Source organism: Streptomyces sp. NPDC005438 (assembly GCF_040606315.1).
Lineage (GTDB): Bacteria > Actinomycetota > Actinomycetes > Streptomycetales > Streptomycetaceae > Streptomyces.
This window is the reverse complement of sequence record NZ_JBEXEP010000006.1, coordinates 1-57671: the sequence shown is the minus strand read 5'-3', so window position 1 is coordinate 57671 and position 57671 is coordinate 1. Positions and strand designations below refer to the sequence as shown.

Here is a 57671-nt window from a genome sequence, read left to right as displayed (position 1 = left end):
CGCGCCCCGGTCGTGGTCGGCGACGGGCCGGGCTTCGTGATCAACCGCGTCCTGCAACGGATGATCAACGAGGCCGCGACCGTCGTCCAGGAGGGCCTGGCCACCCCGGAGGCGGTCGACGCGCTGTTCACCAGCTGCCTGGGCCACCGCACCGGACCCCTGGCGACCGGGGACCTGATCGGCCTCGACAACGTGGTGGACACCCTCCACGTCCTGCACGAACGCACCGGATCCGACGGCTACCGCCCCTGTCGGCTCCTGCTGGAGAAGGTCGAACAGGGCCAGCTCGGACGCAAGACCGGGGCGGGCTTCCACGAGTACGGGACGGGGATCGCATGACCGCCGACACCACCGAGCAGATCGGCACCGAAGTGCTCGCCTTCATCAGGGAACGCACCGGGCTCGAACTGGCCCCCGAGGACGACCTGTTCGCCACCGGAGCGGTCACCTCCCTGTTCGCCATGCACCTGGTGACCCACGTGGAGCAGACCTACCAGGTCACCATCACCGGCGGCCTCCTCAAACTGGACAACTTCCGGTCCGCCTCCGCCGTGGCCGAACTGGTCACCACCCTCCGGCAGGACCGGTGAACGCCCGACCCGCCGACGACCAGGCCTTGGGCCCGGCGGACCTGCTGACCCGCCTGGTCGCGGCCGACGCGGGGGACTGGGACCGCGCCGGACGGATCCCACGGCCGGTGGTACGTGCCCTCGCCGAAGCCGGCGTACTGTGCGCCCGGGTCCCCCGGAAGTGGGGCGGCCCCGGCCTGGACGCGCTGGCCGACGGCCGCCTGACCGCCCACGCCGGCACCCTGTGCGCCTCGACGCGTTCCCTGATGACCTCGCAGTCCATGGTCGCCTGGGCCCTGACCCGCTGGGGCGAACCGGAACAGCGACAGCACTTCCTGCCCCGCCTGGTGACGGGCACGGTCGCCGCCGTGGCCTTCAGCGAGCCCGAGGCGGGCAGCGACCTGGCCGCGATGCGCACCACCGTCCAGGACCAGGGCGAGACGGTACGGGTCGACGGCACCAAGGTCTGGACGACCGGTGGCACCTACGCCGACCTCGTCCTGGTCTTCGGCCGGTACGGCGACGGCGTCGCGATGGTCCTGGTGCCCACCGACGCCCCCGGAGTGCACGTCACCCGCCGCCCCCACCCCGCCGGATGCCGGGCGGCCGGCCACGCCGACCTGACCCTCGACGGCGTGACCGTCAGCCGGAACCACCTGCTGCCCGGCGCCGGCGCCCCCCTCAGCTTCGTCGGCCAGTCGGTACTCGCCGCCGGCCGCCTCTCCGTCGCCTGGGGCTGCCTGGGCATGATCCGCTCCTGCCTGCGCGAAGCCGTCCAACACGCCCGTACCCGGGAACAGTTCGGCCAGCCACTGATCCGACACCAGCTGGTGGCCCGACACATCGGCCAGACCCGCGCCCTGGAACAGTCCGTGCTACGGCTGTGCGAGCACGCCTCCGGCCGCTGGGACCAGGCCGCCCCCGACATGTTCGACGCGGCACTCGTCGCCAAGCACGTCGGAGCCGGCGCCGCCACCTCGGCCGCCTCCAGCGCCGCCCAGGTACTGGCCTCGGCGGGAGCCGACGAGCAACACCCGGTCGCCCGCGCCGTGCGGGACGCCAAGCTGATGGAGATCATCGAGGGCAGCAACGAGATCTGCCAGCTCCAACTGGCGGAGCAGGCCATGGGGGAGTACAGGTGACCGTCACAGAGCCGATCGGCCTCGGCCCCATCCACTGCCTCCTGCCGGGGGAGCTGGTCCCCACCGGCGACCTGCCGGAGGCACCCGACCTGGACACGGCCGGGAGGGACTTCCTGAGCGGCTGCGGCATCGACACCGTCGGCGTGATCGAGGAGAGCGCCGGCGCCCTCGCCGCCCGCGCCACCACCGAGTTCGTCCACACCCACCCCGGGGACGTCGACGTGCTGCTGCACGTGGGCGCCCGGGCCCCCGACGTACTGCTCGGCTCGGACGTCTGCCGCGCCCAGGCCGAGGCCGGACTGACCAACGCCTTCTCCTTCACCGTGGACGGCCTGGGCTGCACCGGCTCCAGCGCCGCCTGGGGACTCGCCGCCGACCTGCTGCGCGCCGACCCCGGCCGACAACGCGTGCTGATCACCCACGCCAGCCGGCCCACCGGGGTCGACCGCGTCCGCCCCCCGGTGACGGTGACCGGGGACGGGGCGTACGCCATGACCGTCGAACGGGCCGGCTCACCCCTGCTACGGGCTCACCGCGTCGAGACCGACGGCACCTTCCACGACCTGTTCCGGGTCGACTACAAGGACAGCCCCTGGTACGAGTGGCGCGAGGAGTGCACCTCCCCCGACCGCTACCGCTTCGAACTGGCCATGCACAGCAACCGGCGGCTGGGCCGACTGGTCGAGGAGGTCCTCGCCGACGCCGGCGCCCCCCGCTCGGCCGTCGCCACCGTCCTCATGCAGAACGTCACCGCCTCCGCCTTCGACTTCTACGAGGAACTGCTCCAACTCCCCGTCCACCCCGTGTGCCGCGACAACCTGGCCCGCTACGGCCACCTCGGCGCCATGGACGTCGTCCTCAACCTCCGGGACCTGCTCGACAGGAACGAGGTCGCCCCCGGCGGACTGGTACTCGTACTCAACAACAGCCCCGTCGCCGCGTGGGCCGCGACCCTGTGGGAGGTGTGACCGTGGCGGTGACCGACCCGACCGACCCGACAGCCCCGGACGACGAACCGGCCGCCACCCCGGCACCCCTGGTGAAATGCCTGGTGTGGGACCTGGACGGAACCCTGTGGCGGGGAACCGTACTGGAAGGCGACGAACCGGTGCTGCGCCCCGGCGTACGTACACTGCTGGACACCCTCGACCAGCGGGGCGTCCTGCACGCCGTCGCCAGCCGCAACGATCACGACCAGGCCTGGGCCCACCTCGAACGACTGGGCGTGAGCGAGTACTTCGTGTGCGCGCACATCGGCTGGGGCCGCAAACCCGATTCCCTCCGGCGCATCGCCGACCAACTCAACTTCGACACCTCCACCCTCGCCTTCGTCGACGACACCGCGCACGAACTGGCCGAGATGGCCGCCCACCTGCCCCAGGTCCGCCGCTACACCCCCCAGGACCTGGAGGGGCTGGCCGACCGACCGGAGTTCACCCCCGAGGTCACCACCGCCGACGCGGCCGGACGCCGCCGCATGTACCAGGCGGGCATGGCCCGGGAACAGGCCCGCGCGGACTTCGACGGGCCCAACGAGGAGTTCCTGCGGTCCCTGCGGATCGAGATGACCATCGCCCGGGCCACCGAGGCCGACCTGCACCGGCTGTCCGAACTGACCCTGCGCACCAGCCAGATGAACGCCACCGGGGTGCACTACACCCACGACACCCTCGTCGAGCTGATCGCCGACCCGGACCACGAGGTCCTCGCCGTCACCATGCGGGACCGGTTCGGATCGCACGGCGCGATCGGCGTCGCGCTCCTGGCCACCGGCCCCGGCCACTGGCACCTGAAACTGCTGGCCACCTCCTGCCGGGTGGTGTCCTTCGGCGCCGGCTCGATGATCCTGCGCAACCTCATGGACCAGGCGGCACAGGCCGGCGTCGACCTCCTCGCCGACTTCCGGCCCACCGAACGCAACCGGATGATGGAGATCGCCTACCGGTTCGCCGGGTTCCAGGACGCGCCGGCCACGACCAGCGCGCCCCCGCCCCCCGCCGAGGACGGCGTACTGCGCCTCCACACCACCCCGAAGAGACAGCCGCCCGAACAGGCTGTCACCGTGGTGGCCGTCGACCTCACCCGAGGACGGGTCCCGACCCGAGGGGAGAGCGAGTGAGCCCCCCGGCGGCCGGCGACGACACCCGACCCCCCGCCACCGAGGACGACGCCTTCGGCCCCCAGGGCTGGGGCGACTACCGCAGACTGTGGTCCTCCTCGGCGGTGTCCGCGCTCGGCGACGGAATGCGGCTCACCGCCCTGCCGTTGCTGGCCGTCACCTACACCACCAACCCGCAGCTGCTCGCCCTGGTCACCGTCGCCGGCACCCTGCCCCTGCTCGCCTCACCGCTGGCCGGTATCGCCGCCGACCGCTGGGACCGCAAGCGGCTGCTGGTGACCGTGGACCTGACCCGCTTCGTACTCGTCGGCCTGCTCAGCCTGGCCGTACTGGCCGACAGCGTCGGCCTGCCACTGATCTGCGCGGTGGCGTTCCTGCTCGGGGTGTGCGAGGTGTTCTTCGTCGTCACCGCGCAGTCGTTCCTGCCCCAGGTGGTCCACCGCCGCAGGATGACCGCCGCCTACGGACGCCAGCACGCCGCCCAACTGGTGTGCCGGGACTCGGTGGGACAACCCCTGGGCGGCGTGCTGTTCGGGGTCGGAATGGCCCTGCCCTTCGCCCTCGACGCCGCCGGTTTCCTCCTCGGCGTCCTGCTGCTGCTCACCGTCCGACCGGTGGTCGCCGAGGGTACGGGCAGACCGACGGCCGGGTGGGGCGCGATGATGCGGGAGGGCTACCGCTACCTGCGCGGCGACCGACTCCTGCTGGCCCTGGCCGGCATGTTGGGCACCATCAACTTCTTCGTCGCGGGTGTCAGCGCCATCCTGGTCCTCTACGCCCTCGAAGGCCTGGGCCTGCGCCCGGAGGCGTACGGCTTCTTCCTGGCCGCCGGCGCGCTGGGCGGAGTACTGGGCGGCACCCTGGCCGCCCGGGTACGCGCCCGGTTCGGACTCTTCCCCACCGCCCTGGGCGGCCTGGCACTGACCGGGACCTCCGCCCTGCTGCTGGGAACCACCACCGTGCCGGCCCTGGCCGGCGCCGCGTTCCTGCTGATGAGCTTCGGCGCCGTCATCTACCAGACCCTGACGGTCTCGTTCCGGCAGACGACCGTACCCCCCGAGGTGCTGGGCCGGGTCAACGGCGTCTACCGCCTGTTCGGCACCGGCACCGCCCCCCTGGGCGCGCTGCTCGCCGGCACCGTCGCCGACCGGTTCGGGGTGCGCACCCCGTTCCTGCTCGCCGGGGTGAGCCTGCTGACGCTCGCCGTCTGCGCCTGGCGGCCGGTGAACCGGATGGGCTCCGCACAGGAGCAACCGGAGGCCGGCGACACGGAGGCCGGGGGATGAGCCCGCCGACCACGACCCACCGAAGCCCGACCGCCGTACCTCGGCGACCACCACGTGACCACAGCGCGACCACAAGGGGAGACGACCGGATGACACCGACACCCTCGCACCGTGTACTGGTGAACGACGAGGAGCAGTACGCCATCGTGCCGGCCCACTTCCCCGCTCCCACCGGGTGGCGGGAGGCCGGACACCAGTCCGACGCCGCGTCCTGTGAGACCTGGGTCGACCAGCACTGGGAGGACATACGCCCGCGTGGTGTCAGAGAAGCGGCCGACCAGCCATGAGCACCCCGGCCACACTCGACCCCGCCGAGGGCGCCGACGACCTGGACGGCGTGGACCTCACCGACCCGCGCTACCACGCCGAAGAGGACCCGGCACCGGTCTTCTCCCGCCTGCGGGAACGGGCCCCCCTCGCCTGGCACCCCGCTCCACCCGACACCGAGCGGGGGTTCTGGGTGGTCACCCGACACCAGGACGCCGTCGCCGTACTACGGGACACCTCCGGCTTCTCCTCCGCGCGGGGCAACATGCTCACCACACTGCTGGCCCAGGGGGACTCGGCCGGCAACCGCATGTTGGTCGTCAGCGACCCCCCACGCCACACCGAGCTGCGGGCCCAGATGCGACAGGCCTTCACCTCCCGGGCGTTGGAGGAGATCGGCCGCAGCATCCGGGCCTCGGCGCAGCACCTGGTACGGGAGGCGGTGGCACGCGGCGCCCGGGGCGAGCCGGTGGACATGGCCGGTGACATCGCCGCGCCCCTGCCCCTGTCGGCCATCTGCGACGTACTGGGCGTGCCGCCGGAGGACCGGCCCTTCCTGATGCGGCAGACCAGTGTGGCCCTCGGCTCCCACGAACCGGTGCCCGCCACCATGGAGGGACGGTTGGCGCAGGCGGAGATCCTGATGTTCTTCTCCCGGCTGGCCCGCAGACGCGGCAGCGGACCCGCGCTGGACGCGGTGTCCCTCCTCGCCCGGGCGGAGGTGGACGCCCGGCGACTGAGCGAGGACGAGGTGGTCCTCAACTGCTACAGCCTGATCCTCGGCGGCGACGAGACCACCCGGCTGTCGATGACCGGCGGAGTACGGGCACTGGCCGACCACCCCGAACAGTGGCGCCGACTCCGCGACGGCGAGGTCGAGGTGGCCGGTGCGGTGGAGGAGATCCTGCGCTGGACCTCCCCGCTGCTGCACGCCGGCCGAACCGCCACCCGGGACACCAGTCTGCACGGGCGGGCCGTGGCGACCGGAGACGTGGTGAGCGTCTGGCTGGGATCGGCCAACCGCGACGAGCGGGTGTTCACCGCTCCCGAGGCGCTGGACCTGGCCCGCACCCCGAACCGGCACCTCACCTTCGGCTACGGACCGCACTTCTGCCTCGGCGCCCACCTCGCCCGTATCGAACTGTCCGCCCTGCTGGAGGAGTTGCGCGAACAGGTCGGGGAGATCGAGACGGCCGGGCCGCCCGGACCGGTCTACTCCGCCTTCGTCGGAGGGCCGGCACGACTACCGGTCGTCCTCCGCCCGCGAAGCCGCCCGCGATAACCCCCCGGACACCTCCAGGGAACCCGCCAGGACTCGGCGGCCCGGTCACCGACCCGGGCCAGAAGAAAGGGCAGACGGCCATGTCAGACCACTCACTGCACGGCGCGCTGGACGCCGTCGCGACGCGTTCGCCCGAGCGCACCGCACTGGTCGCCGGACCGGAGCGCGTCAGCTACGGCGAACTGCGGCGGCGCGCCGACGCCCTGGCGGTACGGCTGACGGACCGAGGAGTGGGGCGGGAGGACCGGGTGGCGGTCCACCTGGAACGGTCGGTGGACCTGGTCGTCGCCATGGTGGGGGTACTCCGGGCGGGCGCGGTGTGCGTACCGGTCGCGCCGGAGTACCCACCCGAGCGGACCACCTTCCTGCTGGGCGACAGCCAGGCCGTGGCGGTGGTCACCGAGCGGCCCGGGCCGACGTTCCACGACGTACCGGTGGTCCCCGTCAACGGCGAACCGGCAGAGCGAGACCCCGCGCGAGGCGTGCCGGTGCCCGGCGACGCCGCCGCGTACGTGATCTACACCTCCGGCTCCACCGGCCGGCCCAAGGGAGTGGTCGTCACCCACGCCAACGCCCTCGGCCTGGTCCAGGGGCAGGACTACGTCCGCTTCGGGCCCGAGGAGACCTTCCTGCAACTGTCCCCGGTCTCCTTCGACGCCTCGGCGTTCGAGATCTGGGGCGCGCTGGCGCACGGCGCCCGGCTGGTGCTCCCCGGCTCGACCTACCGCGCGATCGAGGACCTGCCCCAGATCATCCGGGAACACCGGGTCACCACCCTGTTCCTGACCCCCGCGCTGTTCCACGAACTGGTACAGAGCAAGGTCGAAGTCCTCGACGGCGTACGCCAGGTCGTCGTCGGTGGCGACGTACTCTCCCCCTCCCACTCCGCCCGGTTCCTCCGCCACACCGCGCGGCAGGACCCCCCGGCGGTGCTGGTCAACGGGTACGGGCCGACCGAGACCACCACCTTCGCCACCACCCACACCGTCACACTCCAGGACACGACCGAGGACCGGCTCCCCATCGGCCGGCCCCTGAAGGGAGTACGGGCGTACGTGCTGGACGAGGTGCTGCGCCCGGTACCCACCGGCGAGCGGGGACAGCTCTACCTCGCGGGCCGAGGCGTGACGCGCGGCTACGCCCACCACCCGGGGCTGACCGCGTCCGCCTTCGTACCGGACCCCTGGGCCGAGGCCCCGGGGGACCGTATGTACCGCACGGGCGACCTGGCCCGGGTCCGACCGGACGGGGCACTGGAGTACCTGGGCCGGGTCGACGACCAAGTGAAGGTGCGCGGCTTCCGAGTGGAACCGGGCGAGGTGGAGGCGGCGTTGTCGGCGTTGCCCCGGGTGCGGCAGGCCGCGGTGGTGGCCCGGGAAGACCCGGAGGGCGGCAAACAGCTGGTGGCGTTCGTCGTACCCCACCAGGGCGGCGACGCCGACGCGACGGAGGTACGGGCGAAGCTGGCGGAACGGCTGCCGGCCTACCTCGTACCCTCCCGCGTGGTGTTCGCCGACGCCCTCGCGCTGACACCCTCGGGAAAGGTGGACCGCCGTGCCCTGGCGGAACCGGGCGCCGAGCCGTCGCGGCCGGACACCCCCACCGCCGACCCCCACGACCCGGTCGGCCACAACCAGACGGTGTTGGCCCAGGTGTGGGCCGAGGTGCTGGGCGTCGAACACGTCGGACCGGACGACGACTTCTTCGCCCTGGGCGGCGACTCCATGCTCGCCATCCGGGCCGTGGCGGACGCCGAGGAACGGGGAGTGGTCGTCTCGCTGGCCGACATGTTCCAGCACCCCGTACTCCGCGAGGTCTGCCCCCCGGACGAGGCGCCCGCCGACCCCCCGAGCCCGGGGACGCCCCACGAGGCTTCCCCGGACGACGGCCCGCACGACGGGGAGAAGCCGCCGGCCGGGTGCGAGGCGTCCTACCCCGCCACACGACTCCAACTGGGCCTGATCTACGAGGCGGTGGCCAGTCCGGGGCAGGCGCTGTACCACGACGTGATGGCCCACCGCGTGCACGCCCGCCTGGACGAACCAGCCCTGCGGGCCGCGTTGGACTGTGTGGCCCGCGCCCATGAGGTGCTGCGTACGCGTTTCGACATCGGTGCGATGGGCGGGCCCCGTCAACTGGTCGAGCACGCCCCGTCCCTGCCCCTGACCGTGGTGGACCTGACCGAGGCGGGGGAGGACGCGCTCGACACGGAGATCGAGAGGCTGGCAAAGGAGGCCGGGCGCCCCTTCGACGTGACACGTGCTCCCTTGATGCGGGTCTACGCCGCCCGGGAAAGCCACGACACCTTCCGGCTCCTGTACGGCTTCCACCACGCGATCATGGACGGCTGGAGTGACACCGTCTTCCTGACCGATCTGATGGACGCCTACGCCACCGCGCTGGCCGGGCACGAACCGATGCCACGCCAACCGGCCCTGCGCTACGAGGAGTTCGTACACCTGGAGCAGCGAGCGCGGGAGTCCGAGGAGAGCCGGGAGTTCTGGCGCCAGCGGTGCCGGGGGCTTCAACCGACCCTTCTGGCGCCCCGCACGACCGCGCCCGGCGCCCACCGACTCCGGGTGGCGCGCACCCTGCCCACCGGCCTGCGGGAAGCACTGGTGGCGCTCTCGGCCCAGGTGAGGGTGCCGTTGAAGAGCCTGGTGGGGGCGGCCCACCTGGCGGTGGTGGCCGAACTGGCCGGCACCCGGCAGCCGGTCGTGGGACTGCCGGTGAACGGACGCCCGGAGGCGACGGGGGCTGACGGGTTGGTGGGCCTGTTCCTCAACATCGTTCCGCTGTCGGCCTCGTTGGACGGGGCGAGTTGGGAGGAGCTGGCCAGGCGGGTGTTCGACGCCGAGCGCCAGGCCACACCACACCGACGGTTCCCGCTACAGGAGATCCGCGAGCAGGCCGGTGGCCCCCTGTTCGACGTGCTGCTGAACTTCGCCCACTTCCGCCTGTGGGCGGGGCTCTCCGAGGAACGCCCCGACCGGACCGGTGGGCCGATCCGGGTGGACGGCACCCGCATGTGGGACAAGACCAGCTATCCGCTGGTGGTGGACGTGGTCGTGGACGCGGTGGGCGAGGGCCTGAGAATCGACGTCACCGGGGACACCGCCTGGTGGGACAGCGCGGGACTGGAACGCGTCTGGGACCTCCACCGCGACGCCCTGGCGGCCTGCGTCGCCGACCCGACCGGACCGGTGGTGTGACCCGTGACGGGGGAGCGCGAAGCGCCGTTGAGCCCGGCCCAGTTGGCCATCTGGATGCACGAGCAGGTGTCCGCCGAGCCGACCCTGTACGTCGAGCACGCCTGCTACGAGATCCTCGGCGACCTCGACGAGGACGCCTTCGCCCACACCGTGGAGCGGGCACTCGCCGCACATCCGGCGTTCTCCGCCGCCGTCCACGCCCGGGGAGCGCTTCCCCGGATGGAGCTGGGCGTCCACCCCGTCACCGTGGAACGCCGTACGGTCAACGCCGACGAACTGGCCGCCACGCTACGCCGTGAGTCGCTGAGCGGCCCCTCCCTCGCCGAGGGACAGCTGAGCCGCTGCCTGCTGCTGACGGTCGGACCGGGAAGACGGGTCCTGCTGGTGGTCTGGCACCACCTGGTGGCGGACGGGGCGTCCTTGCGGGTGTTCCTCCGTACGCTCCAGGACCTGTGGTCGGGGGCGCCACCACGCGAGGCGGGTGACGGGCTGACGGTGTGCGATGTCGCCCTGGAACAGCGGGCCGCCGCCTCGGCGGCCACTGACCGGGCCCGCGAGGTGGCTGAGCGGGTCGCCGGCCTGCCGGTCAGGGCACTGCCTCCGCTGGAGGAGGGACCGGGACAGTCCCGGTGCGTGGTGTGGGACGAGCCCACGGGCGCGATCGAGGGACTGGCGCGCGCGGCCACCGCGGCGCGGGTCACGGTGCCGATGCTGCTGAACGCCGCCTTCCAGCGGGCGGTGGGCCAGGTGTGGGGGCTGGGGGAGTTCCTGCTCGGATGTGTGGCCGAGGGACGTTCGGTACCGGGCTCGCGGGACCTGGTCGGGTGTTTCGTGAACACCATCCTGCTGCGGGCTGACGGCTCTCGCGGAGGGACGGACCGCGAGGTACTGCGAGCCAGCGGGCGGGAGTTGGCGACCGCGTTGACCACACAGGACGTGCCCTTCGGCGCGGTGGCGAGCCAACTGCTGCGCGAGGTGCGGCCGAGACCGCGCTACTTCCCACAGATCTATCTGAGCATGGACGGACCACATCCGTTGGAGCTGCCCGGCCTGGAGTGTTCACGGGTGCGGATCTACCACCCGCAGGCCAAGTTCGAGGTGGCGCTCATCCTGGAGTTCACCGAGGACGCGGTGCGGGGAGTGCTGCAGTACCGCACATCGGTGCTGACAGAGCGGACCGCCCGGCGACTGGTGGATGCCTTCACCGACGGGCTCCGTGAACTGGTGAAGGCATACGACCGGACCGGGTGAGCCCGCGCCCGTGGGCCCGGGGTTCCACCTGGGTGGTTCGGAACTCCGGCTGTCCTGTGGGTTAGGCGGTGCGTTGGGCGAGGACGCGGTAGGCGTTGGACAGGCCTCGGTCGCGTCCCAGGGGCGCGGAAACGCGGTCGATGATCAGGGCGGTGAGGGCGAAGGGGATGCTGGCGATGAACGCCGTCTTACGGAGGATGGTGCGCCAGCGTGGCGGCGGGGCCGGGCGCCAGGCCAGGTCCTCTCCACCGATGGTGGCCGCGCTGACCCTCAGCAGGACGGCGCTGATGGCGTCGGTGGGGATGTGGGGTTCTCCGCGCTGCTCGGCGACGACGGTGAACCCGAGGTCTTCCAGCCGGGTACGGAGGTTGCCCAGCGGCATCATGTGGAGGTGCTGTGGCTGGAGCCAGGGGGTCCACCAGCGGCCGAGGAGTCGACGCCAGGTCGACTCGGGGTCCGGCAGCTCGATGGACAGATATCCCCCGATGGGCAGCGCGGTGTGTGCGGCGGCGATCTCTTTGCCGGGGTCCAGGGTGTGTTCGAGGTAGTGGTACATGCTGATCACGTCGTACTGCCCGGCGATCTCCTGGGCGAGTTCGACGAAGTGCCCTTGGTAGGCGCTGCCGATACGGCCTTCTTTCTGGCCGATGTGGACGCCCTCGGTGATGTCCAGTCCGTCGAACTCGGTGTCGGGCAGGATCTTCTTCGCGTCGTGGGGGAAGTGTCCGTGTCCGGTACCGACGTCCAGCCACCGCTTGGGTGCGCCGGCTGCGGTGTGGACCATGCGAGCCCGGCCTTCGTGTCCTGAGCGGTTGAACTGGAGGGTCGAGTCCATGTCTTTCGCGCCGAGCCCGTCGTAGAAGTCCCGATAGTAGAATTCGAGACCTTTGGTGTTCAGGCGCGGATTCTGAAATATGTGCCCACAGTCCGTGCAGGATTCCAGGACGAATCGTCCGGGCTTGTGCTGTATGACGTCTGTGGTGCGCAGAACCACGGTGAACGGTTTCGTTGAGGAACACCACGGGCAGCTTTCCCGGCGTTCCTCGAAGAACTGGTCGGTGCCTTCGGCAAGGTCAGCCGTGTAGGCGGGCCTCCGTGCCGCGATCTCTTCGCTCTTTGTCATGGACGCGGATGCTATCCCGTCCCGGCCAGCTCGGACACCGCAGAGAACCCCAGTATTTCCATGGCCGTGATGCGGTCATTTCATGTGTCTAGGTCTTTTTGCGGGCTGTTGGGGGACCGAAGGGGGCGTCCTACGCCCCGTAGACGTGAGTCGGTGATCATCGGGCCCGTACGGCCGGCTTCGCGCCACGCGGTCTCGGTGATGGGTGTCGCGTGATGTTCGTTGGGTGTGCGTCATAGGTTTTCACTGGTGCCGGGCTGGGCCGCTGATGCCGGGGCCAGGGTGTCGTTCTGTCAGTGGAGGCTGGTGTCGTTCGGTGGGCGGGAGGCTTGTCACTCCTGTGGGTGGGGGTGGCGAAACGCCGGGTTGGGCTGTGTCGTGTCTGGCTACGCTCGGCGCATGCCGTCGTTTGCGGGTGATCTGCGTCATGGCGGCACCTCTATGAAGTGACCGGCACGGGAGCCCACTCTCAACCGCGTGAACTTCGAGCGGATCGACGTCCCAGCAGGACGCCCGCCAGGCCCGCGCCGCCCACCTCGCTGCTGCTGTCCGCGCGATCCTGCTGTACGGGATCGGCTCCTTCGCCCAACGCCCCCGCACGGTCACCGGCACCACCCCCCGCACCCAGGAACGCGACATCCCCGCCGACGCCGAAATCATCAACTTCGACGACGAGATCATCACCTGGCAAGAGCCCACCGGATTCAGCCGCGACTGCAACGCCCATCCCGAATGGGCCGCCGCCCGCGCTGCCCTGCTCACCCAACGCCACCGCGCCGACGACACCTGGGCCGGTGCCCTGCACGCCGCCCCCGGCACCGTCATCGCGTTCCGCACCGACGCCCTCTACCTCACCCAGCCCCAGACCTGGCCCTACCACCAACAGCCCGGCGACTACCTCAAGAGGGGCCACCTCACCGGCCCCGTCGCCGCACCCACCACCGAGGAAGAGCTCCTCACCCTGCGGGACGCCGGCCGCGCCGCTCACACCCCCTCACCGGCAGAGGAAGACGCCTGATGCCGGTCCGGGCGCCGACAGACCGTGCCCACACCGGCGTTGAACGAGGCCGCCCAGCTCGCCGACCGCCTCCGGCAGGCCGGCTACACCAAATGCGACATCGCCCGCATCATCGACCGTGGCCCCTCCCTGGTCTCCCAGTTCTACACAAAGAACAAAGGCGCCGCCTTCGTCCCCGCCCTTCGCGAAGTCCTCACCGCCGTCGAGACCGCCGGCATCATCGACCTGCCCGAACTCACCGCCCTCGCCGCCCGCCACACCCACCGCCGCACCAACGCCGCAGGCCGACGCGCCCGCGTCCGCTCCAAAGCCGTTCTGATCACCCCCACCGGATCCGGCACCGGACGCGTCGGCGCCCAGGCGATTGCCTCCGGCTCCTCCCGACTGCGCCCGCTTATCGCCGAAGCCGCCCGCCGCGGCCTGCGCCTGGCCTTCACCGTCCGCCTGGCCAGAACGGGCTACCTGCCCCCCTCCGGCAACCGCACCGACTCACCCGGCATCCGCCGCGACGTCACCCAGCGCGCCGACCACACCGAGGAACGCTCCTACGGATCCGCCCAGACCGGCGGCTTCGACGCCACCGACGTCGCCCACCGCGTCGACACCCACGCAGGCGATGGCACCGCAGCCGTCCACGCCTGGCTCGTGGAAACCGGCCGGACCCATCCCGACGCCCACATCCCCCACCTTGAGATCCGCACCTGGCGGCCCCGCTGACCCGCCCCGGGGTCCTGCGGGCCAGGCCGTGGGTGGACGGGTGACGGGTGTGGGGTCGCTATCACGTGTCGAACGGAGCGGTGTGACGGCTGGTGTCGAACAGTCGGGTGATGCCCGTGGTGAGTTCGGTGGTGAGGTGGAGGCAGGTGCGCAGCCGCCGCTCGGCGCGCGGTGGCAGCGCTTCGGGCTGCGCCCGGTGAAGCAGGCCGAGCCGGCGGCGGATGGAGGCGCACTGTGCGAGAGCGGTCGTGCGGTCGGTGACGCGCAAGGTGATGGACTCCCACAGGCTCCGCATGCTGCCTGACACATCGTCGATCGCTGTCGGCGCATGGGGGAGTTCTGCGCGCAGGATGTCCAACTGGCCGTCCAACGCGTCGAATACCGCATCGAGGTCGCCTCCGGAACGTCGGGTGGTGGTCTGCAGGGGAGTGTCAGTTGGGCATCGTCATCTGAGCGTCAGTGGCACAAGCCCGGTGAGCTGGCAGTTGGCACTGACGGGTGATGCTCATCTGCTACTGACATGAGTGACGAAGGGGCAGGTCGTTCTCGTGCAGACCGCTATCCCACTTTCGGCGTACCGGTGGAGAAAGACGTGAGCGGCCTCGTTGCTCTCTTGGGCTGGGTCGGGGAGGTCCTGGAAGTCGAACCACTCCCCGTGAGTGCGCCTGGCGTCGAATTGCTCCGGCAGGTAGCGCTCAAGAGGGGACCCGGCGCGAGCGCTCCAGTGAAGTTTCAGTGTGGTAGCGGTGCCTGACTGCAATGACTTGATCCGCTGAGCTATGTACTTCGCAACGCCGATCCGGGCTCGTCATTCACCGCGCGGTGGACTGCTGCGTACAGTCGTTGATTTTCACAAGGAGGTCGTTTTGGGGTCGTCGCCCGCAGTAGGCCGCAAGTCGTCGTCGGGGGCCGTTCTTTGGCTTTCCGCTGAGCGGCCCGGCGTTCAGGGTGTGTAGTGGTTCGCGGCCAGACCTCAACCGGGTGGCGGCAGTTGGCGGCGGCGACCACCGGCCCCGCCGCGCGTACAGCGAGCCGACAGCGAAGGAGCGGCCCCGGCCGGGCTCTGGGCGCTCACTGGCTGGGGCGGAGAGCCGGAACAGCCCGTCACGCCACCGTCGTTGACTGCCCTGGCGTGAGCGGTCCGCATCGTCCACCCGTGGCCTCTCCGCGTGCACGCTGTCTGTACGCAACCCGGGGGAGTTGGGAACATGAGCGGACAACCGGGCAGGTAGGGAGTGGTGTCATGGGTTCGGACGAGATCAGGTCCCAGGGCTTCAGCCTGAAGGAACTGTTCCGTGACGTGACCTACGAGATTGACTTCTACCAGCGCGACTACACCTGGGGCGAGGACGAAGTCCGCACACTGCTGCGGGATCTGTGCGGATCGTTCAGGAACTGGTCCACCAACCCGTCCTACCTGCGCCGGCCGCACACCGCACCTCAGTACTTCCTGGGGCCGTTCGTCTACTACGAGCCCTCGAAGAACCGGCGCTACCTCGTCGATGGGCAGCAGCGGTTCGTCACGCTGCACCTGCTCTTCCTGCAACTGCGGCTGGCGGCCCAGGAGCGTGCAGACAACCGGGCCGTCGACCGGCTCAACCGGGTGATCACGACGGACGGGGAGCACTTCTCGCTCGGCATTACCGATCACGAACCCGTCCTGCGCGCGGTCGCCGACGCTCGCACCTACGAAACAGACGTGGGGGATTCGCTCTCCCGCCGCAATCTGTGGGCGCGCAGCCGGCAGGTCGAATCCCAGCTCGCGGAAGAACTCGACGCGGAAAACCTGACCAGGTTCACCGAGTGGCTGCTGGACCGGGTGGTCCTGGTCGGGATCCGCGCGGCCAGTGCCGACCACGGCTATCGGATGTTCGAGACGATGAACGACCGCGGTGCCCGCCTGACCGCCGTGGACCTTCTCAAGAGCCACCTGCTCTCCCACGTCGGAGCGGACGAGGACCACCTCAACACCCAATGGCACGAGATGCTGCGGGAACTGGCCACCGACCGGGAAGACCACGCAGCCGCATCCCGCTTCATCAAGGCCTTCCTGCTGGCCCGCTGCGCCCGCGAGGGTCAGGACGAGGACCGCCGGCAGATCGACAGCAACCTCAACGTATGGGTCCGCCAGAACGCCGCCCACCTGCACCTCGTTCCTGAACGCCCGCACAACTTCCTGCAGTTCGTGCAGGACCTGCTGAAGTCGGCCAGGCTCTTTCGGTCCTTCCTCGCCGCCGGCCGCGCACTCAAGGCAGGCGGCGACCGCCTGGAGACGGTGCTCTTCAACGAACGTAACGGGCTCACCTGCCAGGCTGTTGCCATCCTCGCCGCCATCGACCCCGACGACCAGCCCTCCGATGCCAAGGACAAAGGCCGTCTCGTCGCCGACTACATGGACCGCTGGTACGCCCTGAGGGTCCTGCAGGATTTGCCCGTGCAGTCCGCCGACGCCGACACCCTGACCCACGACACCCTCGTGCCCGTCCTGCGCAGGTGCCGCACCGTGGCCGACGTCGCCGCCGCGCTCGGCGACCTCGCCACCCAGGATCCCGGCTCGATCCGCGACGCGGTCACGCTCGGACTGCGCGGCAACAACGCCCACCAGATCCGCTATCTGCTGGCCCGGGCCACCGCCTACGTCGAAGAGGCCTGCCAGCGCCCCCATGACGTGCTTGCCTACCTCGACCGGGACCGGTTCCACATCGAGCACCTGTGGGCCAACCACCACTACCGCGTGAGGGAGGAAATACCCGACCCCGTCGTCTTCCGTAGCCGCCGCAACCAACTGGGCGGTCTGGGCCTGCTGATGGGGCGAGAGAACTCATCCATCAACGACCTGCCCCTGCACGACAAGGCCGCCTACTACGCTCGCAGCAACGTCCTGCTGGGCATCATCGCGCCCGGCTACGACCAGCGGAACCCGCTGCTGCGCGAGTTCATCAAAACCCACAAGCTCGACAAACTCCTCAGGCCGTTCGGCCCCCGGGAGACGATGACCTCACTCGTCCAGACCCGCCAGGAGCTGTATCTGTGCCTGTTCGAACACATCTGGAACCCTGAGCGCCTCGGCCTGCCCATCACCCCAGTCAGTGAGCCGGAAGACAGGGCCCAGTCACCGGTGCGGCAAAGGCAGGTTGCCACGCGGCGTCGACCGGTGTCCGGGCGCCGCCGCACGGACGTTGCCCGCATGGTCGCCGCCCGGATCGTTACCGCTGGCACACGGATTGTGCTCACCTACCGCTCCACCGATCACTGGGCCACCATCGACGAAGACGGCGGCATCATCCTCACCGCGACCGGCGGCACCCCCTACGGCCGGGTCGACGAGGCTGGCGCCGTCGCCCGCGGCACCAAGACCTGCCAGGGCATGAAGGAATGGCACATCGAAGACGAGGCAGGCGCACGTATCAGCCTGCGCACCCTGCGCGATCGCGCAGTGGCCTCCGGCGTCCTCTGACCCCTCCCGGGCCGCATCACCGGCACGTACGCGGCCGCTACCCTCGTGGCAGAACATGTCCGGCGAGAACCCGCTTCGTCTGCCGCCCCGCTCCGGCGCTCCGTCAGGCCCGCAATACCCTTCTCCCACCGTCCACCAGTTGGATTCCATCGATGCGGTGGTCGCTGCCGTCCGTGGCTACGTCACCCCCGGCCACGCGCGTCGCGGACTTCGCAAAGGGTGGGGAGGCGGTCGCGATGGGCACGCAGGGCTTTTGCGCCCGACGACAGGCCCGGGGTGAAGAGGCTTTCTTCAGGGCGGCGATCCGCAAGACGGTGGTGGGCGCGTGCCGCGGCCAGCAGGGGCCGCGCCCAGGTCGGCACTTCGTACAGGCGGCAGCGCCGGTGGCCGGGGCTGTGCGTGCGCAGCAGGGCAGCGTCGCTGCTGACGTCGATGTCGCGGGTGTCGCGGAGTGCGATCTGTGTGGTGCCGGTGAACGCGAGCACGCTCAGGGCGCCTGCTACGAGCGGGTGGGCGAGGGCGGCGAGGTATGCGGAGTCCGCAGGGGGGACGGGCAACGCGGGAAGGGGAGATTCCTGCTGGGCTGTTGCGGCGGCTCCCGTGCAGGACTGCCCGGGGCGTGGTGGAGGGGCCGGCCCTGCCTGAGCGGCCTGTGCCGGCAGCAGTTGTACTGCATGCAGGAGCGGGGGAGTGGGAGCTGATGTCTCCGGTGACGCTGGTAGTGGCGGGAAGAACGGGCGCGCGGGGCGCGGGCCCGTTTCGGCGAGTGCGGCGTGGAGTTGATCGAGGCCGGTGAGGTGGTGCTCGAGGCAGGCCAGCATCGGGGGCATGCGCCGCGCGGTGGTCTGCCACAGCAGGGTCAGCTGAACTCCGGTCTTCTCGCGCCAGGCCAGCAGCTGATCCAGTCGTGTGGTGGTCAGCAGATGGGCGCGGGTGACGACCAGGTGCCGGAGCCCGGTTGCGGCGCTCCATGCGGCGGCGGCCAGCCAGGCGGGGCGCACCGAATCCAGCCGGCTGTCGGGGCCGTCGGGGCCTGATGCCAGTCGCTTGCCCAGGGCGTAGAGGACGTCGTGGGCAAGCGTGGCGGGGTGGCTGCTGGCGGGGGTCGGCTGGATGGTGATGCGACCCGACTCGGGCTGGTGGGCGTTGAGGGCGGCCCGCGTGGAGGCGACATCGTCCTGCTCGTCGATGACGACGGCCAGCCTGCGCGGTACGCGCGTCACCGCCACCTGCCTTCCGTATCGTCTCCCGCGGGGGAGTGGTTCTGCTTCCTGCGGCGCTGCCGATCTTTTTGGGGCGGGTGTTGGGCGCGGGCGCGGTGCCGGCCGGCCTGGCGGCTACATGCCGCCGAGTTTGCTGTAGACCCAGCGGATCAAGTCGTCGTTGATCTCTGTCAGGTTCATCTTTCTCATGCCGTTGAGCAGGTGCTTGGTGATGGTGGCCCAATTGCGGAAGTTGCCGTGCGCCGCGGCCCGGTCGATCCCGACGATGGTGCGCGCATCCACCTTTGACCACATGGAGTGGAAGGCCGGCAGGGTGGCCACGACCTCCTGGCGCGACATGCGTGTGAACTTCTGCCAGATGAAGATCCTGGAGGCGAGCATCGGTTCGCGTTTGAGGACCTCGTAGCAGCCGTCCCCGCCGGCGAAGATCACCGTGATCTGGCTGTCGCGGTCGTCCCACAGGTGTCGCCAGTACTCGAAGGAGCTGCGTCCCATCCACTGCGCTTCGTCGCAGACCAGGACTCGGGGCGTTTCCGCCAGGGTCTCTTTGAGCAGGGTGTCGAACTCGATCGGCCGGGCCGGCGGATCGCCGGGCAGGCCCAGGGCCTTGAACAGGCCGTGCCGGATGTCACGGGGCGTGGGGCCCGAGCGCAGCTCGAGGCGGTAGGTGAGGTCGGGGGCGAGTTTGCGGAGCGCGGAGTTCACGGACGTCGTCTTGCCGAATCCGGCCCGCCCGTAGACGCACATCATGCCCTGCGTCTCGATGGTGTCCTGGATGTTGTCCACGGTCGTCAGCAGGCTCTCCGTGGCGACCACATGCGCGTCCAGACGGTGGAAGTGATCGGTGCTCTCCGCGGGGAGCCGACCGAAGTTCCTGATGCTGTCCATGGGTGCGTTGAAGGCGTTGTTCATGAGTGATCCTGAGAGGCGTCGGAGGTGGTGTCGGGCGCCACGGGGCGGGCCCAGTCGTCGCAGGCCGGCAGGTGCGGGATGTAGCCGGGATTGGCCATCCGGGACAGATCCAGCGCGGCCGTATCGGACAGTTCGGCTTCGGCCTCCTGTTCGGTCATGGCCTGCAGCCGCTGCGGCGGCTGCGCGGAGGTGACGGCTTCGTAGCGTTCGCGGCGCAGCTTGGCGGCCGCCTTCGCATCCGTGCGCAGCCGCCGGGCCTTGGCCGTGCGGGCGCGACGGACCTGACGGACCTGCTCCGAGGTGGCGGCGCTCGCCAAGAACGCCGACCCCAGGTGCGCGCCGTGCAGGTCGAAGACCTCGATGCTGGTCTCGTGGTGCGGCAGGCAGCGCAGGCTCACCCGGGTGCCGACGCGGCCGACCATCCAGTCGGCGATGTAGTACCGCTTGCGCCACTGCACCCCGTGCGTGGTGATGGTGCGGGTGCGGCCGTCGTCGTGGAGCCCGAAGAAGGCCAGCTGCTCGGCGGGAACGTCATACAAGGGCGTCGGGTCCGCCCGCCACGCCTCCAGCGGAGTGCGTCCATTCAAGGGCTTGGGTGTGTGCTCGGTGTTCCACCACTGCACCCAGTCCAGCAGGACTTTGACGAACGCCTCGAAGGTGAGCGCCGGCGCATCCGGATCCACGGCGCGTTTGCCGGACAGCGTGGGCTGGCGGGTATAGCGGGGCAGCGAGATGAACAGCATCTCCTCCACGGCACCGTTGAGGGCTTCGATGCTGCCTTTCAAGTAGGGGGTGTAGGGCGGCAGATCGACGACGGGCACGACGTGTGCGCCCAGCGCGGAGGTCACGGCCGCGGACAGATATTCCTTGCCGCGGTCCACCCGGACCAGGCCCGGCAGCCCTCCGGCCGGGCCGAACGTGCCGGTGCGGTCCAGCGCGGTGCGCAGTGCGGCCAGCACCGCGTCGGTGCTCGGCGCATGCGGGGTGACGGCCACCCCGAGGATGACGCAGGTCGCACAGTCGATGAACCAGGTCAGCCAGGGCCGTACGAGCTCGTCTTCGACCCACACCTCGACCGGCACGCACTTGTTGTCGCCTTCCCATGCGGCGTTACGCTCGTGCGCCGGGCGCTCACAGAAGATGTCGTAGGCACGGCGCGCTGCCTCCCCGCGCGCGAGACCGGACCGCTCTCCACGGGTCAGGTCCCGGCGCAGGGCTCGGTGCAGGGTGGCCAGCGACGGCACCTGCTGGCCGCCATCGGATGCGGCGCGCCTGCGTAGTTCCCGGTGCACGGCGGAGGCGTTGCCGCCCCACAGCATCAGCAGCTGCCGGATCTCCGCAGTGATTGTGAAGCGCTCTCGGCTCTGCGCGGTGTGCCGGCCGGTGCGGCGGGCCTCGGCCAGCCACCGCCACACGGTGCGCTCCGAGCGGCCCAAAGCCTGCGCGGCCAGCTTCACATGGACAGTGAGCAGTTGATTTCGCCGGTCCAGAGCGATCAGCCGCGGTACCGCGGCCTCACGCCCGGGCCGGGCGGAGAGCACCGATGGGTCGGGGTGCGGTGGTTGTGGAGAGGAGCCGCTCATGCGGTTGGCCTCCTTTCGGGTCGAGGGGGTCGGCGTAGGGATCGGGCCCCCGAACAGTGGTCGCTTCCGCTGTGCCGATCAGGGGCGTGCCGCGGACGCGGGCAGGCCTCATGACAGCCACGCAGCCGGCAAGACGCCGTGTGTACGGGCCATTGCCCGGCTCCAGGCGCGCCCCGGCGCGCGGTTGGCTGCGTCCCATGCCCAGCGATGCGCGTACCAGAGGGGACCGGCGGAGGACGAAGCAGGCGCGTTCGGCCCGCGCATCCCCCCCCGCCGGGCGATGCGCGGGCCGCCCTGCGGCGTGAACGCCACCCGACGCGCGCCCGTGCGTCCGACCGGACGCCAGGGCCCGTACTCAGGCGGGTTCCACCGGCTGCGGCAGCTCTTCGCGGACGAGCTTGAGTAGCTGCTCTCCGGTGAACCAGGTGCTGCTGGAGCCGTGAGCGGTCTTGGTGACCGTCAGAACGTCATCGAGCGCCTCGACCACCGGATACAGGTGACTGATGACGGCGACGAGTTGGTCCGAGACGACGCCATTCCTCAAGGCGTACAGCGTGTCGTCCAGGCGCTCGGCGTCCAGAGAGGCAAAGCCCTCGTCCAGGAACAGGCTCTCCACCCGCCGGTGCCCGCGGCCGTGCAACTCGACGAGCGCGAGGGCCAGGGCCAAAGAGGCCTGGAAGGTCTCTCCGCCGGAGAGTGTCTCCGGGCTGCGCACCAGGTTCGTGGGCAGATCCAGGATCTGGAAGTCCTCGGCGAACGCGTAGGTCCCGTTGGAGAGTTCCTGCAGGATGCGGCTGCCGGCGGCCAGCAGGGAGCGGGTGCGCCGGTTGGTGAGGTAGGTCAGGAACTTGCCGTCGGTGAGCTGGTCGGTGACCGCCTTCCACACGGTGATCTGCTGTTCGGCCGCTTCCATGGCCTGCGACAGCGCATCGTGATGAGGGATCTTCGACAGGGCGGTGCGCCGTTCGGCCATGGCCGTTTCGTGGGCGGCCTCCGCGGTGATGGTCTTGTGGCTGAGCGGATCGAGGACGGCAGACGCCAGCAGATCGCCGTCATCCGGCAGCGCAAAGCCGGGGTCCGGGTCGGTGTCGGTGGCCTCGGCGCCGGCCTGAGCCATGAGCTCGTCCTTGAACGCCCGCAAGACGGCGGCGGCCTGCCGCCGTGCCTCCTTCAGGTCCTCGGACAGCCGATGGCTCAGCGCCGGCAATGCCTGGGCCCAGGTGCCGGCGGCCGGCAGGTCACCTTCGTCGGAGACCAAGGGCAGCTCCAGCGGCAGACTTACGCCGAGAACGTCGGCGGCGTGGGCGGTTGCGTCCGCCCACCGTTCCAGCTGATGCAGGAGCTTGCCCATCGGCGCCTCGACTGTGCGCTGGCGGCGTTCCTCCAATGCACGGCGCTGTGCGGCATGCTCCGCCAAGGCCTCACGGGTCTGCTCTTGATCGGCAGCGATCTTCTGCAACTGCGCCAAGCGCTGCTCTCCCGCCTGCTGTGCGCGGGCGATCGCTGATGCGTCAGGCAGCTGCGTGGGCGAGGGCTGGGCGGGCCGCACCGAAGGCGGCAGCCCCGTGATCTGTTCCACCAGGGCCAGTTCGTCGCTCTCGAGCTGTGCGATGGCCTTGTCCAGGCGCTTGCGGTCGCGCTGCAGTCGGCTGCAGCGGCGCTTGAGATCGGCACGAGCCGCCTCGTTCTCGGCCCGCAAGGCGGCCGCCTCCTGCGTGGCCCGGGTAAAGACCGTGAGGGAGTCCGCCTCCACCACGGTGCGCAACGGCGCCACCAGCCCCCGGACGATGCGGCCGAGTGGGGCACGGCTGACGGGATCCTGCTCGCTTACGGCACGGGCTCGCGCGACAGCGTCCCGGTCCAGCGTCGCCAACGCGGCGGAGGCAACAGCAGCGGACTGGGACCGCAGCTCCTCGATGCGCTCGTGGACCTGGCGCACAGATGTGTCCAGTCCTTCGGCAGCAGCCTGACGCTCGCGCTGATGCTTCGCGAGCGTCTTTTCGGCGGCGCTCAGCTCCGAGGCGGTCTCGGCCAGCGCGGTCTCCGTCTTGCGGACCGCGGCCGCCCGCATGCCCGCTGCCCGCTTGGCCCCTTCCAAGGCCTTGGCATCCAAGGGCGGCGGGGGAGTGAAGTCCTGCGGGAGTGCCCGGCGGCACACCGGGCAGGACTCACCGCATGTGAGATGGGCCCCGGCACTGTGGGCGGCGTCAGCCTGCTGCAGCGCCGTCAACTGGTCGACTGCTGCTTCGTGGGCGCCACGCAGTTCGGCGAGCTTGGCATCCAACGCGGTCTGGCGCGCGCGCAGATCCTGAACCGTCTCCCGCAGCACCGGCTCGGCGTGCCGGTAAGCGGCCACGCCACCGGCCTCCTGCAGGGCTTGGCGCACAGCGTCCTGGATCTGTTCGCTGTGCCCGCGCACCTCGCCGCTGACCCGCTCGGCCTGTGCGGCCGCCTCCTCGAGTACCGCTTGCTGTTCTTGTCGCTCGAGCAGTTCCTGGCGGGCCCGCACATCCTCCTGCTCCTGCTCAAGGTGTGCCTGCTGTTCCTGTTTGAGCCGTTCGTGCCGGGCGCTGAGATCACTGATCTGGGTGGGCAGCATCGCCAGCACCGCCACCGCACCGGGCAGGGACATGAGCGTGTCGCCCCCCTCAGCGGCCTGGTCCAGTTCTGCCCGGGCCGTCGCCAGCCGGCCTGTCAGCGCCTCGGTGTTCTCCTGCAACAGAGCGGACTCGCGCTCCAGTTCCTCTTCCTGGGCGGTGATCGCAGCGATCGCCTGGGCCGGATCGTCCACCGCGCGCTGGCGCAGCAGCCGTGCCGCTTTGTCCAAGTCCTTGATGCGGGGCTGCTGCGCTGCCTGTTCCTGCGCCGTGCGCAGCATGTCAAGGCGGGCACGCCGTTGGCGGGCCATGCCGCGCATGCGCGTCGCCTCCCGCTCCCACCGGGCGGCGTCGGCCCGGGGATCGTCCCCCAGGTGCGCCTTGGCCCGGGCGGCCTCGGTCAGGCCGGCGTTGAGGCGCTCCATGCGCACCAGCGCCCAGGAGCGCACCCGCTCCAGTTCGTTGATGCCGAAGACGCTGCGCAAGATGCCCGCGCGTTTGCTGGGGGAGGTCTTCAGCAGCGCATCGAACTCACCCTGGCGCAGCAGCACTGTGCGTACGAAGCCCTCGAAGTTCAGACCGACGATGTCTTCGATCGCCTCGTTCACCGCGCCCATGTTGTCGACCCGCTGGTCCGCATCCCCGGCGGGCAACGGCGAGAGTACGGCCTTGGGGTGCTTGCCGTTCGCGGTCAGGGCGCGCGAGACACGCCACCGCTGCCCGCCCGAGGAGAACTCCAGCTCCACACTCATGCTCGCGCAGCCGTGACTGATCAGTTCGTAGCCGCTTCTCGCCCACGATGACCGCCCGTACAGGGAGAACAGGATCGCCTCCAGCATCGTGGTCTTGCCGGTGCCGGTGGCTCCGAAGATCCCGAAGAGGCTCTTGCCGGTGAAGTCGATCGTGTGAGTGCCGCGATAACTGCGCAGGTTGGTGAAAGTGAGACGTTCGGGCCTCACGACGCCTCCGTCCAGGGGTGGGCCAGCGCGGCACGCAGCAGTTCCTCCGCCGGCACCGGCGGCGGGTCCTCCTCGTCGAGTTCGCCGAGCAGGCTCGTGAACGCGGTGACGGCGTCCTGCGCGCTGCCGGCGGACATCCTGCGCTCGGTGAGGTAGGCGCCGAAGGCGTCGGACAGATCCGGCTCCTCGTCGAGTCCGGTGCCCAGCACCGATTCGGGCGAGGCATCCTGGGCGGCCACCGCGTTGACCAGGATCGCGTCGGGCACGATCTCGGCGACCTTGCGGCTCAGGTGCGCGTCCCCCTCCTCGCCGGTGATCTGTGCGTTGAGGAAGGCTCCCGCATACTCGTCGGCCCGGGCCGCGAGCTCTTCGAGCGTGCCCTTGAAGGGGACCAGCGGACGGCCGCTGGTCAACGGACGGGGCAGGGCCCCGATGCGACGGCCGGGATGTGCCTCGACGAGGACAACGCTCTTGGCCTCGCCGGCCTCGCCGAAGTCGAGTTGGAGCGGACTGCCCGCGTAACGGGCGGCGCCGGCCCGCACACCGGCTACCGGCTGCGGGGCGTGGATGTGCCCGAGCGCGGCGTAGTCGACGGGCGGGAGGTCTGCTGCGGGCAGCGGGTAGTGCCTCTCGCAGTCCCCCTTGTGCCTACGGTTGGAAGGCTCGGTGCCGGCGATGAACACGTGGGCCGCGAACACCAGCACATCCCGCTTGGGGTCGTGCCCCTCGAACAGAGCAGCCGTCAGGCGCGCCTGCAGTTCGCGCATCGCCGCGGCATAGTCGGCATGGGTCGTGCCGAACACCATCGAGCGCTCCCAGAACCGGTTGGGATGCACATACGGCATGACAGCCAGCCGGATGCGCTGCTGGCCGCCGCAGGTGTCGAAGGTGAGGACACCGCCGTCCTCGGGTTCACGGAACCGGTCGATGAAGAACAGCCCGCGGCCGCGTGCAGGGCCGGTGAGGTAGCGGAGCAACTCGAAGTCGTCAGGGGAGTCGTGGTTGCCGGCCACGACCACTGTGGGGGCCACCGCGGCAAGCTGGTCCAGCACCCGCACGGCACGCAGCTTCTCCCGCGATGAACGGGGGGAGTCGAACAGGTCCCCGGTGTGCACGATCAGGTCCGGCTTGCTCTCCTGGGCGATGGACACGATCTCGGCCAGTACGGCGTCGAACTCCTCGTCCCGGGAACGCCGGTACAGCGAGCGGCCCAAATGCCAGTCGGAGGTGTGCAGCAGCCTGCTCATACAGCGCCTTTCCTAGTGCACAGGATGGGGGGGGAAGAGGCAGAGGTCTGCCCTCGAGGTCGGGACTGTACATCAAAAAACCTTCAGAAAGTTGAGCGAACATGCGTAATCCTGTGTCGCTGTTATCATGCGCCCATGCACGAGCACCTGGACGCTCTCGAAGCGCGCATGCAACAGCTGCAACAGGACATACGGCAGGCGCGTATCGAGCACGACAGCGCCCGTGTCCGTGTGCTCAGCGAGGAGATCAAGCGCACCCTGAACGCCTACAACACCCTGCTCGGCGCGGATGACGCACCGGAAACGCCCCGGTCCCGCCAGGGCCAGCCCCAGGCGCGGATCGAGGCCGGCCCCGGCGGGACCGGGCTGCCGGCCCGAGAGCAGGTTCACCAGGTGCTGACTCTCCTGACCGTGCCCGCCGCACCCAAGCTGATCAGCCAGGTCCACGAGGCCTTCTTCTCCGGCCCGTTGAACACCGGGCGGCTGGCAGCCGTGCGCCGGGACGAGGAACGCTCCTTCCGGTCCTCGCCCTATGCGCGCACCTACTACATCTGCTCGGCCCTGACGTCCGACCTGCTCGCCCCAGTACGCGCGCTGCTCGCCCTCAGCACCTGGCCACTGGAACAACGCGTGGTGGGCCCGCTCAGCCACCGCGTCCACTTCCTCACCGCCGCGATCCGCCTCGCGGAAGCCGCCGAAGCCCGCACCGGCGACCCGCTGCAGCACGAGCCCACCCGCCGACTCCTGCTGCACTACAGCCGCAACATCCCCGGCTGCCCCACCCACGGCCCCCTCGACCTTGCTGCACTGCGCCAAGCCGCCGCAGTCGAACGGGACATCCACGCCGACGACGACGCCGACGCCCGCGCCGAGGCCGCCCGCCGCGCACAGCAACTCCCCGACGTGGAGCAGCTCTTCGGTAACACCCTGCGCAACGTCACCGGCCTGCGCCGCACCTCCTGACCGCACGCCGCCGCACCACCGCACGTGAACCAAGGAACGACCGTGAACTCCCTCACCGCGCGGCTGGACATCCTGAGAGGGCCCGGCCCTGCCGTCCCCCACACCGCCCGCACCCTGGCCGCACTGACCACCAACCCCGGATGCGACCGGCGCGCCCTGCTCGATGCGGCCGGCGTCGACAAGGACGCCCTCGCCGCACACCTCAACCTGCCGCGACCGCTGCGCACCTCGGCGATCGCCCTCAACCACGGCCTCGCCTTCGAACGCCAGGTCACCGACCAGGCCGGCGCCGAACTCGTGAAACTCCTCCGGGAAACCCTGGGCCTCACCCTGCCCGAGGTGTCCTACGACGACGTGAACAGCGTGGCCGGCCGCGAGCCGTCCACGCTGGCGCTACGCCATACCCACACCCGCAACCTCATCCTCGGCGCGGCCCGCGAGCCCGCACGCGCCCGCACCCTGATCGACCACCCCGTCCTGCGGTTGACCGTCGCCGGCCACCCCGCCTACCTGGAACCCGACATCGTCGCCTTCCAGCACCACGGGACGTTCCACATCGTGGAGATCAAATCGTTCCCGGTCATCGACGGCCAAGCCGACCCGGCCAAAGTCGCCGCGGCACTGATGCAGGCCGCGGCCTACGTCCTGGCCCTGCGTGAACTCCTGGCCGACGGCGGCCTCCCACCCGAGCGCGTCTCCGAGCAGGTGGTGCTGGTCAACCCCCGCAACTTCTCCCGCCGTCCCACCGCCACGCTCGCCGACGCCGCCCCGAAGATCACATCGCTCCGTCGGCACCTGGACCGACTGCGCCGCCTGCCGGACCTGCTCGACCAACTGCCCCCCAACACCACCTTCGACCTGGCCCTCGACCACGAAGCGACGCCGACGCGACCTCGCGAGGAACTCGCCGCAGCCCTGTCCGCGCCCCGGGCGCACTACAGCCCCAGCTGCCTGCACCACTGCGAACTGGCCCACTTCTGCCGCAACGAAGCCCGCCACCAAGGCCGAACTGCAGTCCTGGGCACCACCGTCCGCGACGACGTCGCGGGCATCGACACCATCGCCCTCGCACTCGGCCTCACCGACGGCCACCAGCACCCCTCACGCGACCGCGCCGACCTCACCCAAGCACTGCGCCACGCGCACCGGGTACACGCCGACGTTCTGGCGGGCACGACATGAGCCTGCTCACCAGCCTGCTGCGCATGCGCGCCGACGCCACTGGCAACGCCCAAGCCACCAGCCGACTTCGCCATCTGCATCTGAGCGACCGGCCCCTGATGCTGCTGCCCCTGCAGCAATCCGGCACCGCAGACCGCCCCCTGGCCGTCATGCTCGGCACTGACCCCGCCCGCCCCGAACTCCTCCTGGCGCCGCCGACCGGCAGCACCACCCTCATGCTCACCACCCTCGCCACGAGAGTCGGCGCCTACATCGAAGAACACCAGCACCGCCGCGAACCCCCGAGGGCCACCTCCGCCCAGCCGGGCCCGCAGCGCTTCCTCTCCGCCCCGCAACTTCTGGTGCCCAACGCCGATGCCGCGGCCTACCTGCAGACCCTCGGACGCGACCTGCGGCTGCGCCCCGGCGGCGCACCATCCGCACACTCCGATCCGATACGACACCTGGGCCAGTGGCTCACCTACTTCGCCAATCGTGCCGAGCTGGCGGGCACGTCCGCCCTCATCCCCATGACCGACTTCCTCACCATGCACTGGGCCACCGGCCAAAGCCCCTTGGAAGACCAGGATCTGGCCACCCTGCTGGCATGGATTGACCCACCCCACCACAACGCCAGCGGCCACCAGGCGGCCCTCGAGGCACAAGACCCCGCCACCCACCGCTCGGCCGGCCCCGCCACCGACCCGGCCTTCGACACCGACTGCCTGGCCCCCCTCTTCACCACCTACCGCACCCGCCCGCGCGAACAAGCCTCCTGCCTGGACGACCTCCGCATCCTCCTGGCCGACTACCTGCATCCCACATGGGAGCGGATGTGGCACGCCTCCATGCTCCTGCAGGCCCTGCCCGAGGCCGCCGGCACCCGGCAGCGCTGGAAACGCGAACGTACCGAGTTCACCAAATTCACCGCCCACCTCTCCCGGGACGGGCGCCCCCAACCCGCCCGTGACAACCCCGTCGCCGCCGCCATCGGCCTGGCCCAAAGGGAACACGCCGCCGCGGTCTTCGACGCCGAACGCGCCCTGGACGACCCCTTCACCCGCGCCGAACTGCGCACGAGCGGGGAAGCCTTCGGTGGCACGGTCACCACCGTCGACGCCGACCACCTCGCGTACGGAAGCGGCAATCGAGCACTGTGGCGCCCCCGCTTCACCGTCTCCACCAGCGACCCGCTGCATCTGCAACCCGGCCAAGCCCTCGCCTGCCACACCCACTCCGGCGCCCGGTACACCATCCTGGCCATCACCCCTCACGACAGCGACACCCTCGTCGACCTCGAAGTCACTGCCGGCATGGGAACCTTGGCCCGCCCCCGCCACGCCGTGCTGCCCGACGCCGGCGAATTCCTGGTGTGCACCCTCGCCCCCGACCGCTACCGCCGGATGCCAGAGTTCCCTGCGCCTGACCAGATTCCCTGGACACATGCAGGCCCTCCCTACCCGCCCCGTAGTCGGCGACGCGCCCAAGCGGCATCCCAGATGCCACCGTCGCCGCATTTGCGCGCAGACACGACGCAACACGCCATCGTGGAGCGGCTGCCCACCCTCACCCACCCTGGACAGGTGGTCAACGCGCCGCCCGGCGCCGGTAAAACCACCCTGGTCATCAACGCCGCGCAGGCCCTCATGCAGGACGGCGAGCCCTGCATCGTCATCACGCAAACCAACACCCAGGCCGACGACCTCGTACGGCGCCTGGCCCGCTCCCGCACGCCCATCGCCCGACTCATCGCCGAGGAACGCACCGTCTCTCCCGACATACAGGCGCTACCTGGTGTACGCGTCGGCCATCGCGTCGAGGACCTCAAAACGGCCCGTATCCTCGTGGGCACCGCCATGAAATGGGCCACCGTCCGCGACCGCCAGTGGCCATGGGCCATCATCGACGAGGCCCACCAGATGCGCTCCGACACCCTCCTGCGCGTCGGCCACCTCTTCGAACAAGCCCTCTTCGTGGGCGACCCCGGGCAACTCGCCCCGTTCTCCCCAGTCATGACCGACCGTTGGGCCGGCCTGCCCCACGATCCCCTGAACAGCGCGGTCGCCGTCCTCCTCGCCCAGAACCCTCAGCTGCCCGTCGACACCCTGACCACCTCGTGGCGTCTGCCACCCAGCGCCGTCCCCCTGATCCGCGACGCCTTCTACCCGTTCACCCCCTTCGATGCCGCGCCCCACCAGGTGGAGCGCACCCTCACCTTCACCGCGAAGGGCTTGCGCACCCCGGTCGACAAGGCCATCGAGACGGCCGCCCGCACCGGATGGGCCCTGCTGGAACTGCCCGCCCGCATCACCCACCGCATCGACGCCGAAGCCTTCCACGCCGCCCTGGAAACAGCCACGAGACTGCTTGAGCGCCAGACCACGGCTTCCTGCGACGCCCACCCCCAAGGCCGCATCCTGAAACCCCGCCACCTGGCCATCGGCGTCGCCCACCGCAGCCAGGCCCGCCACATCCACGCCCTGATGACACGTCACTACCCGCAACTGCGCGGCATCACCGTCGACACCGCCAACCGGCTCCAAGGCCGCGAATACAGCGTCACCATCATGCTGCACCCGCTCTCCGGCCGCTGGGACGCCTCCGCCTTCCACCTGGAAGCCGGCCGTCTGTGCGTCCTTGCATCGCGCCACCGCCACGCCTGCATCGTCATCGCCCGCGCCGGCATCACCTCGCTCCTCGACAGCCATCCCTCCAACGCCCCCGTACACCTCGGAGCCGCATCGACGACCTCCGACGGCTGGGAAGCCCATCACACGGTTCTCGCCCGCCTCGCCCCACACACCATCCGAGCTCCGGCAAGTTGGTGACCGTGGTGCCCCGCAAGGTCGCGGGCGAAGTACGGCGTGGAGGCCGTGGCGTCTACCGCCGGAGGCGCCTGCTGGCGGACGAACTTGACGATGCGCCAGCCCGCCCCGCTGTTCGGCGTCTCCAAGTCGGCGGCCGAACCGCGTTGTCAACCATCTCGGAGCGAAGCTCGCCCTCCAGCCGCGTGAGCAGTTCCGCGCGGCCAGCCAGATCGTGACCGTTGCGACACCGTGAGCCTGCACGGCTTCTGCGCCTGATGCGCGCCACCAGCGTCTCCGCAAGGCCGTTCCAAGGCCGGCAACGTCGAACGGGCCGCATCAGGCAATTCACGCAGGCAGGCAGCCGACGCTCACCCCACGCACATGCCCAACGCCGCAGGTCAGTCGCCCCAATCCTGGCTGGACGACCCGCCGTCGAACCATAGTTCATTCTTGACCCACGGAGGTCGGCATGGTGCACTTGCCGGTGTGACGACCGCTGCACTCCGCATGACGCGCCCGACCATCGATGTACTGCGCTTGCTGCTTGCAGAGCCGGAGGGCGATCCGCTGTGGGGAGCGAAGATCAGCGAGCTGACCGATCTGGGCAAGAGCACGGTGTCGCAGATCCTGGCCAGGCTCACAGCACTGGGCTGGGTCACGCTCCGACGGGAAGAGGAGCCGCATCCGGGCCGCCCGCCGCGTGTGTTCCACTCGATGTCGCCACAAGGGCGTCGACGGGCCAAGACAGCGCTGGCCGCTCGGCAGGCGCGCGGCCCGTGCCGGACCCCTGCCCCCGTCATGTCCCAGAAGCCGCCGGCACCAGCACCCCGGCCCGTAAGTCCCGCGGCAGACAACGCCGCCGGCTACAAGCCGAGCGAGCGAGCTGCACGCCATGCGTCCGGTCAACAGCGCACTGCCGGGGAGCCCCGCACATCCCCAGCGCAGCCCATGCCCAAGCTGGCGGGCTACTGGCCGATCCGCTGGCCATCCCCCGACGCGTTGCGCCGCCTCACAGCCGCACCATCGCCGAACGCCCTCACCGAAGACGCCTGCATGGGGGCCGATGAGCCCCCTCACGACACTGCCGACATCGCCCATCACCTGGCTCCACTGACCGACGCACTCGCCACACTGGACGCCGTCAACCAGAGCCTCACCAAGGACGTCTTCGCCCGCGCCGCTGCAGGCGCAACTCACACCGAGCAATACGAGAAGCTGATCCGGGCCATCGTCATGAAGAGCAACGATCTTCGCCGCACGACCATGCGCGCCCCTCGTACGCGATCCGCCCGCCCGAACGGCGACTGAACCAACCCACACGATCTGCGCGTGGGCCGTCCTCGATTCACCGTTCGCGAGTTCTTGATCGTGAGACCCTCTCCGCGACCCTCGATGGGTTCCGGTGACCGTCTCGCCGTGTTGGGGAGGAGCACCGAGCTCACTCCCGCCGAAGGCCGGGGACCGGTTCCGTTGAAATCGATCATGGCCGTAGCTCGGGGAACGCCTCTTCCCACACCTCTTTGACGGCTCTGCTGATGAACCTGCGCAGCAGCGGTCACAGTTCGAGCAGGATGTCCCGGTTGAGGAAGCGGCGCAGATCCTCGCGCATGCCCTCGGCGAGCACGGTCCTGTACAGGCCCAGGCGCTGGCGTGGCTGGTCCAGATCGAAGGCGCGCAGCCCCGACCAGGCGACGTGCAGAGGCAGTTCCACCGTCCCGTGTTCGGGTCCGGCCAGTTCATCGAGGCCAGAGGCCAGGGGGCAGGCGGTTGCGGTATCGCGTCCGCATCAGGGACGCGATGGATTCGGGGTGGCCGTCCATGGTGTCGATCATGTGTGCCGGCCCCGGGCTGCTGCAGCTGACCCGCCGGAGCTGAGGGGGAAGGAAGGGGGCGGGGCATGAGGAGGGGGAAGAGGCAGGCTGATCCGGGCGGTGACGACGGTGCCCACAGAGGATACGAGTCGTCCGGGATGACGACCGCGCGCCTGGCGGCGGCGCGAGCCATGACGACATAGAGCAGCCGTGGGCCGCTGGGGGAGGGGTCGCCTTCGGGACCGTAGTACTCGGAGTTGCCCAGCAGCAGGATGGTGGTGTCGGCTTCACGTCCCCTGGTCTGGTGGAGATTCATCACCTGCACCGGGTGTGGGCGCGGCCGGGCGCGCTGCCACCAGGCGGAGGTGGCGCCCCTTGGACGGAACCCGGACGTCTTGTGCCGCCCCCTGATACGCCTTATCGGCCCAGCCGTTGATGCCAGCGGCGAGGAGGGCATCGACGATGCTGTGCTCGCGTCCCGCGGTCAGGTGGTGGGTGGCGCAGGGCAACGCGGGCGAGGCCCACAGGAGCCGTCCGAACGGGATCGGTCAGTACCTGGATGTTCACGCCGTGGTGCCGCTTCTTGCCGCAGTAGTAGGGGCGGTCGGCGGCCGATCCGGTTGATCGGCAGCATGGTGCGATCCAGAATCACGAACGCCTTCAAGTGGGCCGTCCTCATCGCTTCATCGAGCGTCGGCGTGAGCGCGGCCAGAGGGTCGATCGCCTCGTGGACGTAGCAACGGCCGGTGCCCGGCTACGGCCACGGCCCGTGACCGGTAAACGCAACCACAGGACCCGCCTTCCTCTTTGACACCCTGTCACCCCACACCTAAAATCGAGTACGATTAAATAAGTGAGTTCACTTGAATGCTGGAGCGGGAGGAGGAACGGAAGTGCTGCTGACCACAGGCCAGGCCGCCCAGGAACTGGGCTGCGCCATCACCACCCTGCGCCGCCTGGTCCACGCCGGACTACTCCCCGACCTCACTCACCACGGCGTGCGCGTGATGATCCCGCTCACCACCGTGCAGAGCCTCGCCGCCCGCACCCACGCACCCCTTCACCACCTGGAGGCAGACGAGATCGCCGTCCTACGCGTGGACGCCGCCCGGCACGCCACCGAGAACGACCGCGACTCGACCGGGTTTGCAGCCTCACTGCCGCCCGAGACCCTGCTCAAAGCGCTGCGCGGGTGGTGGCGCTGCGACGCCGCGAGCGTCGCAGCCGCCGGCGTCCTGCCCGTGACCGTCGCCGGATTCGTGGTGGCCATACTGACCGGGCTGGGGCAGTGGGAGACCAACGCCCAGGGACGCCGCGCCTTCCCGCACGCCCGTCTGGCCGGATACGTCACCGACCTGGCCACTCCCGTCAAACACCTCACCGGGGTCACCGACGACGAGAAACGGCTCGCCGACCACTTGCTCGGGACCCGGCTGCCCTCCCACTCCAGCGGGCCCATCGCCTACGTCGCCACTCGCCCCACCGGCTGACCCGCCACCCCATGCCAAGGACCCTGATGGACGCACAGAGCTACAACGCCACGCTCGCCGACCTGCGGACGGTCCGCGACGACATCAAGAAGACCCAGACGGCACTCGCCAAGCTGGAGGCCGAACGCGACAAGCAGATCGCCCAACTGGCCACCCACGAGAAGGCCAAGGCCGAGCGCATCGCCCCGGCCGCCGGACTGAGCCTGGCCGAAGTCGTCGCCCGCGCCCCGGAACTGGCCCCACAACCCCTGGCCGCCGACGCTACGCCCGCGCCGGAGCCGGCAGCGGCTGACCAACCGGCCGGAGCTCCCTACACTGAACCGCACCCGCACGTACCCCAGCCCACCGCACCGCCGACCGATCCAACCGGTGAAGCCCCGCAGGCACCCGCGCCGCCTGCGGCCCCGACCGCGCCCGTGGCCCCGGCCACCGAGGAGGGCGAGCCGCGCACCCTGCCCTCCATCCCCGACGGCGAGACGGGCGACGCCTGGTTCACCCACACCAAGAACTTGGCCTCCACCCGCCCCAACTTCACCCAGCAGGCCCGCTCCACAGTCTTCCTCGACACTGACACCGGGATCCTGGTCCACCGCAACCAGACCCACCGCCTCGACCTCGGCACCCGGTCCGCGGCCGAGATCCTGACCGCGGTCTTCCCCGTACTGCCCGAGGGCGCCGAACGCATCTACATCACCGCCGGGGCCCCTTGGCACCGCGACGCCGACCGCCACCCCTACCTGCGCGACGCGGTCGCCGCCTGGCTCAACGCCCCGACCCCGGGCTGGCGCACCGACACCGGCCGGGGCCGCGACCGGATGGCCGGCCACTTCGTCCACGCCCGCCACCCCGTCGCCCGCTACCTGCGCGACGACGAGTCCCAGCATGTCGAAATCCGTTCCATGGGGGAGTGGTTCGACCTCGAGGACGGTGACGATCCCGCCACCGCCCGTGATGCCTTCGTCCTGCTCTGGCAGGCGCTGCGCCGGCACTGGGACGACGCCGTCGTGATGGGTTCGCCGTCGCAGACCGGCCGCGACCTGTGGACCCGCACCATCCCCGCCCGCGGCCAATACTCCGACGGCTACCCCGTGCTCTCGGAGGAGTTGCGCGGCCTGCTGCACGCCACCGCCGGACAGGGCCGCAACGAACTCCTCGCCCCGCCGCGCGTACCCGAGGTTCTGCCCCAACTCGTCGAGTACGACCGCACCTTCGCCTACGCCAAGCACACCTGGAAGTCCCCGGTCGGCACCCCCCGCCGCATCACCGGCCGCCAGTTCGCCGCCTGGTCCGACAAGGAGCAGGCACGCGCCCTGTACGGGTGCGGCCACTGGCAGATCCGTGCCACCGTCCCCGACACCTGGGACCACGTCGGTCTCCTCCCGGCGCCCGCCCCCAGCGACCGCGCCTGGCACTACCCGGCCACCCCCGGCACCACCTTTACCACCTGGGCCGGCGGACCTGAAGTCCACACCGCGCTGACCAACCCGCTCACCCCGTGGAAGATCGAAGTCCTCGACGGCCTGCTGTGGGAGGACGGCAAGCCCCTCGACGACTGGGGCAAGAAGCTCAAGGACGCCTGGTCCAACCTGAGCGCCCAGGCCCACTTCCAGCAGGACGCCCGCCAGGCCCGCGCCGCCCACCTCGCCTCCCGCGCCGTCCGCGCCATCCTCCTGTACGGCATCGGCTCCTTCGCCCAACGCCCCCGCATGGTCACCGGCACCACCCCCCGCACCCAGGAACGCGACGTCCCCGCAGACGCCGAAATCATCGGCTTCGACGACGAACTGATCACCTGGCAGAAGCCCACCGGCTTCAGCCGCGACCCCAACGCCCACCCCGAATGGGCCGCCGCCATCTGGTCCGGCGCCCGCGCCGCCCTGCTCACCCAGCGCCACCGCGCCGACGACATCTACGCCGGGGCCCTGCACGCTGCCCCCGGCACCGTCATTGCGTTCCGCACCGACGCCCTCTACCTCACCCAGCCCCAGGCCTGGCCGTATCACCAGCAGCCCGGCGACTACCTCAAAAAGGGCCACCTGGCTGGCCCGCTCGCCGCACCCACCAGCGAAGAAGACCTCCTCACGCTGCGCGATGCCGGACGCGCCGCCCTCACACCCGCCTCGACCACGGCTGGTGCCTGATGCCCCCACGCCGTCGACAACAGGCCACGTCGACACCGGATTTGAACGAGGCCGCCCGGCTAGCCGACCGGCTCCAGCAGGCCGGCTATACCAAACGCGACATCGCCCGCATCATCGACCGCGACCCCTCCCTGGTCTCCCAGTTCTACACAAAACACAAGGGCGCCGCCTTCGTCCCCGCCCTGCGCCAGGTCCTCGACGCCGTCACCACCGGCGGCATCACCGAGGTCCCCGAACTCGCCGCTCTGGCCGCCCGCCACACCACCCGCCGCACCACCGCCAAGGGCACCCGCGCCCGGGTCCGGTCGAAGGCCGTTCTGATCACCCCCACCGGCACCGGTACCGGCCGCGTCGCCGCCCAGGCCATCGCCTCCGGCTCCACTCGCCTGCGCCCCTTGATCGCCGAAGCCGCTGCCCGCGGCCTGAAGCTGGCCTTCACCGTCCGCCTGCACCGGTCCGGATATGTGATGCCGTCGGGCAGCCGTACCGACTCGCCCGGCATCCGCCGCGACGTCATCCAGCGCACCGACCACACCGAGGAACGCTCCTACGGCTCGGCCGCCACCGGCGGCTTCGATGCCGCCGACTTCGCTCAGCGCGTCGACGCGGCCGGCGGAGACGTCACGGCGGCCGTCCAGCAGTGGCTCATCGAAACCGGCCGCATCCACGCCGATGCCCACATCGTCCACCTCGAGGTGCGTACCTGGCGGCCCCGCTGATCCCTGCCGGAGCCACAGGTGGGGAGTCGCCGGATACGTGCGCCCCCACGGATTTCCCATCTCCCGCGGCACGTTCATCGCCCGGATGTCCTGGACCGTCCTGCTACAGATGGCGCGGCCGACACGACGCCACCAGGGCGGGTAAAATCGGAGCCCAAGACCCTGGAACCGTCCCTGGTAGCCCTAGAAAAGGGCAGGCCACCGGCCCAGGGTTCAGGCTTCCCGGGGCCGGTCCGTGGCCTGCGGAATTCCCGGCGGCGTGCCGTTCATGCTGCTTTGTCATCATGCGCGGCCGGGCGCCGCGTAGGTGATGCCGACGTCTCCCGCGGAGGTCGCTGCGAGGGCCACGATCTTCCAGACCACGGCCGGGGCATCAGTCCTGGGGCCGTCGAAGGCGTCGTTGAGGAGCTCCACGGTGAACCCCGTGGCCTGGCCGTCCGCCCCCGCAGCCGAGAACTTGACCTCCTGCGCTGCCCACGGAGCCGCGTCGACCGAGGCGAACTGAACCAGCGCGTGGTACACCGCGAAGTCTTCTCCGTCCCGGGTGACGGTGAAAGTGCCTGGCTCGAGGTGGATGCCGACCTGGACCTGAGTGTCCTTGTGCACGAGAACGGGGTCGCCGGTGATGCTCAGGTCCATGATGCTCTCCAAATGGGTGGGATGAGGCGAGCTCGGCTGCTCGCAGGGCAGTTGACTGCCCATCGGGAGGACGTCGATCGACCGTCAGAACAGGGAGTCCTGGTCGGGAAGCTCTGAGGTCCGGAGCGGTTCCACCTCCTTGCCGCTCCACTTGTCGGCCAGATGCTTGCGCCAGCCCTGCGGAGGCGGCCACGGTACGCCCCACTCGGCGAGTTGCTTCCGGGTCCAGCCGCCGCCGGGAGTCTGTGCGGCGGTGACTTCGTCGGGGGAGGGCACGTATGAGGTCATGGGCGATGCCTGCCCAGGCGATGCAGCCCGACATGCCTCTCCCCCGCCTGCGTGGCCGAGTGTGTCTTGATCTCGCCGGATGGGGAGGGCGGTGGTTCAGCGGGGACACAACAGATGCCACACGACTTCGGTCTCCTGCGGTGCGCGGCGCCAGGAGGAAAGCAGGCGCGAGCCGGTCAATTCATCGAGCAGATCGGTGAGCTGCTGGGGTGTCTGCGCGCACAGGTGCGTCAGGAGGTCCATGTCGGCACTGCCGGCGCCGTCGGGGCGGGTGTGCGCGGCCACCGTGAGCGCGGTGAGCTGGACGGCACTGGGCAGCGCCGCAGACGCGGGCCGGGGGAGCGGAGGCAGCGCCCAGTGCGCGGCACGGGCGCGCCGCGGACGATCGGGCTGGGCCCGCATCGCCGCGTCGAGCAGGCACGCCCGCATGAAGGGGCCCGCACCGCGGTGCAGCCAGTGTGCATACTCCAGCTCGTCCCACAGGTCGGCGCGTTGGTGCAGCCGCATGCCGCGCAGCAGCCCGTGCGGCAGGTGCACTTCACCGCGGCCGTTCGTGCGCAGGGCGCACTGCAGGGCCAGCAGTCGGGCGGCGGGGGAGCAGAACCGGGGGAGCGCGGTGGCCAGATAGGTGAGCATCTCCCGTACCCGTGCCTGTGCGTCGGCGCGGGCGGCATCGCGGTCCGGCGCCGGCGGACGGGAACGGGCGCCGAGAGAACGCTGCGCACTGTCGGGGATTACGGCGGTGTGGGCGGTGGCGGCGGCACAGGCGACGCAGACGTCGGCCAGGCGCCACTGGTTGCCGCCGCGAGCTTCGACGCAGCCCACACGACGTCGCCGGTCCGGCTGTCCACCGCGAAGATCTCGCCCTGCTCGGTGGGGGCGTAGAGCATCTGCGCCCCGTACCCCGCGAGGTCGTCGCGCACCCGCAGACGGCGCTCCCAGCGAGGACGTCCCTCGCGCAGGCTCAGCGCCCGCAGACGTCCGGCCCCCACGGAGACGAAGACGGCGTCGTCCCCGGCCGGACTGGTGCGGTCGAACGCGGTCGTGCCCGACCAGCACACAGCCCCCGAAACGGCATCCAGGACCCGCAGACGGTACCCCTGGCGCACGACGACACACCCCTGTGCGACCTGCGGCTGCCGCGTGCCCGGCGCCCCGGTGGCGTGCTGCCACACCTGCTTCGGAGCACGGAAAACCGGCGGCGCGGGCGGTGCGGATACGCGCGGGGACGGAGGCCTGCCCGCCGCCGGCGCGTCGGTGAACTCCTCGATGTGCGCGCAGAACGCGCCGATCGTTCCCGCATGCAGCTCGTTCTCCCGGGGCACCGCGATCCAACCGGGCGCCGTGTCCACCCAGTTGAGCTGCTGCGTGAGGTTGATCCAGAACAGGCGCTGTTCGTCGACGTCGTGCACCACGCCGACGACCGGGAGCTTGCTGGCACGCCAGTCCGCCGCGTGGTGGCCCACGTCGATCGCGTAGCCGCGTGCGCGCTTGTACTTCCTGCCCGCCTTGACCTGCACGGTGCAGGCATACCCGGTCTTCTTCCCGCCCCGGGTGAGCATGACGAAGCAGTCCTCGCCGTGATCCGCACTGCCCGCGATTTCCTGCACCAGGTGCCCGTGATCGTCCAGAAGCGTCCGCAGCGCGTTCACGCCGGCCCGTTCGATGCGGCGGTTTCGGTGGACGGTCGCCATGGGATTCCTTGGAACGGAGAGGCTGGCAGCAGGTAGGCCAGAGATCCTAGACAGCCCCGCCACGCGCAGGCCGGACGGGTGCACGCCACCGCACTGCTCTACCGTCGTGACAAGCGAAGGTCGCCGAGACGACAGGGGGCCCGCATGGCTGCCAGACCCGATCCCACATCTGAGCACTCCTTCCAGCAGACGGCGGAGGGACAGTTCGACCATCTGCGGGTGGCCGCCGACGCGCGGTGCTGGTGGTGCCGCAACAACGCAGCCACGACGGGGGAGCACAAATTCAAGCGTTCCAGCCTCACGCGGCTCATGGGGGAGGAGCAACTACTGTTGTGGGGTGACGGAAACAGCCTCAAAGAAGTCCGCGGGAAGAGCGGCGTCACAAGAGACCGTCATGGCGTCGTCAAATTCCCCAAGTCCATGTGCGCGGCCTGCAACAACACTGCATCCCAGCCGTTCGACGACGCCTACGACGTCTACGCCAAGTACGTCGAAGAGCACCACTTGAGGCATGCGCCCGGGATCGACATGCAAACGATCTACGGTGAGCAGTGGCAGGACAAGGCGCACGACCTCGCCCGTTACCACGCCAAGCACTTCGGCTGCCGAATGGTGAGGACCGGGCTGCCGGTCCCGCAGTCGCTGCGCGACTTCATGGACGGCGCCGACGACATGCCGGATGCCCATATGTGCCTCATCTCAACCGACTCGGTGCACAAGATGCGCACCAGCCTCTCCATCAGCCCCGACTTCGTGTGGGCGAACAAGGCGGTCACGCGTTTCGACTCATACGTCATGGCCGCCTACATCGGCGCCGTCGGAGTCAGATATCGCTGGCATTTCGAGGGCATCCCACCGGAGTTCAGGTCGCAGTTCTTCCATCACCCGACTCCGGTGCTCAACTTCTTCAAAAACGAGTTCGACATGGCGGCAGAGAAGACGAGGAAGCCCGGCTGGCTGCCCAGACTCCGGCAATGGGCCGTGAAACCCTAGGGCGCTGGAGGCGGAGCGAAGGGATGTGCCGTACCGGGACCGGACGACGATGTTTCGGCCTCGCCGGCCAGCTGCCGCCTACTCACGCGGACCTGTCAGGCTGCGGGCAACTGCCGGGCATCGCCGGGCACTTCTCCGAAGACAGTGTCGAAGGCCAGGGCGCGTTGCATGGGCACGAGGTGGTAGGGGCTTCCAGAGCCGCGGACGGAGTGGGGGCCGATGCGGCCCGTCATGAGGACGTCGAGCGGGGTGAGGACGTCCAGATTGTCGAAGACATAGCAGACCGGCAGCTGGGTCCAGGCCGCCAGCTGCAGATGGGCGGTCACGGCCGCCGCCTCGACCGCGTGTCGGCCGGTGGCGTGGCTGGTCATCCGGCTCTTGCAGTCGATCATGAACAGGTGCCGGCCCCGGGCGGCGATGAGGTCGGGGGTCCACCGCAGGAAGCTGTCGGTGCCGCGCAGCGCGGCACGTGCCACCGGGCTCAACGCACCCTGCCCCCACTCGTCGACTGTCCACCCACGCTCGTCCAACTCCCGTGCGACGCACTGTTCGTGGACGTCGCCGATATCCTTCCTTCGCTGAAAGCTCGTCATACCGGGGAGTGTGGCGCATCGGCGACGTGCCAAAACAGCGCAGGTGCGCCCGTCGGCCAGTGCCGGCCACGGGGGTTGGCGGTCATCGTCGTTCATTGGTGTTCATTGGTGTCCGCTGGTGTCCCACGGCGTCTCACTGCGGACGCCGAGAGTTGACCTGAATTCACCCCGGCAAGTCCTCACGGTGCCAGCCGGTCGGCGCGCGACTTACTGATGGCGAGACGGCCTCACCCACAGCGCACCCATGCGGGTACTGCTGTCCGAGTCGGGGATGCCGCAATGCGGGACCGTCGTTGAGACGGGCATGAGCGCAGACATGAGAGCAACCTCATCCCGGCCCCGGATGCGGCCGCCCGCCGCCTGGGGGAAGCCCACGCCCTGCTGCGCCTGCTGCAGCTGATCGCCGCAGAAGTAATGGACGAACTGTCCGAGGAGGCGGAGTGGTTCGCCCGGGAGATCGCCGCACGGATTCCGTCGGAGAACTGACCCGCCACCACCTGCTTCCCCCTCGCCACTGGCGCGGAGCTGGCGTGAGGAGGGCGCGCGACGACGAAGCATCATCCGTGGAGTCCGGGCGGTTCATCGTGGAGGAACGCGTCCGGTGAGCTTCTCCCAGTCCTTGAGCGCCGCCGCCAGTTTTTGCTCCAGCACCTCTCTGTGTGGGTCCTGCCGATGGCGTTCCCGTATCTCCTCAAGGTGCGCGCGGGCGGCATCTGTTGCACTGGTGTCGTTCTCGACTGCTTCCCGCTCGGACTCCACCGCCTTGAGCCAGCTCGGCAGCTCCTCGCGGAAGCTGTTCTCTCGTGCGATTGCCCTCTGGATGTCTCTGGCGAAGTCGCGCACGGTGCCCTCGTCGAAGCGCTGTTCCCCTGCCTCAGGGGAGGGAGGGAGGTGACGGTACTTTGCCTGGAGCGACTGTCCGCCGGAATTGATGCAGTAGATGTAGTGATACGTGTGGTCCGTGGTGAAGTGGACCTCCATCTGTGCCAGTTCGGCAGAGTTGATCTCTGAGTCTGCCTTCGCCATGCGCCGGTGCTGGAACAAGGTCAGTGCTCCCAGTGCACCGACTTGTTCACCGCTGCCGGGGTGGCGCAGCCGTGTCCGCTGCTGGTCGAGCTCCTGGAGACGGCTCTTCCGGCCGGCCTCGGCTGCTGTCACTGCCCTGCGTGCCGAGGACTCGTCCTGGTCGGCTCTGCGTGTCCACGCGCGGACTTCACCGCGGGCGTGTGCCAGGGCGTCCCGGTCGCTCTCGTACCGCAGGTTGAAGGCGAAGGCCCAGCCGCCGGGGTACCGGTACAGCCTGCGCCCCACCCAGAATCCCAAGCCCGCTAAAACGATCACTACCAGCCACGCCATGCCCGAGCCCCCCGTCGCTATGGGACTGTCATACAGGTCCCGCGCGTGCGACGGGAGCGTTCCGGTGCAGACGTCAGCAACACCACAGTCGACGGGCAGCACCTCGACACCGGTCTGCCCAAACTTGAGGCTGCGCCCGCCGATGGTGGTCTGCTCTCTGTCGGCCGGGCACGCGAGCGGCTTGAAGGCGGGCAACAGTCCAGCGCCTAGGGACTGACGTCTGCGCTCCGTGACTGACGGCAAGGAATCTGACGACAGAACGTGGGTCGGCCTGCCTCGTACCGTCGCTCGGTATTTGAGCGGTCGGAGGAGGTGTCAGCTCCAGGTGATGGACTGGATCTCGTGGAACCCGCCGCCGTCTTCCTCCCAGTGCAGGGTGAGTCGTGCCTGGGCCGCTGTGCCCCATGTCCGGGCGATCGGGAAGTCGACGTGGGTGCGGCCCAGGAGCCGTTCGACTTCGAGTGCAGCTCCGTCGCCGCGCGCGTTGAGGATGACGGGGACCTCTCCGTCGCCGACCGGTTCCACGATGATGCGCAGGCGGTCAGCCGGGCCGGCTCCGATGTTGCTCACGCGCATCCTCTGGTGGGTGGCCCGGTAGTCGGTGCGACCGTGTTTGTTGGTGCGAGCTTCTCGGTCGTAGAGGTACTCGCAGCGCAAGACGGCTTGCGGCGCGCGGGGGCCGGGGTCGTGCCTGGCGGCGCTGTTTCCGGCGCGATGTTTGTGCTGCAGCAGCTCGAGCGGGGGGCGGTCGACACCGGCTGGGAGGTCGGGAGCAGGGCGCAGGAGGCGTTGCGCTTCGTGTGCGGCTGCAGCGCCGTACCAGATCTGATCACTCTGGAACTCGCTCTCGCCGCGGTGGAATGCGGCCCCCCACTGCCTGGCCTTGTCGTGAAGGGCGCGCTTGCCGTCTCCCGGCACGAGGTATCGCAGTCCGGGATCGTTTCTGCGGAAGGCCTGGAAAAGAACAGCGAGTGGACTGGTGTTGACCGGGTAGCCGTGGCGTTGGCTGTGGCGGGGGCTCAGAGGGCCTCGGCCGCGGATGACTCGTACCACGCTGCGCCAGGGCGGGCTGTCGGTGGCGAAGGACTCCTTGGACCACGTCGCCGGCACATGATCGCAGTGAATCTCCCCGATGATGCGCCCACCACGGTTCGACAACTCCACGGGATACTCCTGCATCTCCTCGCCGTCGTCGTTGGCCCAAGTGAACAGGCTCTTGTCCCGGGCCAGTATCTTGCGGCCGTTTCGGAAGAAGTCGATGCCGTAGTCGGTGGGGTGCAGATAACGCTGGACACCCAGCCAGCCCCATACACGGTGGGGGAGCGGAACCAGACGACGCCCCCCCGCATTCGCCGCACGCGTCCGCGTCGAACGCGAGTGCTTCTTCGCAGTCCTGGCACCGCTGCACTGTCGCCAGCGTGACGTCGATCTCCTGCCGGGCCGCTACTGGCCCTTCGCGGAGGTGGACGCTGCGCGCCGGGTCCCAGGCGCAGGACAGCCGGGGAGCCACGGGGCACCCGTCCAGCGTCAGACGCAGCCGTCCCTCACGGATGAGATAACCGTAGACGTCACCGAGTCGGCGGTGCAGACGAGGCCATTCCCGTGGGCGCCAGGTCGGCGGGCGTAGATCACTGATTGTTATCTCGGTGCCGTGTTCGTCCTTGTGCTGCTTGGACTCCAGGTGCAGGGGAGCCGTCCATTCTCCGGTGCCGAGCAGGGATCTCAGATTCAAGGTCAGGACACTCCACGCCGTGTCCTGTCGCCGAGCAGTGCGCACGGTGACGACGGAGCCCAGGCGGTGCATGGCGATGTTGAAGGGGAGCCCGGTCAGGGTCTGGCCGCCGCGGGTCCAGTTCAGGCGCACCGACTCGATGAGTTCGGACTGGTTCATGCCTGCGCCCTGATCCCGGACCACGATCGACTCGTTGCCGGTATCGGCACCTTGGCGGAACGAGATCGATATCTCCGATGGGGCGAGCGGGCCGCTCTCGGGGCCATGAGCCTGAACCTGCTCGTCGAGGGCGCGGTCCACGAACGTGGCCAGGCAGTTCCACTGCGGCATGTCGATGTCCGCCAACATCTGCAGCAACCGGGGTGAGGGCGTGAGCTGGAGAGTCCGCCGTCGTAGCGTCTTGCCCCGGCTGGCCCGCTGCCAGGCATTCACCCAGGCGGTTTCCTGTTCGGTGCCCAACTGCAGCGCTTTGATGAACGCCTCGACGAGGTCCCTGCGCAGGCGGGCACAGCCGCGCAGGGCATCGTTCAGCGTGGTGCGCGGCAGCATCCCCACCGGAGCGCGCTGCGACAACTGGCGCAGGCTCAGGCCGCTGGCGCTGAACAGCTCCTGCATCGCCTCGCGCAGTTCCTCCATGGTGGCAATGCCCCGGACACGGTCGATGCCGAAAGAGGCGGCCTCGGGCGTTGCCATGGCGTCTTGCCACTGCTGCTGAACGGTGAGCGGGTCGGCGCCGCACCCGAGGGCGAACTTCTCGACGACCGGCCAGGGGGTCCGCCAGCCGTTGGCGGCACGATGCAGCTGAGTGACACTCAGCCCTGTCGTCAGGGACAGCCGGGCGTAGGTGAGGCCGGAGAGGTCGCGCATCAGGCGAAGCTGCCGCGCGACCTCTGCCATCTCCACGGCCCGGGCAGTCAGCTCGCGCTCGTGACGTCCCATCGGATCACGCAGAGGCGCGCCGGCGCGGGCGCCGAGGCAGGGGCAGCACGGTGAGGAGCCAAGCTGCCGTCATCTCGACGATGAGCGCGGCCAGGATGTCCCGCCATGCCGAGAATGCGGCGGGCACCGCGATCAAGGACACCACCACGATCACGGTGATGGTCGTCCGCCCCTGCGGGAGACGCCGGGGCCTTCCAGGCCATACGCAAGCCAGCTCTGCATACATGGATCGTCCATCTCTGGCGGCATGTCGCCATGCCCCCGAAAATGGGTGCCTCGGAGTTGGTGCGGTCCGCACCGGAAGGTTTGGGGCCTGCCCGGTGCCGCACTCCAGGAATCTTGCCGTACTCAACAGGCCCGGAACCAACCGGAATTCAACGATCCCTCTTTTGTTTCACATCTGTCCCGACCATGGATGATGCGTCATCAATGCAGCTCAGAAGGGAGAGGAGGGTGGTCAATCCCGCATGAACGAGGCGATGTTGCTGCCCTGTCCGGGTTTCGGTTTGTATCCCGGACACTGCGTGGCCGACCCTGGCGAGCAGGATCCCGTCTCGGAGAGTGATCAAGGGACCTGGGCCGCAGTGCATTGGGGTGCGCTTCGATCAACGTGATCGGGGCTTCCGGCTGTGCCGGAAGCCCCGTCCCTCGGCGCCCGTTGTGATCACCGAGGGCGTGAGGTTCACCAGGAGTGCATTCCAGAAGTGGTGCGGCGGGGCAACCCGGCATCGCGGCCCCTTGCGTCAACAAGCCCTCGCTACGTGTGAGATGACGGCGGCGAGCAGCTTCTTCGCTCCACACCGCCCCCGGGCTCAGCCGAAACGCTGATCAACTCCAGGCTCGGGCCAGCGGATACCGCGGCAGACTCGAGGGTGGACCCGCCCTGCCCGGCTCGCATGGATCCGGTGGTGATCGCCTGAACGCAGGGTGGTGCCCGGCAGGCGGTGCTACGTTACGGCAACAGGGGAGTAGCGAGTTGATGTGCGGGTTTGTCCGCGGCACCTCGCACTGTTTCCCGACGCGGCCGTAGTGCACCAGGGGGGAGGCCGCCGGCAGGCAGGCTCGACGCAAGTGGGGAACGTGGCACAAGCAGGGTCGCATTCGGCGGCAGGCCAGATGACCGGATACCTCTACCAGTGCGAACTGGCCCTCGTGGAACTGGCCCGACACAGTTGGGACGAGCCCACCATCGAGGTGCGCATGGAGGTCCTCGACGACGTCGAGTTCCTCTACGCAGCCACCGCAGACCCGCACGAGCTCCTGCAGTCCAAACACCGCGAGAAGGCCGGACGCCTCAGCGAGACGGGCAAGGACGTCTGGCGGTCTGTCGCCTCGTGGATCGACGCCCTGCGGGCGCTGGACTGCTTGTCGACGGGCACGATGCCGCTGCTGCGCCTGGTCACCACGCAGGTCGCGGCCGAGGGGACCTTCCTGCACCAGCTGCGCCCCGGCCCCGGGCGGTCCGTGCCCGACGCCCTGGCCCGCATACAGGAGATCGCCGAAGCCGAGGAACCCGCCAACACCGCTGACGACCGGGGGAAGTTCACCGCCCTCACGCCCGCGCAGCGCTACCGCCTGGCGGCCGCGATCGAGATCAACGACGGCTCTCCGCTGATGTCAGACCTCGACCCTACGCTGGCACGGACACTGGGGATCAGGCCCGGCGAGCACACCCGCGCCATCCTCGACGACATCAAGGGGTGGTGGTACGGCGTGGCCGTGGAGTCGCTGGACAAGACCCGCGAGCGGGCCTCGGTGACCGCCCAGGAACTGCAGTGCCGCCTCGAGGAGATCACCGACCGGTACGCGGGCAAGAACCTGCCCATCACCGAGACCGCGCGCCGTCTCACGGCCGCCGAGATCGCCGCCTACCAGGACGACCTGGTGGTCGCGCAGATGCGCTGGGTCGGCCTCAAGGACCGCGCCATCGCACCCTACTTGCGGGACTACCACCACGCCCGCGCCCAGCGCTCGCAGTGGCTGCGCACCTTCAAGATCACCGAAGAGGGTCTGGAGGACTACGACCGGCACCTGTGGGACGAGTGGGACCACGTCTTCGCCCGGCACACCGACGAGATCGAGGACGACACCCCCGCTGCGGAGCGCCGGGCCGCGGGCAAACGCGTCCTCAACGACACCATGGACAAGGTCGCCGACCTGCCCGCCCGCCCCGGCAGCACCACCGAGGGGTGGATCGGCCGCGGCACCATGCACAGCCTCGCCGGCCGACCCCGAGACGCCGACGACGAGGACGCCGTCGGCTGGCACCCCGACTATCCGGACCTGTGCCAGAACCACCACGACGAACCACGGGATGCATGACGATGACTCACCGCCGCGTCCCCGAAGCCCAGGCCCTGCTCAACCCCGCCTTCGGCGCCTACCTCCTGGCCACCAGCGTCCACGCCGCCACGAAGAGATCCGAGGAACCCCTGTCCTGGGACAGCGCCTTCCTCGTGCTGCCATTCGTGCTGCCGGCCGACACCCGCAACGACCTGCCGACCCAGGCCGTGCACTCCATGTCCGCCTGGCTCACCGAACACCCCCACCACCGGGCCGCCTTCGCCGAACGGGCCGACGCCCTGACCGACTACACCCGCGCCAGCCTGCGCACCGCTCTGCGCTACCACGCCCTGACCATCACCGGAAGCGCCCTGCGCTGCCCCCGCGCCCCCAAACCCGCCTCGGCCGCAACCAGCGAAGAGGTAGTCGACTGCGCCCGCCGGGCCGGCCTCGTCGGCCGCTGGCTCGCCGTCGTCGAACCCTCCCAGGCCTACAACCTCCTCGGCGTCCGCCCCTGACACCCCTCTCCACAAAGGAGATCGCGAACCACCATGCAGCTACTCGCCCTGGCCCTCTACCACCGAGACGGCAGGCCCACCCCACGGGTCGTGAAGTTTCGCCCCGGGGCGCTCAACATCCTCACCGGCGAGTCCGAAACCGGAAAGTCCGAGATCCTCGACATCGTCGACTACTGCCTGGGACGCACCACCCACACCCTGCCCGACGAGCCCATCGACCAGACCGTGGGCTGGTACGCGCTGCTGGTCGCCTTCCGTGACAGCCGCATGGTCCTGGCCCGCCCCCGGCCCGCCGGCGCCTCTACGACCCAGGCCATGTTCCGCACCGGCGACGACACCCTCGAGCTGCCGCGCGCCGACGAACTGATCGCGACCTCGAGCGTCGCCGCACTGCGTGCCGAGGTCAGCGCCCGCCTGGGCATCGAAGACTTCCGCTTCCAGCCTCCGCCCGGCGCCGCACGGGCCGCCTTCAACGTCTCCATCGCCCAGGCGACCCTGCTGTGCCTGCAGAACCAGAACGAGATCGCCGACAAGAAGGCCCTCTTCCACCGCCAGACCGAGAACGGTATGACGCAGGCCATCAAGGACACCCTGCCCTACTTCCTCGGCGCGGCCGGACCCCAGCAGGCACTCAACCGCCACCACTTCAACGATGCCCAGCGCGCCCAGCGAGCCGCCCAGCGCAAACTCGACGACGCTCTCCGCCGCCGCGAGGCGGTCGACGCCGACGGAGTGGCCCTGCTGCGCCTGGCCCAGAGCGAGGGACTGCTCAGCGAGGTACCGCAGACCCCCGCGCCCGAGGAGATCCGCAGACTGCTGGAGCGCGCCCTCACCGCCACCGTCTCCGTCGTCGGACCGCCCGACCTGACCGACCGGCGCCACCAGCTCGGCGAAGAACGACGCGTACTGCGCGAGCAGCTCCAAGAAGCCGACCAGGCACTCGCCCTGGTGGACCGCTGGCAGAAGCAGGGTGAGGAATTCACCGGCGAACTGCACCTGCAGCTGGGGCGATTGAGGTCCATCAAACTCCTGGGCCCCGAACGCGACCACGACCACACCGTGTGCCCCCTGTGTACCCAGCCCCTGGAGCACCCCGACGCACCGGCCACCGAGATCCTCGCCCTGACCGAGCAGCTCGCCGACGAACTCGACCAGGCCCAGACCGTCCAGCCAATCCGCGACGAGCACCGCAGGTCCCTGCAGAGCGAACGCGCAGCCATCATCGAACGGCTGCGGGTCAACGGCGTCCAGCTGCGTGAACTGAACGCCAGCGACGAACGCATGCGCAGCCTCCAGGATCAGCAGGTGCGCATCGCCCGGATCCAGGGCCGCATCGACCAGGCCCTCACCACGGGCAGCGGATCGCTGTCCGGCGACATTGCCACCCTGCAGAACCACCTCGCCGTGGCCCAGGAGAACGTCGCCGCCCTACAGGCCCTGATCGACGAGGACGACGTCGCTGCCGAGACTGAACGGCGCCTCACCGACGTAGCCGCCGACATGACCGTCTGGGCCAAGCGCCTCGGCCTTGGACAGGCAGCAGCGGCAGACGAAGTCACCATCAGCCTCAGCCAGCTCAACGTGGTCGTCCGCCGCCCCCAAGGGGGGCGCCTGCCCCTCAACCGCATCGGCAGCGCCAAGAACTGGATCGGCTACCACATGGTCGCTCACCTCGCCCTGCACACCTACCTCCGGCGCCACCGCCGCCCCGTACCCGCCTTCCTCATGCTGGACCAGCCCACCCAGGCCTTTTTCCCCGCAAAGATCAAGGACGCCACCACAGTCCGGGACGCCGACTGGGACACCGTCACCGCCTACTTCGAGCTGCTCCGCGACGTGGCAGACCTCAACGAAGGCGCACTGCAGATCATCGTCTGCGATCACGCCAACCTGACCGATCACCCCTGGTTCCAGGACTCCATCGTGGAGAACTGGAGGCCCCTTGATGGACGCCGCCAAGCCCTGATCCCCACCGACTGGCTCGACTGACCACCCGCGGGCCTGCCGAGGAACCGTCGACCATCAGCGCCCGCTTCGCACCACCGGCGTCAGGCCCCGGCGGCCTCGAGGAGGGCCGTCCGGGCCAGCGCGCAATGACGTGTGAGGAGGTAGGCCCCAGGTGGCCTATTCAGGAAAGGCGTGAAGCTGATCACGGCCGTAGCTCGGGGAACGCTTCTTCCCAGACCTCTTTGATGGCTCTGCTGACGAACGTGCGCAGCAGCGGCCACAGCTCGAGCAGGATGTCCCGGTTGAGGAAGCAGCACAGATCGTCACGCATGCCCTCGGCGAGCACGGTTCTGTACAGGCTCAGGCGCAGGCGTGGCTGGTCCAGGTCGAAGGCGCGCAGCCCTGACCACGCGACGTGCAGGGGCAGCTCCACCACGCCATGCTCGGGGCCGGTCAGCTCTTCGAGGCTGGACGGCAGGCGGTTCCGGTATTCGTACGCAGCAGTGATGCGATGGATTCGGGGTTGTCTTGCACGGTGTCGATCATCCTCGTGCTGGTGCCGGGCTACACGGGCTGCTGCAGCTGACGGGCAGTAGCGGGAGTGAGGGAGAGGTATGGGGCCCAGAGGGAGGGAAAGACTCTTCCAGGGTGGTGTGGTGCCCACGGAGGGTGTGTGAGTCGGCTGGCCGACGCCCTGCACCGTCCGCTGCGCGCCGCTGCCGGAAGCCGGGTGCTGTGATGGTGTTTCAGAATCTGTATTGGGCCCGGTCATTCTGTACGGCGGCCGGGGCGACGGGATCGTGCCGCCGCCCCGGAAGGCGTGCCCCCGAGTGGCTTCCGATTGACGGCTGGCGGTGCGGTCTCTCCTCGCTAGGCTGAGACAGTTCATGCTTCAGCAGGGGGAATGGGGGCCATTGTGGCGTTCAAGCGCAAGACGGCCGATGCCGCCGTGCCGAAGGATCCGGTAGAGCTGTACCGGATGCTTGCGGCCACCAACCGAGGTCCGGCTGCCGTGTGGGGGCACCAGCAGGACATTCTCCGTTCCTGGCACAAAAAACAGATGCAGGACAACGCCGATGTGGCGATCGAATTGCCGACCGGCGCCGGGAAGACGCTCGTCGGTGGCCTGATCGGTGAATATCGGCGAAGGACGCACCGTGAGCGTGTTGCCTACCTGTGTCCCACCCGGCAGCTGGCGCGCCAGACCGCGGCAAAGTTCGACGAGTACGGCATCCCCAACGTTCTCCTCGTCAACCCCGTGAAGACCTGGAACCAGGCCGACCAAGCGCAGTACGAGGCGGGCGAGGCCCTCGCAGTCAGCGTCTACAGCCACGTGTTCAATTCCAACCCTGCGCTGGACAACGCGGACTTACTGGTCCTCGACGATGCACACGCGGCCGAGGGATACGTGGCCAATCCGTGGAGCCTGGCCATCTCCCGAAAGAGTGAGGAGAGCGCCTACTTGGATGTCCTCTCCACGCTCGAGCCGGCGCTGGACCCCCTGGTCTACCGACGCCTGCGGGCGCCAGAGGCGAACACCTCGCAGGCGTCGTCCGTGTACCTCGTCTCGCCCGTCGGCATTGCGGAACAAGGGGAGGCGCTGGAGAGCGTCCTCAGAGCGGGCAAGCTCAGCACGAGTGCCTCCTATGCCTGGAAGCTCCTCCAGGGGCGCCTCGACTGCTGTCTGGCGTACGTCTCCTACGGACAGATCCTCATCCGGCCGCTGATCCCGCCCACTATGCAGCACCGGCCCTTCAGCGACCCTGCCCGGCGCATCTACATGAGCGCCACCCTTGGCGACGGCGGGGAACTGGAACGCTCCTTCGGACGCAGGCAGATCGCCCGCATCCCCGTTCCCGAAGGCTGGGAGAAGGAAGGCACGGGGCGCCGCTTCTTCCTCTTCCCCGAACTCACCACCGACCTCTCGGCGAATCCCGCCGACGTGCCCGACTTCGTCTCCGGCGTCATCACCAGCGCCGGCCGAGCCGTCGTGCTGACCCCTGACGGCCGCACCGCCAACTCCTTCACCTCGAATTACCTTCCCGCCGGCCACCAGGTGCTGAAGGCCACCGACGTCGAGGACGACCTCACTGCCTTCACCGCTGAGAACAAGGCGATCCTGCTGCTCACCAACCGCTACGACGGCATCGACCTCCCCGATGACGACTGCCGCCTGGTGATTCTGGGCGGCCTGCCCGCCAAGGGGGATCTGCAGGAACGGTTCCTGCACGAATCTCTCGGGGCCACGGAGGTCCTGCAGGAGCGCATCCGCGCCCGCATCATGCAGGGGGCAGGCCGCGCCACCCGCAACAACAAGGACTGGGCGGCCGTCGTCGTCCTTGGCCGGTCCTTGAACTCCTACCTCTCCGGACTCGACGTCCAGGCCTCCTTGCACCCCGAGGTCCGGGCCGAAGTGGAATTCGGCCGACTCAACAGCCTGCGCACCCTCTCCCGCGAGATGCTCGACAATCTGGCGACCTTCCGGGAACGCGGCGAGGCATGGGCCGAGGTCGACGCCGACATCGTCGCAGACCGCGACAGCTACGTTCGGACCGTTGCCCCCAGCGCCGCGGAGCTCAGCAACGCAGCCCAGCACGAAGTGGCCGCCTGGGAAGCACTGTGGAACCGCCAGTGGGACTGGGCCCTGACCGCCGTCCAGCGCGTACTGGACCACCTGAACGGCCCTCGCCCCCCCCCAGCGGTACGCGGCCCTGTGGAACTACTTCGGCTACAGCATCGCCGAACGCCTCGCCCGGCAGAACCAAGATCCTTCATATCGTGACGTGGCTGCCCGCTACTACCGCGACCTCCAACGCAAGGGACAGACCAGCAACTTCATCGCCCACCTCGAATCACCCAGAGACAAGGCCCACGCACCTGTACCGGATGAACTCGACTTCCTCGACGAGACCGCCATGCGCGCAATCATCGCCGCCATCGGCCTCCACCGCACCGACCGCTTCGAGACCACCGTCACCCACGTGCGCACCGGCCTCGCCGGCACCGAATTCACCGCCTACGAAGCCGCACTGGTAGAGCTCGGCACCCTCGCCGGTGCCTCGGCAGCCTATGCCGAGGAGGACAGCGCCAACCCGGCCTGCCCCGACGCCGTCTGGATCTTCGAGGACGCCCGTTGGATCATCTGGGAAGCCAAGAGCGAAGCCACCCCCAAGGGCGAGGTCGGACCCGACAATGTCCGTCAGGCTCAAGGACACCTCAGCTACACCGAAGCCGAACGCTCGGCGACCGCACCCAGCGGATCGATCACCCTGCTTGTGTCGCCCAAGTCCAAGGTACTGCCCGCCGCGCGCATGATCGCCGCCGAACACCTGCACCTCATCGGGCCGCCTGCAGTACTTGAAGTCCTCGACCGGCTCGTCCGAGCCTGGCGCACCGCCCGTGCGCGCAACATCCCCGCTCTGTCTCCTGCCGACCTCGCCGAGATCTTCAGAGCCGAAGACGCCCTGCCCACACAGTGGCTCCCCCTGCTGCAGGCCAGCCCCATCAAACAGTGACACCGTCATAGCCATGCCTGCACCAAGGGCTGCCCAGCCGGGGTCGCACCTACCACCCGTCACTGCGCGAGGTACACCTCGCGCAGTGACGGGCCGCGTATGAGTTCGTCGGCTCAACTGTCCGGCGTAGTCCGCGCCCCACCAACGCGAGGCAGCGTTCCCATCGGTCACGAGGCCGAAGCGTCCCCAGCCTCCTGCACATCGCCAGAAGCCAACGAGGTCACACTCAAATAGAGAGTCGAGAATTTTCCCAAAAATCCCATACCGATAAATCGGGTAAGGGAATTCTAGGGAAATAAGTCCCGGCACGAGGAAAGAGTGGAACTCGCTGAAAACCGAGCCGCCCTCACACGGGCCCCGCATCGCCAGGGCCACCGCTCCCACTCTCTGTGAACGTGGCGCAGACATGACCAGCGGCCTGTAGAAGCCCACCCCGTAGCCTGGTTCACGAATCCGGGACATCCAGGGGACAGTTGGCCACGGCGAGGAGACCAGCTGGCTTGAACGCCGAGCATCGCCCCGTCCAACGAGGGGCGCGTCACCCGGCGGCCGTGACCAGCTCCTGAAGGAGAAACGACCAACATGGGCGGACGCCACGGCCCCAACAAGCGCACCTCGCACGAGTGGCCAGGACGTGAGCTGGAACTCCTGGCCGAGAGGATCTTCCGTGAACTCGAAAACCAGGAAGCCCAGGTCAAGCACAACGATCACATCCTCGGCCACCTCAGCGGAACCCACCGCCAGATCGACGTGAGCATCAGGTGGAAGGACCCGGCCGGAGAGCCGCACCTGGCCATCGTGGAAGTCCGTGACTGGCAGCGACGCGCCGACATCACCCACCTAGACAAACTAGCTTCGGTGATGCGCGATACCCGGGCAGACCGCGGCGTCCTGGTATGCAACAGCGGCTTCACCAAGCCTGCCCGAACCTACGCCCGAAACCTCGGCATCGAGCTCTACGCACTACACGACAGCGCCACGGGAAGATGGCTGGAAATCCTGGACCTACCTGTCCTCTGGACCACACTCACGCCCGTTGTCCTGCCCACCTTCACGCACACAGCACTGGCCGGCGACACCATCTACGCCGATGACCGCAACAGCTTCTTCGCCAACCTGTCCGACGACGGCGGCAACACACGCATCCGGCTCCTGGAGCGCTTCGCCAAGGAATGGAACGCCGGACGGCTGCCCCGCGACGGCGGCCAGGTCAACAGCAGGAAACCGATGCACATCTACGTCAAGGACGCCCAAGGGCACCCCCATTGGAGGCCCGTCTCCAACTTCCTTGTCACCTACCGAGTGGAGCGCCGGCACTGGCTGGGCCGGATCACCCCCACCGTGAGCCGAGGCCTGGTCGACGTACTTGACCAGCGCATCGTCCCGTCCTACACCGACGTGCCCCTGACCCGGGACGAGACCTGGTCCGAGATCGACGATCCCGACGCAGTCGCGGTGCGCCTTCGCGGCCGATTCCACACCCTGGAGGACGCCGTGATGGACCCGAAAGCCCACTCGCTCCACGACGCAGAGATCCGCAACGCGAAGACGGGCGAGTTGGAGCGACCGGCCCCCTAGACATCGCCTCCGCACGCAATGGAACACCTCACCGTGCACGGACCGTACCGGCAGCACATCACCAGAAGGCACCGGCTATACCTTGGAACCGCCGAGGGCGACGAAGACCATCGGAATCCGCTGCCAGGAGGGCGGATAGACCGGTCACCGAGGGGGAGCGCGTCCGGTGAGCTCCTCCCATTTCCTGAACGCCTCCATCAGCCTTTCCTCCAGTACCTCACTGCGAGGGTCTTCACGGTTGCGCTCGCGTATTTCCTCGAGCCGCTTTCGGGTAGCATCTATATCTCTGGTGTCATTCTGGGTCTCTTTCCAAGAATCCTCCACCGTCTTCAGCTTCTGCGGAAGCCCCTCGCGAAATATGTTCTCCTGTGCGACCGCGCCTTGGATTTTCACCATGAAGTCCTGCACCATGTCCTCGTCGAAGCGCTGCTCCTGTGCGTCAGGCGGCGCAGGGAGATGGGGGTACTTCGCCTGATGCGGATGCCCGCTAGAATCGGTGCAGTAGAGGTAGTGGTGCTTGTGACCGGAGTCGAAGCGGACCTCCATCCCCGCCAACTCGACGGAGTGCGTCAAAGAGCCCGACTTGACCTCGAGACAATGCCGAAACAACGTCAGCGACCCGAGCTCGCCCAGACGTTCGGCGCTGCCGGGGTTACGCAGACGTTCCCGTCGCTGCGCCAGAGCGTGCAGCCGCCGGTCCCGGTCGGCCTCGGCTGCCGCCAGCGTCTTGCGGGCCACGGCCTCCTCCTGGGCAGCCCTGCGCACCCATCCACGGGCCTCCCTACGGGGGCCGTCCACAGCCTCCCGGTCTCCCTCGTACTGCGGGCTGAAGGCGAACGCCCACCCACCCGGATACCGGTAGCGCTTGCGGATCAACCAGAACCCCAAGCCCGCTAAGACGATCACTCCGAGCAACACCACGCCCGAGCCCACCCCTCTGTCGCGATGACACCGTCTTACCCGGCCCTAAGCCACGACGACAGCCCTCCGACACAGACGTCAGCAACGCCACATCTCCCTCTCCCCACCATGACGAACGCCCCCTCATGCTTCACCAGATGGGGGCCCGCAGGCTGCGGGAGAGCAGCGACGCGTTCCTCTTCCCTCCTCCGTTCCCGGTCCCGATGCAGGGCATCTGCACGGGCCTCAGCGGTGACACGGCGGCCGAGACTGATAGCCGCCGTGTCGGTGACCGGGGCCAGCGTGTACCGGACAGGGGGGCGGCTTGAGCGTGACGGCAGGTGCAAGCGGGCAACACCAGCCGGAAGCTCGGCACGCACAGCCCCATGCCATCTGACCCACAGCGCGGGGCGGCCGCGAAGGGCTTCGTCTCGAAGCTTGTCCACCGCGGTGCTGTCGTCTTCCCGATCGATCTCCACGGCGATAGCGGGGCCTTCGCTGCGCAACAGGCGAAGATCCAGGAAGGCAGACTAGGGCGGTGACCAGACGATGCGGCAGCCCCCGTGTAGCTCACGAGGCGGATCGATGTAGCGCATCGGAGCCTCCCACCTGCTCCTCCACCCCGACGCCCTTGCCCACTGCGCCACCGCACAGGTGATGGACCGGGTTGCCTCCTTACCGGTCAGGCCATCAAAGCCGAAACGGGTCTCGATCAAGTGAGAACGCAAAGCGGCGGCGAGAGCTCCCGACTCGCCGGCCAACGCCAGTTCGTGGACCATGCGCCGATTGTGCGCCCCTGCACTGACAACGACCGGGTGCAGCCGCTGAACAGAACGAGCCGGGACGGCCGTTGAGAGCCTTAACGCCGGGATCCACGACACCCATCCCCCCTGCCTACGGTGCACACGAGGCAGCTCGCCAGAGCGGCCCTACCCTCCCACGGCGCACCACCCAAGGATTCGAAACGAAGGAGGTTACGCGCTCAACGTCTTGAATAGCAAGGCGCAAGAGGCTTACCACTATGGATCACGTACACAACCTCAGCCGACAGCAGCCGAACCACATGCCTCGGCGCGCGCATCCGTTCGCCTACGGATCAACAGTGTCAACGTCTGAGGGAGCAGGCCAGGGAGAGGGCGATGACGGACGCGATGCCGGGAACAGGGAGACGGCCACGTGCAGCCACTGACGATTCGCCTACACGCATTCCGTACCTACAGCCGGCACCCAAGAGCTCGCGGCGAAAGCCCTCGAAACGCGTCACAACCCCCGACAGCGCCGCCAGGCGCACACACCCTCATTACACAGCGCCGCCAGGCGCCCCACCACCCTCCCTGCGCCGTCAGGCGCCACCACCAAGGTGATACCCCGTCACATGTACCGCACCACAGCAAAATTGAACAAGGAAAGGCCGCGCCAGCGGCCTAACACGCCAAGCAAAAGACTTTTTGCCGCCAGGCAAAAATAAGTAACCATCTCCACAAACAATCCAGAATTTGCCGTCAGGCAAATTCACACGCGAAACCAAGGGCCGCGTCAGCGGCCCGGAATAAACCACAGCGAATTCGCCGCCAGGCGAATTCATGGGGGCGTGAAATTCCGCCAGGAATTTCGTTAGGGGCATTATGCCCCCCGCCCCC

At 69.2% G+C, this 57671-nt stretch carries 48 protein-coding genes and 3 pseudogenes (1 of these 51 running past the window's edge); 28 read left to right on the top strand and 23 right to left on the bottom strand.

Annotation, left to right across the window (positions count from 1 at the left end):
* The 10 genes from ABZT14_RS14520 to ABZT14_RS14475 form a co-directional block, all read left to right on the top strand.
* On the top strand, positions 1–339 hold the final stretch of the coding sequence (locus ABZT14_RS14520) for a 3-hydroxyacyl-CoA dehydrogenase family protein (protein ID WP_356301429.1). It extends 519 nt beyond the left edge of the window; only the last 339 of its 858 coding nucleotides appear in the window; its start codon lies beyond the left edge, outside the window; it ends in the stop codon at positions 337–339.
* Entirely contained in the window at positions 336–590 is a 255-nt protein-coding gene (locus ABZT14_RS14515; protein ID WP_356301426.1) for a phosphopantetheine-binding protein, read from the top strand. The genes ABZT14_RS14520 and ABZT14_RS14515 overlap by 4 nt, the downstream gene beginning before the upstream one ends.
* Positions 587–1711, top strand: a complete 1125-nt coding sequence (locus ABZT14_RS14510) for an acyl-CoA dehydrogenase family protein (protein WP_356301423.1) — start codon at positions 587–589, stop codon at positions 1709–1711. The genes ABZT14_RS14515 and ABZT14_RS14510 overlap by 4 nt, the downstream gene beginning before the upstream one ends.
* On the top strand, positions 1708–2679 hold the full coding sequence (locus ABZT14_RS14505; protein WP_356301421.1) for a 3-oxoacyl-[acyl-carrier-protein] synthase III C-terminal domain-containing protein: 972 nt from the start codon (positions 1708–1710) through the stop codon (positions 2677–2679). The genes ABZT14_RS14510 and ABZT14_RS14505 overlap by 4 nt, the downstream gene beginning before the upstream one ends.
* Before the next feature lie 2 nt (positions 2680–2681).
* On the top strand, positions 2682–3830 hold the full coding sequence (locus ABZT14_RS14500) for an HAD-IIIC family phosphatase (protein WP_356301418.1): 1149 nt from the start codon (positions 2682–2684) through the stop codon (positions 3828–3830).
* Positions 3827–5116: an MFS transporter gene (locus ABZT14_RS14495; protein WP_356301415.1), complete on the top strand. Its 1290-nt coding sequence runs from the start codon at positions 3827–3829 to the stop codon at positions 5114–5116. The genes ABZT14_RS14500 and ABZT14_RS14495 overlap by 4 nt, the downstream gene beginning before the upstream one ends.
* Before the next feature lie 89 nt (positions 5117–5205).
* A complete protein-coding gene (locus ABZT14_RS14490; RefSeq protein ID WP_356301412.1) occupies positions 5206–5403 on the top strand; it encodes an MbtH family NRPS accessory protein in 198 nt (65 codons plus the stop codon).
* Positions 5400–6665, top strand: a complete 1266-nt coding sequence (locus tag ABZT14_RS14485; RefSeq protein WP_356301409.1) for a cytochrome P450 — start codon at positions 5400–5402, stop codon at positions 6663–6665. The genes ABZT14_RS14490 and ABZT14_RS14485 overlap by 4 nt, the downstream gene beginning before the upstream one ends.
* Before the next feature lie 80 nt (positions 6666–6745).
* On the top strand, positions 6746–9877 hold the full coding sequence (locus tag ABZT14_RS14480) for an amino acid adenylation domain-containing protein (protein WP_356301406.1): 3132 nt from the start codon (positions 6746–6748) through the stop codon (positions 9875–9877).
* Positions 9878–9880: 3 nt separating this feature from the next.
* Positions 9881–11128, top strand: a complete 1248-nt coding sequence (locus ABZT14_RS14475; RefSeq protein WP_356301402.1) for a condensation domain-containing protein — start codon at positions 9881–9883, stop codon at positions 11126–11128.
* 61 nt (positions 11129–11189) lie between these two features.
* Here the strand turns inward: ABZT14_RS14475 and ABZT14_RS14470 are convergent, their stop codons facing one another.
* Together ABZT14_RS14470 and ABZT14_RS14465 are read right to left on the bottom strand one after the other, a co-directional pair.
* On the bottom strand, positions 11190–11912 hold the full coding sequence (locus tag ABZT14_RS14470; RefSeq protein ID WP_356301399.1) for a class I SAM-dependent methyltransferase: 723 nt from the start codon (positions 11910–11912) through the stop codon (positions 11190–11192).
* An 808-nt stretch (positions 11913–12720) separates the two neighbouring features.
* Complete coding sequence (locus ABZT14_RS14465; RefSeq protein ID WP_356301396.1) at positions 12721–13239, bottom strand: hypothetical protein; 519 nt, start codon at positions 13237–13239, stop codon at positions 12721–12723.
* A gap of 69 nt (positions 13240–13308) precedes the next feature.
* Between ABZT14_RS14465 and ABZT14_RS14460 the strand changes: the two genes are divergently transcribed.
* A complete protein-coding gene (locus ABZT14_RS14460; protein WP_356301393.1) occupies positions 13309–13986 on the top strand; it encodes a helix-turn-helix domain containing protein in 678 nt (225 codons plus the stop codon).
* Positions 13987–14047: 61 nt separating this feature from the next.
* Here the strand turns inward: ABZT14_RS14460 and ABZT14_RS14455 are convergent, their stop codons facing one another.
* Complete coding sequence (locus ABZT14_RS14455) at positions 14048–14344, bottom strand: hypothetical protein (protein ID WP_356301390.1); 297 nt, start codon at positions 14342–14344, stop codon at positions 14048–14050.
* Positions 14345–14491: 147 nt separating this feature from the next.
* Complete coding sequence (locus ABZT14_RS14450; protein WP_356302229.1) at positions 14492–14785, bottom strand: GIY-YIG nuclease family protein; 294 nt, start codon at positions 14783–14785, stop codon at positions 14492–14494.
* A gap of 444 nt (positions 14786–15229) precedes the next feature.
* Between ABZT14_RS14450 and ABZT14_RS14445 the strand changes: the two genes are divergently transcribed.
* Positions 15230–17443: a DUF262 domain-containing protein gene (locus tag ABZT14_RS14445; RefSeq protein WP_356301387.1), complete on the top strand. Its 2214-nt coding sequence runs from the start codon at positions 15230–15232 to the stop codon at positions 17441–17443.
* A gap of 182 nt (positions 17444–17625) precedes the next feature.
* Here ABZT14_RS14445 and ABZT14_RS14440 read toward each other — a convergent pair whose 3' ends face one another.
* The 5 genes from ABZT14_RS14440 to sbcD all read right to left on the bottom strand — a co-directional run bounded on the left by ABZT14_RS14440 (position 17626) and on the right by sbcD (position 25964).
* On the bottom strand, positions 17626–18672 hold the full coding sequence (locus ABZT14_RS14440) for a hypothetical protein (RefSeq protein ID WP_356301384.1): 1047 nt from the start codon (positions 18670–18672) through the stop codon (positions 17626–17628).
* A gap of 108 nt (positions 18673–18780) precedes the next feature.
* Entirely contained in the window at positions 18781–19578 is a 798-nt protein-coding gene (locus tag ABZT14_RS14435; protein WP_356301381.1) for an ATP-binding protein, read from the bottom strand.
* Positions 19575–21161, bottom strand: a complete 1587-nt coding sequence (locus ABZT14_RS14430) for a Mu transposase C-terminal domain-containing protein (RefSeq protein WP_356301378.1) — start codon at positions 21159–21161, stop codon at positions 19575–19577. The genes ABZT14_RS14435 and ABZT14_RS14430 overlap by 4 nt, the downstream gene beginning before the upstream one ends.
* A gap of 355 nt (positions 21162–21516) precedes the next feature.
* Positions 21517–24717, bottom strand: a complete 3201-nt coding sequence (locus tag ABZT14_RS14425; protein ID WP_356301375.1) for an SMC family ATPase — start codon at positions 24715–24717, stop codon at positions 21517–21519.
* A complete protein-coding gene (gene sbcD / locus ABZT14_RS14420) occupies positions 24714–25964 on the bottom strand; it encodes an exonuclease subunit SbcD (RefSeq protein WP_356301372.1) in 1251 nt (416 codons plus the stop codon). Before sbcD ends, ABZT14_RS14425 begins: the two co-directional genes overlap by 4 nt.
* Before the next feature lie 135 nt (positions 25965–26099).
* On the opposite strand from sbcD, the gene ABZT14_RS14415 reads away from it, so the two are divergent.
* The 5 genes and pseudogenes from ABZT14_RS14415 (at position 26100) to ABZT14_RS14395 (ending at position 32203) form a co-directional block, all read left to right on the top strand.
* The gene (locus tag ABZT14_RS14415; protein WP_356301369.1) at positions 26100–26927 is read left to right on the top strand and encodes a hypothetical protein; all 828 of its coding nucleotides are present in this window, start codon (positions 26100–26102) and stop codon (positions 26925–26927) included.
* A gap of 42 nt (positions 26928–26969) precedes the next feature.
* Positions 26970–28109, top strand: a complete 1140-nt coding sequence (locus ABZT14_RS14410) for a hypothetical protein (RefSeq protein WP_356301366.1) — start codon at positions 26970–26972, stop codon at positions 28107–28109.
* Positions 28106–30916, top strand: coding sequence for an AAA family ATPase (locus tag ABZT14_RS14405; RefSeq protein WP_356301363.1), 2811 nt, complete (start codon positions 28106–28108; stop codon positions 30914–30916). Before ABZT14_RS14410 ends, ABZT14_RS14405 begins: the two co-directional genes overlap by 4 nt.
* Positions 30904–31109: pseudogene (locus tag ABZT14_RS14400) on the top strand (transposase family protein); the annotation flags it as partial. The gene ABZT14_RS14405 and the pseudogene ABZT14_RS14400, both read left to right, overlap by 13 nt.
* Positions 31110–31381: 272 nt before the next feature.
* On the top strand, positions 31382–32203 hold the full coding sequence (locus ABZT14_RS14395) for a MarR family transcriptional regulator (RefSeq protein ID WP_356301360.1): 822 nt from the start codon (positions 31382–31384) through the stop codon (positions 32201–32203).
* A gap of 172 nt (positions 32204–32375) precedes the next feature.
* Here the strand turns inward: ABZT14_RS14395 and ABZT14_RS14390 are convergent.
* Positions 32376–32682 (bottom strand): annotated as a pseudogene (locus tag ABZT14_RS14390) (transcriptional regulator).
* A 392-nt stretch (positions 32683–33074) separates the two neighbouring features.
* A pseudogene (locus tag ABZT14_RS14385) lies at positions 33075–33442 on the bottom strand (transposase family protein); the annotation flags it as partial.
* A gap of 157 nt (positions 33443–33599) precedes the next feature.
* On the opposite strand from ABZT14_RS14385, the gene ABZT14_RS14380 reads away from it, so the two are divergent.
* The 3 genes from ABZT14_RS14380 to ABZT14_RS14370 are packed head-to-tail and all read left to right on the top strand — an operon-like array spanning position 33600 to position 37056.
* Positions 33600–34196: a helix-turn-helix domain-containing protein gene (locus ABZT14_RS14380; protein ID WP_356301357.1), complete on the top strand. Its 597-nt coding sequence runs from the start codon at positions 33600–33602 to the stop codon at positions 34194–34196.
* A 26-nt stretch (positions 34197–34222) separates the two neighbouring features.
* Positions 34223–36337: a hypothetical protein gene (locus ABZT14_RS14375; RefSeq protein ID WP_356301354.1), complete on the top strand. Its 2115-nt coding sequence runs from the start codon at positions 34223–34225 to the stop codon at positions 36335–36337.
* Positions 36337–37056 carry a helix-turn-helix domain containing protein gene (locus tag ABZT14_RS14370; RefSeq protein WP_356301351.1) on the top strand — a complete coding sequence of 240 codons (720 nt, stop codon included), beginning with the start codon at positions 36337–36339 and terminating at the stop codon, positions 37054–37056. Before ABZT14_RS14375 ends, ABZT14_RS14370 begins: the two co-directional genes overlap by 1 nt.
* Before the next feature lie 282 nt (positions 37057–37338).
* Here the strand turns inward: ABZT14_RS14370 and ABZT14_RS14365 are convergent, their stop codons facing one another.
* The 4 genes from ABZT14_RS14365 to ABZT14_RS14350 all read right to left on the bottom strand — a co-directional run bounded on the left by ABZT14_RS14365 (position 37339) and on the right by ABZT14_RS14350 (position 39677).
* Positions 37339–37695, bottom strand: coding sequence for a hypothetical protein (locus ABZT14_RS14365; protein WP_356301348.1), 357 nt, complete (start codon positions 37693–37695; stop codon positions 37339–37341).
* An 84-nt stretch (positions 37696–37779) separates the two neighbouring features.
* Positions 37780–37983, bottom strand: coding sequence for a hypothetical protein (locus tag ABZT14_RS14360; RefSeq protein ID WP_356301345.1), 204 nt, complete (start codon positions 37981–37983; stop codon positions 37780–37782).
* Positions 37984–38079: 96 nt separating this feature from the next.
* Positions 38080–38619, bottom strand: a complete 540-nt coding sequence (locus tag ABZT14_RS14355; RefSeq protein ID WP_356301342.1) for a hypothetical protein — start codon at positions 38617–38619, stop codon at positions 38080–38082.
* A 98-nt stretch (positions 38620–38717) separates the two neighbouring features.
* Complete coding sequence (locus ABZT14_RS14350) at positions 38718–39677, bottom strand: DUF4365 domain-containing protein (protein ID WP_356301339.1); 960 nt, start codon at positions 39675–39677, stop codon at positions 38718–38720.
* 144 nt (positions 39678–39821) lie between these two features.
* On the opposite strand from ABZT14_RS14350, the gene ABZT14_RS14345 reads away from it, so the two are divergent.
* A complete protein-coding gene (locus tag ABZT14_RS14345) occupies positions 39822–40670 on the top strand; it encodes a hypothetical protein (RefSeq protein WP_356301336.1) in 849 nt (282 codons plus the stop codon).
* 95 nt (positions 40671–40765) lie between these two features.
* Here the strand turns inward: ABZT14_RS14345 and ABZT14_RS14340 are convergent, their stop codons facing one another.
* On the bottom strand, positions 40766–41263 hold the full coding sequence (locus ABZT14_RS14340; RefSeq protein WP_356301333.1) for a hypothetical protein: 498 nt from the start codon (positions 41261–41263) through the stop codon (positions 40766–40768).
* A gap of 330 nt (positions 41264–41593) precedes the next feature.
* On the opposite strand from ABZT14_RS14340, the gene ABZT14_RS14335 reads away from it, so the two are divergent.
* Positions 41594–41749, top strand: coding sequence for a DUF6417 family protein (locus ABZT14_RS14335; RefSeq protein ID WP_356302226.1), 156 nt, complete (start codon positions 41594–41596; stop codon positions 41747–41749).
* A gap of 93 nt (positions 41750–41842) precedes the next feature.
* Here ABZT14_RS14335 and ABZT14_RS14330 read toward each other — a convergent pair whose 3' ends face one another.
* The 4 genes from ABZT14_RS14330 to ABZT14_RS14315 all read right to left on the bottom strand — a co-directional run bounded on the left by ABZT14_RS14330 (position 41843) and on the right by ABZT14_RS14315 (position 45444).
* Positions 41843–42814 carry a hypothetical protein gene (locus ABZT14_RS14330; protein WP_356301330.1) on the bottom strand — a complete coding sequence of 324 codons (972 nt, stop codon included), beginning with the start codon at positions 42812–42814 and terminating at the stop codon, positions 41843–41845.
* 120 nt (positions 42815–42934) lie between these two features.
* Positions 42935–43189, bottom strand: coding sequence for a hypothetical protein (locus ABZT14_RS14325; protein ID WP_356301327.1), 255 nt, complete (start codon positions 43187–43189; stop codon positions 42935–42937).
* A 259-nt stretch (positions 43190–43448) separates the two neighbouring features.
* Positions 43449–45290 carry a hypothetical protein gene (locus ABZT14_RS14320; protein ID WP_356301324.1) on the bottom strand — a complete coding sequence of 614 codons (1842 nt, stop codon included), beginning with the start codon at positions 45288–45290 and terminating at the stop codon, positions 43449–43451.
* A 4-nt stretch (positions 45291–45294) separates the two neighbouring features.
* Complete coding sequence (locus ABZT14_RS14315; RefSeq protein ID WP_356301321.1) at positions 45295–45444, bottom strand: hypothetical protein; 150 nt, start codon at positions 45442–45444, stop codon at positions 45295–45297.
* Positions 45445–46406: 962 nt separating this feature from the next.
* Between ABZT14_RS14315 and ABZT14_RS14310 the strand changes: the two genes are divergently transcribed.
* The 3 genes from ABZT14_RS14310 to ABZT14_RS14300 are packed head-to-tail and all read left to right on the top strand — an operon-like array spanning position 46407 to position 50080.
* On the top strand, positions 46407–47612 hold the full coding sequence (locus tag ABZT14_RS14310) for an ABC-three component system protein (RefSeq protein WP_356301318.1): 1206 nt from the start codon (positions 46407–46409) through the stop codon (positions 47610–47612).
* Entirely contained in the window at positions 47609–48091 is a 483-nt protein-coding gene (locus ABZT14_RS14305; protein ID WP_356301315.1) for a three component ABC system middle component, read from the top strand. Before ABZT14_RS14310 ends, ABZT14_RS14305 begins: the two co-directional genes overlap by 4 nt.
* A gap of 33 nt (positions 48092–48124) precedes the next feature.
* Positions 48125–50080 carry a DUF3732 domain-containing protein gene (locus ABZT14_RS14300; protein WP_356301312.1) on the top strand — a complete coding sequence of 652 codons (1956 nt, stop codon included), beginning with the start codon at positions 48125–48127 and terminating at the stop codon, positions 50078–50080.
* Positions 50081–50240: 160 nt separating this feature from the next.
* On the opposite strand, the gene ABZT14_RS14295 is transcribed toward ABZT14_RS14300, so the two are convergent.
* The gene (locus ABZT14_RS14295) at positions 50241–50555 is read right to left on the bottom strand and encodes a transcriptional regulator (RefSeq protein WP_356302223.1); all 315 of its coding nucleotides are present in this window, start codon (positions 50553–50555) and stop codon (positions 50241–50243) included.
* Positions 50556–50954: 399 nt separating this feature from the next.
* Here ABZT14_RS14295 and ABZT14_RS14290 point away from each other — a divergent pair, with 399 nt between their 5' ends.
* From ABZT14_RS14290 to ABZT14_RS14280, 3 genes are all read left to right on the top strand, one after another.
* Positions 50955–52820 (top strand): DEAD/DEAH box helicase family protein, encoded by a 1866-nt coding sequence (locus tag ABZT14_RS14290; RefSeq protein ID WP_356301309.1) that lies wholly within the window; start codon positions 50955–50957, stop codon positions 52818–52820.
* Position 52821: 1 nt separating this feature from the next.
* On the top strand, positions 52822–53553 hold the full coding sequence (locus ABZT14_RS14285; protein WP_356301308.1) for a hypothetical protein: 732 nt from the start codon (positions 52822–52824) through the stop codon (positions 53551–53553).
* 582 nt (positions 53554–54135) lie between these two features.
* Entirely contained in the window at positions 54136–55131 is a 996-nt protein-coding gene (locus ABZT14_RS14280; RefSeq protein WP_356301305.1) for a restriction endonuclease, read from the top strand.
* Between the two features lie 144 nt (positions 55132–55275).
* Here the strand turns inward: ABZT14_RS14280 and ABZT14_RS14275 are convergent, their stop codons facing one another.
* The gene (locus ABZT14_RS14275; protein WP_356301302.1) at positions 55276–55869 is read right to left on the bottom strand and encodes a hypothetical protein; all 594 of its coding nucleotides are present in this window, start codon (positions 55867–55869) and stop codon (positions 55276–55278) included.
* A gap of 1504 nt (positions 55870–57373) precedes the next feature.
* On the bottom strand, positions 57374–57671 hold a 298-nt coding region (locus ABZT14_RS14270), incomplete at its 5' end, for a hypothetical protein (RefSeq protein ID WP_356301299.1).

Coding starts and splice junctions, on each gene's coding strand:
- ABZT14_RS14375 (WP_356301354.1), top strand. CDS start 34,223: ATGGACGCACAGAGCTACAACGCCACGCTCGCCGACCTGCGGACGGTC.
- ABZT14_RS14320 (WP_356301324.1), bottom strand. CDS start 45,290: ATGGGACGTCACGAGCGCGAGCTGACTGCCCGGGCCGTGGAGATGGCA.
- ABZT14_RS14480 (WP_356301406.1), top strand. CDS start 6,746: ATGTCAGACCACTCACTGCACGGCGCGCTGGACGCCGTCGCGACGCGT.
- ABZT14_RS14345 (WP_356301336.1), top strand. CDS start 39,822: ATGGCTGCCAGACCCGATCCCACATCTGAGCACTCCTTCCAGCAGACG.
- ABZT14_RS14305 (WP_356301315.1), top strand. CDS start 47,609: ATGACGATGACTCACCGCCGCGTCCCCGAAGCCCAGGCCCTGCTCAAC.
- ABZT14_RS14415 (WP_356301369.1), top strand. CDS start 26,100: ATGCACGAGCACCTGGACGCTCTCGAAGCGCGCATGCAACAGCTGCAA.
- ABZT14_RS14470 (WP_356301399.1), bottom strand. CDS start 11,912: ATGGTCCACACCGCAGCCGGCGCACCCAAGCGGTGGCTGGACGTCGGT.
- ABZT14_RS14405 (WP_356301363.1), top strand. CDS start 28,106: ATGAGCCTGCTCACCAGCCTGCTGCGCATGCGCGCCGACGCCACTGGC.
- ABZT14_RS14280 (WP_356301305.1), top strand. CDS start 54,136: ATGGGCGGACGCCACGGCCCCAACAAGCGCACCTCGCACGAGTGGCCA.
- ABZT14_RS14360 (WP_356301345.1), bottom strand. CDS start 37,983: ATGACCTCATACGTGCCCTCCCCCGACGAAGTCACCGCCGCACAGACT.
- ABZT14_RS14310 (WP_356301318.1), top strand. CDS start 46,407: ATGACCGGATACCTCTACCAGTGCGAACTGGCCCTCGTGGAACTGGCC.
- ABZT14_RS14435 (WP_356301381.1), bottom strand. CDS start 19,578: ATGAACAACGCCTTCAACGCACCCATGGACAGCATCAGGAACTTCGGT.
- ABZT14_RS14445 (WP_356301387.1), top strand. CDS start 15,230: ATGGGTTCGGACGAGATCAGGTCCCAGGGCTTCAGCCTGAAGGAACTG.
- ABZT14_RS14355 (WP_356301342.1), bottom strand. CDS start 38,619: ATGCTCACCTATCTGGCCACCGCGCTCCCCCGGTTCTGCTCCCCCGCC.
- ABZT14_RS14490 (WP_356301412.1), top strand. CDS start 5,206: ATGACACCGACACCCTCGCACCGTGTACTGGTGAACGACGAGGAGCAG.
- ABZT14_RS14340 (WP_356301333.1), bottom strand. CDS start 41,263: ATGACGAGCTTTCAGCGAAGGAAGGATATCGGCGACGTCCACGAACAG.
- ABZT14_RS14350 (WP_356301339.1), bottom strand. CDS start 39,677: ATGGCGACCGTCCACCGAAACCGCCGCATCGAACGGGCCGGCGTGAAC.
- ABZT14_RS14370 (WP_356301351.1), top strand. CDS start 36,337: ATGCCCCCACGCCGTCGACAACAGGCCACGTCGACACCGGATTTGAAC.
- ABZT14_RS14430 (WP_356301378.1), bottom strand. CDS start 21,161: ATGAGCGGCTCCTCTCCACAACCACCGCACCCCGACCCATCGGTGCTC.
- ABZT14_RS14300 (WP_356301312.1), top strand. CDS start 48,125: ATGCAGCTACTCGCCCTGGCCCTCTACCACCGAGACGGCAGGCCCACC.
- ABZT14_RS14365 (WP_356301348.1), bottom strand. CDS start 37,695: ATGGACCTGAGCATCACCGGCGACCCCGTTCTCGTGCACAAGGACACT.
- sbcD (WP_356301372.1), bottom strand. CDS start 25,964: ATGAGCAGGCTGCTGCACACCTCCGACTGGCATTTGGGCCGCTCGCTG.
- ABZT14_RS14485 (WP_356301409.1), top strand. CDS start 5,400: ATGAGCACCCCGGCCACACTCGACCCCGCCGAGGGCGCCGACGACCTG.
- ABZT14_RS14515 (WP_356301426.1), top strand. CDS start 336: ATGACCGCCGACACCACCGAGCAGATCGGCACCGAAGTGCTCGCCTTC.